At 66.9% G+C, this 55,614-nt stretch carries 52 protein-coding genes (1 of these 52 only partly in view); 20 read left to right on the forward strand and 32 right to left on the reverse strand.

The features are described 5' to 3' along the window. Window positions 1-268: 268 nt before the first annotated feature. From H7X47_RS08610 to H7X47_RS08645, 8 genes are all read right to left on the reverse strand, one after another. Window positions 269-2,002 carry an ABC transporter substrate-binding protein gene (locus H7X47_RS08610; protein WP_193368255.1) on the reverse strand — a complete coding sequence of 578 codons (1,734 nt, stop codon included), beginning with the start codon at window positions 2,000-2,002 and terminating at the stop codon, window positions 269-271. A gap of 72 nt (window positions 2,003-2,074) precedes the next feature. Beyond that, window positions 2,075-2,356 (reverse strand): DUF2160 domain-containing protein, encoded by a 282-nt coding sequence (locus H7X47_RS08615; RefSeq protein ID WP_193368256.1) that lies wholly within the window; start codon window positions 2,354-2,356, stop codon window positions 2,075-2,077. 2 nt (window positions 2,357-2,358) lie between these two features. Continuing rightward, window positions 2,359-3,159 (reverse strand): carbohydrate ABC transporter permease, encoded by an 801-nt coding sequence (locus H7X47_RS08620; RefSeq protein WP_193368257.1) that lies wholly within the window; start codon window positions 3,157-3,159, stop codon window positions 2,359-2,361. Then, the gene (locus H7X47_RS08625) at window positions 3,156-4,019 is read right to left on the reverse strand and encodes a carbohydrate ABC transporter permease (protein ID WP_193368258.1); all 864 of its coding nucleotides are present in this window, start codon (window positions 4,017-4,019) and stop codon (window positions 3,156-3,158) included. Before H7X47_RS08625 ends, H7X47_RS08620 begins: the two co-directional genes overlap by 4 nt. Before the next feature lie 3 nt (window positions 4,020-4,022). Then, window positions 4,023-5,108, reverse strand: coding sequence for an ABC transporter ATP-binding protein (locus tag H7X47_RS08630; RefSeq protein ID WP_193368259.1), 1,086 nt, complete (start codon window positions 5,106-5,108; stop codon window positions 4,023-4,025). A gap of 3 nt (window positions 5,109-5,111) precedes the next feature. Further along, the gene (locus H7X47_RS08635) at window positions 5,112-6,218 is read right to left on the reverse strand and encodes an ABC transporter ATP-binding protein (RefSeq protein ID WP_193368260.1); all 1,107 of its coding nucleotides are present in this window, start codon (window positions 6,216-6,218) and stop codon (window positions 5,112-5,114) included. Beyond that, a complete protein-coding gene (gene glpD / locus H7X47_RS08640) occupies window positions 6,218-7,741 on the reverse strand; it encodes a glycerol-3-phosphate dehydrogenase (RefSeq protein ID WP_193368261.1) in 1,524 nt (507 codons plus the stop codon). Before glpD ends, H7X47_RS08635 begins: the two co-directional genes overlap by 1 nt. Window positions 7,742-8,046: 305 nt before the next feature. Beyond that, on the reverse strand, window positions 8,047-8,868 hold the full coding sequence (locus H7X47_RS08645; protein ID WP_193368262.1) for a DeoR/GlpR family transcriptional regulator: 822 nt from the start codon (window positions 8,866-8,868) through the stop codon (window positions 8,047-8,049). Between the two features lie 221 nt (window positions 8,869-9,089). Here H7X47_RS08645 and H7X47_RS08650 point away from each other — a divergent pair, with 221 nt between their 5' ends. Continuing rightward, the gene (locus H7X47_RS08650; RefSeq protein WP_193368263.1) at window positions 9,090-10,763 is read left to right on the forward strand and encodes a DUF427 domain-containing protein; all 1,674 of its coding nucleotides are present in this window, start codon (window positions 9,090-9,092) and stop codon (window positions 10,761-10,763) included. A gap of 18 nt (window positions 10,764-10,781) precedes the next feature. Here the strand turns inward: H7X47_RS08650 and H7X47_RS08655 are convergent, their stop codons facing one another. From H7X47_RS08655 to H7X47_RS08670, 4 genes are all read right to left on the reverse strand, one after another. Next, complete coding sequence (locus H7X47_RS08655) at window positions 10,782-11,660, reverse strand: isocitrate lyase/PEP mutase family protein (RefSeq protein WP_193368264.1); 879 nt, start codon at window positions 11,658-11,660, stop codon at window positions 10,782-10,784. Window positions 11,661-11,679: 19 nt separating this feature from the next. Further along, the gene (locus tag H7X47_RS08660) at window positions 11,680-12,954 is read right to left on the reverse strand and encodes a TRAP transporter large permease (RefSeq protein ID WP_193368265.1); all 1,275 of its coding nucleotides are present in this window, start codon (window positions 12,952-12,954) and stop codon (window positions 11,680-11,682) included. Window positions 12,955-12,968: 14 nt separating this feature from the next. Then, window positions 12,969-13,472: a TRAP transporter small permease gene (locus H7X47_RS08665; RefSeq protein WP_193368266.1), complete on the reverse strand. Its 504-nt coding sequence runs from the start codon at window positions 13,470-13,472 to the stop codon at window positions 12,969-12,971. A gap of 77 nt (window positions 13,473-13,549) precedes the next feature. Further along, the gene (locus tag H7X47_RS08670; RefSeq protein WP_193368267.1) at window positions 13,550-14,542 is read right to left on the reverse strand and encodes a TRAP transporter substrate-binding protein; all 993 of its coding nucleotides are present in this window, start codon (window positions 14,540-14,542) and stop codon (window positions 13,550-13,552) included. A 256-nt stretch (window positions 14,543-14,798) separates the two neighbouring features. On the opposite strand from H7X47_RS08670, the gene H7X47_RS08675 reads away from it, so the two are divergent. Both H7X47_RS08675 and H7X47_RS08680 read left to right on the forward strand, forming a co-directional pair. Next, entirely contained in the window at window positions 14,799-15,191 is a 393-nt protein-coding gene (locus H7X47_RS08675) for a hypothetical protein (protein ID WP_193368268.1), read from the forward strand. An 83-nt stretch (window positions 15,192-15,274) separates the two neighbouring features. Next, complete coding sequence (locus H7X47_RS08680; RefSeq protein ID WP_193368269.1) at window positions 15,275-16,066, forward strand: hydroxyacylglutathione hydrolase; 792 nt, start codon at window positions 15,275-15,277, stop codon at window positions 16,064-16,066. Window positions 16,067-16,077: 11 nt separating this feature from the next. Here H7X47_RS08680 and H7X47_RS08685 read toward each other — a convergent pair whose 3' ends face one another. Beyond that, complete coding sequence (locus H7X47_RS08685) at window positions 16,078-16,938, reverse strand: N-formylglutamate amidohydrolase (protein WP_193368270.1); 861 nt, start codon at window positions 16,936-16,938, stop codon at window positions 16,078-16,080. Window positions 16,939-17,132: 194 nt separating this feature from the next. Between H7X47_RS08685 and H7X47_RS08690 the strand changes: the two genes are divergently transcribed. After that, entirely contained in the window at window positions 17,133-18,050 is a 918-nt protein-coding gene (locus H7X47_RS08690; protein ID WP_193368271.1) for a DMT family transporter, read from the forward strand. Window positions 18,051-18,060: 10 nt separating this feature from the next. Here H7X47_RS08690 and H7X47_RS08695 read toward each other — a convergent pair whose 3' ends face one another. Continuing rightward, entirely contained in the window at window positions 18,061-18,723 is a 663-nt protein-coding gene (locus H7X47_RS08695; RefSeq protein ID WP_193368272.1) for a LysE family translocator, read from the reverse strand. Between the two features lie 73 nt (window positions 18,724-18,796). Between H7X47_RS08695 and H7X47_RS08700 the strand changes: the two genes are divergently transcribed. Then, on the forward strand, window positions 18,797-19,735 hold the full coding sequence (locus tag H7X47_RS08700) for a homocysteine S-methyltransferase family protein (protein ID WP_193368273.1): 939 nt from the start codon (window positions 18,797-18,799) through the stop codon (window positions 19,733-19,735). A gap of 6 nt (window positions 19,736-19,741) precedes the next feature. Here the strand turns inward: H7X47_RS08700 and H7X47_RS08705 are convergent, their stop codons facing one another. The 3 genes from H7X47_RS08705 to H7X47_RS08715 form a co-directional block, all read right to left on the reverse strand. Further along, on the reverse strand, window positions 19,742-20,482 hold the full coding sequence (locus H7X47_RS08705) for an SDR family oxidoreductase (protein ID WP_193368274.1): 741 nt from the start codon (window positions 20,480-20,482) through the stop codon (window positions 19,742-19,744). A gap of 30 nt (window positions 20,483-20,512) precedes the next feature. Then, window positions 20,513-22,294: an IlvD/Edd family dehydratase gene (locus tag H7X47_RS08710; protein ID WP_437126570.1), complete on the reverse strand. Its 1,782-nt coding sequence runs from the start codon at window positions 22,292-22,294 to the stop codon at window positions 20,513-20,515. Window positions 22,295-22,434: 140 nt separating this feature from the next. Next, complete coding sequence (locus tag H7X47_RS08715; protein ID WP_193368275.1) at window positions 22,435-22,965, reverse strand: SixA phosphatase family protein; 531 nt, start codon at window positions 22,963-22,965, stop codon at window positions 22,435-22,437. A gap of 258 nt (window positions 22,966-23,223) precedes the next feature. On the opposite strand from H7X47_RS08715, the gene H7X47_RS08720 reads away from it, so the two are divergent. Both H7X47_RS08720 and H7X47_RS08725 read left to right on the forward strand, forming a co-directional pair. Beyond that, window positions 23,224-24,834 (forward strand): CYTH and CHAD domain-containing protein, encoded by a 1,611-nt coding sequence (locus tag H7X47_RS08720; RefSeq protein ID WP_193368276.1) that lies wholly within the window; start codon window positions 23,224-23,226, stop codon window positions 24,832-24,834. 1 nt (window position 24,835) lies between these two features. Continuing rightward, window positions 24,836-25,492 carry a nucleotide-binding protein gene (locus H7X47_RS08725; protein WP_193368277.1) on the forward strand — a complete coding sequence of 219 codons (657 nt, stop codon included), beginning with the start codon at window positions 24,836-24,838 and terminating at the stop codon, window positions 25,490-25,492. A gap of 12 nt (window positions 25,493-25,504) precedes the next feature. On the opposite strand, the gene H7X47_RS08730 is transcribed toward H7X47_RS08725, so the two are convergent. Genes H7X47_RS08730 through denD form a run of 3 tightly spaced genes read right to left on the reverse strand, consistent with a single transcriptional unit; the run spans window position 25,505 to window position 28,025 of the window. Then, on the reverse strand, window positions 25,505-26,140 hold the full coding sequence (locus H7X47_RS08730; protein WP_193368278.1) for a 2-dehydro-3-deoxy-6-phosphogalactonate aldolase: 636 nt from the start codon (window positions 26,138-26,140) through the stop codon (window positions 25,505-25,507). Between the two features lie 2 nt (window positions 26,141-26,142). Continuing rightward, complete coding sequence (locus H7X47_RS08735; protein ID WP_193368280.1) at window positions 26,143-27,048, reverse strand: 2-dehydro-3-deoxygalactonokinase; 906 nt, start codon at window positions 27,046-27,048, stop codon at window positions 26,143-26,145. Further along, window positions 27,045-28,025, reverse strand: a complete 981-nt coding sequence (gene denD, locus H7X47_RS08740) for a D-erythronate dehydrogenase (RefSeq protein WP_193368281.1) — start codon at window positions 28,023-28,025, stop codon at window positions 27,045-27,047. The genes H7X47_RS08735 and denD overlap by 4 nt, the downstream gene beginning before the upstream one ends. Window positions 28,026-28,250: 225 nt before the next feature. On the opposite strand from denD, the gene H7X47_RS08745 reads away from it, so the two are divergent. Genes H7X47_RS08745 through H7X47_RS26600 form a run of 3 tightly spaced genes read left to right on the forward strand, consistent with a single transcriptional unit; the run spans window position 28,251 to window position 31,089 of the window. After that, window positions 28,251-29,186: a 2-hydroxyacid dehydrogenase gene (locus H7X47_RS08745; protein WP_319633566.1), complete on the forward strand. Its 936-nt coding sequence runs from the start codon at window positions 28,251-28,253 to the stop codon at window positions 29,184-29,186. Between the two features lie 51 nt (window positions 29,187-29,237). Then, window positions 29,238-30,083, forward strand: coding sequence for a fumarylacetoacetate hydrolase family protein (locus H7X47_RS08750; protein ID WP_193368282.1), 846 nt, complete (start codon window positions 29,238-29,240; stop codon window positions 30,081-30,083). Window positions 30,084-30,120: 37 nt separating this feature from the next. Then, a complete protein-coding gene (locus H7X47_RS26600; RefSeq protein WP_319633567.1) occupies window positions 30,121-31,089 on the forward strand; it encodes an NAD(P)-dependent oxidoreductase in 969 nt (322 codons plus the stop codon). Between the two features lie 18 nt (window positions 31,090-31,107). Here the strand turns inward: H7X47_RS26600 and H7X47_RS08760 are convergent, their stop codons facing one another. Together H7X47_RS08760 and H7X47_RS08765 are read right to left on the reverse strand one after the other, a co-directional pair. Beyond that, window positions 31,108-31,983 carry an SMP-30/gluconolactonase/LRE family protein gene (locus tag H7X47_RS08760; protein ID WP_193368283.1) on the reverse strand — a complete coding sequence of 292 codons (876 nt, stop codon included), beginning with the start codon at window positions 31,981-31,983 and terminating at the stop codon, window positions 31,108-31,110. A gap of 102 nt (window positions 31,984-32,085) precedes the next feature. Further along, window positions 32,086-33,687: a flavin monoamine oxidase family protein gene (locus H7X47_RS08765; protein WP_193368284.1), complete on the reverse strand. Its 1,602-nt coding sequence runs from the start codon at window positions 33,685-33,687 to the stop codon at window positions 32,086-32,088. A 385-nt stretch (window positions 33,688-34,072) separates the two neighbouring features. On the opposite strand from H7X47_RS08765, the gene H7X47_RS08770 reads away from it, so the two are divergent. The 3 genes from H7X47_RS08770 (at window position 34,073) to H7X47_RS08780 (ending at window position 38,580) form a co-directional block, all read left to right on the forward strand. Continuing rightward, window positions 34,073-34,987 (forward strand): aldose 1-epimerase, encoded by a 915-nt coding sequence (locus H7X47_RS08770; RefSeq protein ID WP_193368285.1) that lies wholly within the window; start codon window positions 34,073-34,075, stop codon window positions 34,985-34,987. Next, window positions 34,984-36,468, forward strand: coding sequence for a hypothetical protein (locus H7X47_RS08775; RefSeq protein ID WP_193368286.1), 1,485 nt, complete (start codon window positions 34,984-34,986; stop codon window positions 36,466-36,468). The genes H7X47_RS08770 and H7X47_RS08775 overlap by 4 nt, the downstream gene beginning before the upstream one ends. Window positions 36,469-36,693: 225 nt before the next feature. Then, complete coding sequence (locus tag H7X47_RS08780) at window positions 36,694-38,580, forward strand: SLC13 family permease (protein ID WP_193368287.1); 1,887 nt, start codon at window positions 36,694-36,696, stop codon at window positions 38,578-38,580. Here H7X47_RS08780 and H7X47_RS08785 read toward each other — a convergent pair. Then, window positions 38,540-39,739, reverse strand: coding sequence for a division plane positioning ATPase MipZ (locus tag H7X47_RS08785; protein WP_193368288.1), 1,200 nt, complete (start codon window positions 39,737-39,739; stop codon window positions 38,540-38,542). The two genes, H7X47_RS08780 and H7X47_RS08785, sit on opposite strands and share 41 nt — an antisense overlap. 307 nt (window positions 39,740-40,046) lie before the next feature. Continuing rightward, complete coding sequence (locus H7X47_RS08790; protein WP_193368289.1) at window positions 40,047-40,754, reverse strand: DUF3313 domain-containing protein; 708 nt, start codon at window positions 40,752-40,754, stop codon at window positions 40,047-40,049. A 181-nt stretch (window positions 40,755-40,935) separates the two neighbouring features. Here H7X47_RS08790 and H7X47_RS08795 point away from each other — a divergent pair, with 181 nt between their 5' ends. Then, window positions 40,936-41,373 carry a YbaN family protein gene (locus H7X47_RS08795; protein WP_193368290.1) on the forward strand — a complete coding sequence of 146 codons (438 nt, stop codon included), beginning with the start codon at window positions 40,936-40,938 and terminating at the stop codon, window positions 41,371-41,373. 112 nt (window positions 41,374-41,485) lie between these two features. Here H7X47_RS08795 and H7X47_RS08800 read toward each other — a convergent pair whose 3' ends face one another. Continuing rightward, window positions 41,486-42,835 (reverse strand): leishmanolysin-related zinc metalloendopeptidase, encoded by a 1,350-nt coding sequence (locus H7X47_RS08800; RefSeq protein ID WP_193368291.1) that lies wholly within the window; start codon window positions 42,833-42,835, stop codon window positions 41,486-41,488. Window positions 42,836-43,441: 606 nt separating this feature from the next. Here H7X47_RS08800 and H7X47_RS08805 point away from each other — a divergent pair. Further along, entirely contained in the window at window positions 43,442-44,686 is a 1,245-nt protein-coding gene (locus H7X47_RS08805) for a PQQ-dependent sugar dehydrogenase (protein ID WP_193368292.1), read from the forward strand. 78 nt (window positions 44,687-44,764) lie between these two features. Then, the gene (locus tag H7X47_RS08810; protein ID WP_193368293.1) at window positions 44,765-45,103 is read left to right on the forward strand and encodes a c-type cytochrome; all 339 of its coding nucleotides are present in this window, start codon (window positions 44,765-44,767) and stop codon (window positions 45,101-45,103) included. Window positions 45,104-45,224: 121 nt separating this feature from the next. Here H7X47_RS08810 and H7X47_RS08815 read toward each other — a convergent pair whose 3' ends face one another. After that, window positions 45,225-45,749, reverse strand: coding sequence for a YHS domain-containing (seleno)protein (locus H7X47_RS08815; protein WP_193368294.1), 525 nt, complete (start codon window positions 45,747-45,749; stop codon window positions 45,225-45,227). A gap of 86 nt (window positions 45,750-45,835) precedes the next feature. Between H7X47_RS08815 and H7X47_RS08820 the strand changes: the two genes are divergently transcribed. Then, complete coding sequence (locus H7X47_RS08820; RefSeq protein ID WP_227010327.1) at window positions 45,836-46,714, forward strand: AraC family transcriptional regulator; 879 nt, start codon at window positions 45,836-45,838, stop codon at window positions 46,712-46,714. Between the two features lie 87 nt (window positions 46,715-46,801). Further along, window positions 46,802-47,749: a peptidoglycan-binding domain-containing protein gene (locus H7X47_RS26085; protein WP_193368296.1), complete on the forward strand. Its 948-nt coding sequence runs from the start codon at window positions 46,802-46,804 to the stop codon at window positions 47,747-47,749. 4 nt (window positions 47,750-47,753) lie between these two features. Here the strand turns inward: H7X47_RS26085 and pqqE are convergent, their stop codons facing one another. From pqqE to pqqA, 5 genes are all read right to left on the reverse strand, one after another. After that, window positions 47,754-48,881: a pyrroloquinoline quinone biosynthesis protein PqqE gene (gene pqqE, locus H7X47_RS08830; RefSeq protein WP_193368297.1), complete on the reverse strand. Its 1,128-nt coding sequence runs from the start codon at window positions 48,879-48,881 to the stop codon at window positions 47,754-47,756. A 10-nt stretch (window positions 48,882-48,891) separates the two neighbouring features. Continuing rightward, complete coding sequence (gene pqqD, locus H7X47_RS08835; RefSeq protein ID WP_193368298.1) at window positions 48,892-49,179, reverse strand: pyrroloquinoline quinone biosynthesis peptide chaperone PqqD; 288 nt, start codon at window positions 49,177-49,179, stop codon at window positions 48,892-48,894. Between the two features lie 2 nt (window positions 49,180-49,181). Beyond that, the gene (gene pqqC, locus H7X47_RS08840) at window positions 49,182-50,015 is read right to left on the reverse strand and encodes a pyrroloquinoline-quinone synthase PqqC (protein WP_193368300.1); all 834 of its coding nucleotides are present in this window, start codon (window positions 50,013-50,015) and stop codon (window positions 49,182-49,184) included. After that, window positions 50,012-51,022, reverse strand: coding sequence for a pyrroloquinoline quinone biosynthesis protein PqqB (gene pqqB, locus H7X47_RS08845; RefSeq protein ID WP_437126571.1), 1,011 nt, complete (start codon window positions 51,020-51,022; stop codon window positions 50,012-50,014). Before pqqB ends, pqqC begins: the two co-directional genes overlap by 4 nt. Window positions 51,023-51,142: 120 nt before the next feature. Then, complete coding sequence (pqqA, locus tag H7X47_RS26515) at window positions 51,143-51,415, reverse strand: pyrroloquinoline quinone precursor peptide PqqA (protein ID WP_319633568.1); 273 nt, start codon at window positions 51,413-51,415, stop codon at window positions 51,143-51,145. 340 nt (window positions 51,416-51,755) lie between these two features. Here pqqA and H7X47_RS08855 point away from each other — a divergent pair, with 340 nt between their 5' ends. After that, window positions 51,756-53,615, forward strand: a complete 1,860-nt coding sequence (locus tag H7X47_RS08855; protein WP_193368302.1) for a sensor histidine kinase — start codon at window positions 51,756-51,758, stop codon at window positions 53,613-53,615. A gap of 19 nt (window positions 53,616-53,634) precedes the next feature. On the opposite strand, the gene H7X47_RS08860 is transcribed toward H7X47_RS08855, so the two are convergent. After that, the gene (locus tag H7X47_RS08860) at window positions 53,635-54,969 is read right to left on the reverse strand and encodes an SLC13 family permease (RefSeq protein WP_193368303.1); all 1,335 of its coding nucleotides are present in this window, start codon (window positions 54,967-54,969) and stop codon (window positions 53,635-53,637) included. 286 nt (window positions 54,970-55,255) lie between these two features. Here H7X47_RS08860 and H7X47_RS08865 point away from each other — a divergent pair, with 286 nt between their 5' ends. Beyond that, on the forward strand, window positions 55,256-55,614 hold the 5' portion of the coding sequence (locus tag H7X47_RS08865; protein ID WP_193368304.1) for a VOC family protein. 133 nt of this gene lie beyond the right edge of the window; only the first 359 of its 492 coding nucleotides appear in the window; its start codon is at window positions 55,256-55,258; the stop codon falls past the right edge of the window.

A 55,614-nucleotide genomic window follows, 5' to 3' on the forward strand; every position in this document is an offset into this window, starting at 1 on the left:
GGCCGGGGCACCGGAGAACCTATTCCCAACCCGAAAAAAAAAAAGGGGGCGCCCGGGAGGGGGCCCCCCCTCGAGTTATCTCTGGAGGAAAATGCAGCTTGGAAGCAAGAAGAAGCCTTGAACCAAGCGGCGGGACCAGACATTGCTGCCGGCCCCATCAGCCGTAGCTGACCTCTGATACCTGCCCCGCGCGGTGCGCCGCCCGGGACCGGATGACTTCGATACGCCGGGAACCCGAAGGTTCCCGGCGCAACACTTCAAGCCCGGCTTACTGCCAGCGCTTGATGATTTCCTCATAGGCGATGGTCTCGCCCTTGGGCTTCTCGTTGGCAAGCTTGGCCTTCGGGCCGTTTGCCTTGCCGAGCCAGGCCGAGGCGTCCTGCTCCTCGTTGAGGCGCGGGCCGCAACCACCGTAGACGTTGGCCGCCTTGTCGGCCGCCTCCATACGGGACATGACCTGATCCATCTCGCCGGCGAGACGGTCCATGGCCTCCTGCGGGGTGAAGGCGCCGGAGTTCACGTCACCGATCTGCTGCCACCAAAGCTGGGCCAGCTTGGGATAGTCGGGCACGTTAACGCCGGTCGGCGACCACAGCACGCGGTCCGGCGAGCGGTAGAACTCGACAAGGCCGCCGAGGTTCGGCGCACGCTCGGTGAAGCTCGCATGCCGCACCGAAGAGTCGCGGATGAAGGTCAGGCCGACGTGGCTCTTCTTCACGTCCACCGTCTTGGAGACCACGAACTGGGCATAGAGCCAGGCCGCCTTGGCGCGGTCCGTCGGGGTCGACTTCAGGATGGTCCAGGAACCGGCGTCCTGATAGCCGAGCTTCTGGCCCTCTTCCCAATAGGGACCGTGCGGGCTCGGCGCCATACGCCACAGCGGCTTGCCCGCGTCATCGACCGTGTTGTTGCCTTCCGACTTCGGCGCCACCATGGAAGCGGTGAAGGCCGTGTACCAGAAGATCTGCTGGGCCACGTTGCCCTGGCTCAGCGCCGGCAGCGACTGATAGAAGTCGTAGCTGGCCGCACCCGGAGGCGCGTACTGGCGCAGCCACTCGTCCCACTTGCGGATGGCATAGACGGCCGCCGGGCCGTTGGTGCCGCCGCCGCGGGTGACGGAAGCGCCCTGCGGATTGCAGGAGCCTTCCTCCATGCGGATGCCCCACTCGTCGATCGGCACGCCGTTCGGCAGGCCCTTGGAGCCGGCGCCGGCCATGGAAAGCCAGGCGTCGGTCATGCGCCAGCCGAGGTCAGGCGCACGCTTGCCGTAGTCCATGTGGCCGTAGACGCGCACACCGTCAATTTCCTTCACGTGAACGCTGAAGAACTCGGCGATGTCCTCATAGGCCGACCAGTTGACCGGCACGCCCAGATCGTAGCCGTAGATCTCCTTGAACTTGGCCTGCAGGTCTTCGCGGTCGAACCAGTCCTTGCGGAACCAGTAGAGGTTCGCGAACTGCTGGTCGGGCAGCTGATAGAGCTTACCGTCCGGACCGGTGGTGAAGGACTTGCCCATGAAGTCGTCGATGTCGAGACCTGGGTTGGTAACGTCCTTGCCCTCGCCGGCCATCCAGTCGGAGAGGTTGACCGCGAGCTGCAGCCGCGAGTGCGTGCCGATCAGGTCGGAGTCATTGATGTAGGCGTCGTAGAGGTTGCGCTGCGTCTGCATCTGCGTCTGCACCGCCTGCACCACCTCGCCTTCACCGAGAAGCTGGTGGTTCACCTTGATTCCGGTGATCTCCTCGAAGGCCTTGGTCAGAACCTCTGACTCATAGGTGTGCGTCGGGATCGTCTCCGACAGCACGTTGATCTCCATGCCCTGGAAAGGTTCGGCGGCCTTGACGAACCATTCCATCTCGGCCATCTGCTCCTGCTTGGAGAGCACCGAGGGCTGGAACTCGTTGTCCACCCATTTCTCAGCGGCCGCCATGTCGGCCTTGGCGGCGCCTGCACTTGCCACCATGGCAAGAACCATCGCCGTTGTTAGTAGATACCTTCGCATGCGATATCCTCCCTTGCGTTTTTGTTGACGACACTCAAATGCGGCACGTTGCGCCGCACCTACCGGTAACCACTAGACGTAACGAAATACCAAAGCCGCGTAGATCGCGGACAGGACCAGCGCCCACCACAGCGGCCAGGGAACCAGGGCCAGCCAGGCGAGATGGATGTAAGCGCTGCCGAGCAGCGAAATGAAAAGCCTGTCGCCCCGCGTAGTATCCAGGCCCAGCACGCCGTGGCGCGGCGCGCCGCCCGGGCGCTGCAGTTCCCTAAGGGTCATCGCGACCAGCAGCAGGGCGATAACGCCGAAGAACAGCCCCGTCTGCCAGGTCCAGGCCATCCATGATAGGCCCATGATCAAACCCTCCCCATCGCGAAGCCCTTCGCGATGTAGTTGCGTACGAAGTAGATGACGATGGCCCCCGGGACGATGGTCAGCACCCCGGCGGCGGCCAGCAGGCCCAGCTCGTAGCCCGAGGTGCTGGCGGTACGCGTCATCACCGCGGCGATGGGCTTGGCCTCCACCGAGGTAAGCGTCTTGGCCAGCAACAGCTCGACCCAGGAGAACATGAAACAGAAGAAGGCGGTCACGCCGATGCCGCTGCCGATCAGCGGCATGAAGATCTTCGTGAAGAAGCGCGGGAAGGAATAACCGTCCAGGTAGGCCGTTTCGTCGATCTCGCGCGGCACGCCGGAGATGAAGCCCTCCAGGATCCACACCGCCAGCGGAATGTTGAAGAGGCAGTGCGACAGCGCCACGGCCAGGTGGGTATCGAACAGCCCCATGGCCGAATAGAGCTGCAGGAAGGGCAGCGCGAAGACCGCCGGCGGCGCCATGCGGTTGGTCAGCAGCCAGAAGAAGAGATGCTTGTCGCCCAGGAAGCGGTAGCGCGAGAAGGCGTAGGCCGCCGGCAGGGCGAAGGAAACCGAGATCACCGTGTTCAGGACGACGTAGATGATCGAGTTCACGTAGCCCATGTACCACGTAGGGTCGGTCAGGATCTTCACGTAGCTGTCGACCGTAAAGTCGGCGGGGAACCAGGAGAAGCCGCCCAGAATCTCGTTGGTGGTCTTAAACGACATGTTCAGCAGCCAATAGACCGGCAGCATCAGGAAGAGGATGTAGAGCGTCGGCACAAGCCAGCGGCGATGCTTCATTTCTTCTCTCCCTGGGTGATGAGCGTGTAGAAGAGCCAGCAGACCAGCAGGGTCATGAGGAAGTAGATGATGCTCATGGCCGCCGCGACGCCCAGGTTGAACTCGCCCAGCGCGGCCTTGACCAGGTCGATGGACAGCACCGTGGTCGCGTTGCCGGGACCGCCACCGGTCAGCACGAAGGGCTCGGTGTAGATCATGAAACTGTCCATAAAGCGCAGCAGGATGGCGATGGTCAGCACGTGCTTCATCTTCGGCAGCTGGATGTAGCGGAAGACGGCCCAGCGCGAAGCGCCGTCGATCTGCGCCGCACGGTAGTAGTTGTCGTCGATCGAGCGCAGCCCGGCGTAGGCCAGCAACACCACCAGCGAGGTCCAGTGCCAGACGTCCATCAGGATGACGGTGAACCAGGCGGAAACCGGCTGCTGGGTGTAGTCGAAGGGAATGCCGAGCCAGTTGAGGCCGTAGCCCAGGAGGCCGATGTCGGGCAGCGCGTAGATGTTCCACATGGCGCCGACTACGTTCCAGGGAATCAGCAGCGGCAGGGCCATGAGAACCAGGCAGACCGACGACCAGAAACCGCGGCGCGGCATGGTCAGCGCGATACCGACGCCCAGGGGCACTTCGATCACCAGGATGGTGAAGGTGAAGAAGAACTGGCGCAGCAGCGAATCGTGGAAACGTTCGGAAGCCAGCACCTCGCTGAACCAGCGCGTGCCCTCGAAGAAGAAGAGGTTGTTGCCGAAAGTGTCCTGAACCGAATAGTTCACCACCGTCATCAGCGGCACGATGGCGTTCAGCGCCACGATGAACAGCACCGGCAGCACCATGAACCATGCCTTGTTGTTGAGGGTCTTCTGCATGGCTCAGTTGCCCCCTTGCGCCTGGACCCGCACCAAGTGCGAGTCCTGGTAGATGTTGATCCGGGCCGGGTCGACGAGGGCGCTGGCGCCCTCCGGCACCTCTCTGCCCTCCGGCAGCACGGCGTCGAAGCGCTGCCCCTCCAGCAGGGCGCGCACGATCTTGAAGCGGCCGATGTCCTCGACCCGCGTGATGGTGATCGGCAGCCCCTGCCCCGCCGGCGCCAGGCGCACGAACTCGGGACGGATACCGACCTCGGTACGGCCGTCGAGCTGCGGATAGCTGCACCCAAGTTCTACTTCTCTGGCCCCGAGACGCAGCTTGTTGCCCGCCACTTGGCAGGACAGCACATTCATGCCCGGCGAGCCGATGAAGTAACCGACGAAGGTATGCGCCGGTTGATCGAAGAGCTCCTCCGGCGTGCCGATCTGCACCACCTCGCCCTCGTACATCACCACCACCTTGTCGGCGAAGGTCAGCGCCTCGGTCTGGTCGTGGGTTACGTAGATCATGGTGTGGCCGAAGCGGCGGTGCAGCTCCTTCAGCTTGGTGCGCAGTTGCCACTTCATGTGCGGGTCGATGACCGTCAGCGGCTCGTCGAAAAGGATAGCGTTAACGTCGTAGCGCACCAGACCGCGGCCAAGGGAGATCTTCTGCTTCTCGTCGGCCGTCAGGTTCTGCGCCTTGCGGTTCGCCTTGCCGGCGAGGTCCAGCATCTCCAGAGCCTCGGCCACGCGCTTCGCGATTTCGTCCTTCGCTACGTGGCGGTTGGCCAGCGGGAAGGCCAGGTTCTCGGCCACCGTCATGGTGTCGTAGACCACCGGGAACTGGAACACCTGGGCGATGTTGCGCTGCTCCGGCGCCAGGTGGGTGATGTCGTCCTGATCGAAGAGGATGCTGCCGCGCGAGGGCACCAGCAGGCCGGAGATGATGTTCAGCAGCGTGGTCTTGCCGCAGCCCGAGGGTCCCAGCAGCGCGTAGGCTCCGCCGTCCTCCCAGACGTGATCGATCTCCTTCAGGGCGAAGTCGGCCTCACCCTTCGGGTTGGGGAGGTAGGAGTGCGCCAGCTTGTCGAGGGTGATCTGTGCCATGACTCAAGCCCCCATCGCGTTTCGGGGCGGCGCGACATAGCTGCTCGGCGCCGCCACCAACCGCTCATCCTCGTCGAACACCAGAAAGCCCGCCGGATCGAGATAGACCGGAACGCGGTCGCCGATCTCCACCCGGTGGACGCCGTGGGTCAGCGCCACCCAGCGCAGACCGTCGTGCTCCACATGGATGAAGCTCTCCGAGCCGGTGATCTCCGTGGTCGAGACCGAGGCCTCCACCTGGATCGCTGCGCCCGCGGGCGGACGCAGCAGCAGGTGGTGGGGCCGGATCGCGACCTTGTAGGTCCCATCGGGCAGGCCCCCGGTCTCGGCGGGTGCGGCAATCGACTTGCCGTCGTAGCTCAGTTGGCTGCCGCGCTTTTCCATAGGCACCACGTTCAGCGGCGGATCGGAGAAGGTCTGGGCCGTGATCAGATCCGCCGGGCGGCTGTAGACATCGATTGTCGCGCCGAACTGCGTCACCCGTCCCTCGGAAAGGGTCGCCGTCTTGCCGCCCAGCAGCAGCGCCTCGTGCGGCTCGGTCGTGGCGTAGACGAAGATGGCGCCGCTCTCCCCGAAGAGCCGCGGCAGCTCGACGCGCAGTTCCTCGCGCAGCTTGTAGTCCAGGTTGGCCAGGGGTTCGTCCAGCAGCACCAGGCCGGCGTCCTTCACCAGGGCGCGGGCGATGGCGGTGCGCTGCTGCTGGCCGCCGGATAGATGCAGCGGCGTGCGATCCAGGAAAGGCGTCAGCTTCAGGAGCTCAGCGGCGGCGCGCACCTTCTTGTCGATGGTGCCCTTGTCCCTGCCCGACACCCGCATCGGCGAGGCGATGTTCTCGTAGACGCTCAAGGTCGGGTAGTTGATGAACTGCTGATAGACCATCGCGACCTGTCGCTTCTGCACCGGCATGCCGACGACGCTCTTGCCGTCGACCAGGATATCCCCCGTGGTCGGCCGGTCGAGCCCGGCCATGAGGCGCATCATCGAGGTTTTGCCCGACAGCGTCGGGCCCAGCAGCACGTTCAGCGAGCCCTTCTCCAGGGTCAGGCTGACGTCGCGGATGTGCTCTTCCACGCCGACGCTCTTGCTGACATTGCGAAGCTCCAGCGTCATCAGGCCGTCTCCTGCCGTTCCGCGGGGCCGCCTTGCCGGTCGAGCCAGGCCGTGAGGTTCTTCTTGGTGTCTTCGGAGACGTGCAGTCCCAGCTTCGAGCGCCGCCACAGCAGATCGTCGGCGGTCTCGACCCATTCGTTGTGCATCAGGTAAGTCAACTCCGCCGCGTAGAGTCCATCGCCCAGGTCCTCGCCCAGTCCCGCCATGCCGGTGGCGCCGCCGAGCAGCCGCTCCGTGCGCGTGCCGTAGCTGCGCAGGTAGCGGTGCGCCAGGTGCTCCGGCAGCCAGGCGTGGTTCTCGCGGAAACGTTTGTAGTAAGCCTCGAAGTCGGCGCCGGGAATGTCGCCGCCCGGCAGCGATATCTCGGCGGTCCAGGGCGCGCCGAGCGGGCCCAGCACCTCCTCCAGCTTGGCCAGGGCGTGCTCGGCCAGCTTGCGGAAGGTGGTGATCTTGCCGCCAAAGACGCTCAACAGCGGGGCGCGGCCGGCCCCATGTTCCATCTCCAGCACGTAGTCGCGCGTTGCCGAGGAGGCGCTCTTTGCGTCGTCGTCGTAGAGCGGGCGCACGCCGGAGTAGGTCCAGACCACGTCGGCGGGGGCGATCTTGCGCTTGAAGTAGACGTTCACCGCGTCACAGAGATAGGCGACTTCAGCCTCGGAAATCCTCACCTGGCCGGGGTCGCCCTCGAAGTCCACGTCGGTGGTGCCGATCAGGGTGAAGTCGCCCTCGTAGGGAATGGCGAAAACGATGCGCCCGTCCGGGTTCTGGAAGATGTAAGGGAAGTCGTGGTCGAAGAGCTTCGGCACCACGATGTGCGAGCCCTTCACCAGGCGCAGCGACTGCGCCTTGTTGAGGCCGGCACGCTGTTCGATGAACTCGGCGGTCCAGGGGCCCGCGGCGTTCACCAGGGCACGGGCCGTGACCTCGCGCTCGTGGCCGTTGTGCAGGTCGCGCAGCAGCACGCGCCAGCGCTCGCCCTCGCGGCGCGCCGAGACGCACTCGACCCGGGTCAGCACCTCGGCGCCGCGCTCGCGCGCGTCCATGGCGTTCAACACCACCAGGCGCGAATCCTGAACCCAGCAGTCGGAATAGACGAAGGCCTTGCGCAGATCCGCCTCCAGCGGCTCGCCCGCCGGATGCTGGCGCAGGTCGACGCCCTCGGAGGCCGGCAGCAGCCTGCGCCCGCCCAGATGGTCGTAGAGGAAGAGGCCGAGACGGATCATCCAGGCCGGCCGCAGCCCCTTGTTGTGAGGCAGCACGAAGCGCAGCGGCCAGATGATGTGCGGCGCGGCGCGCAGCAGCACCTCGCGCTCGATCAGCGCCTCGCGCACCAGACGGAATTCATAGTATTCGAGGTAGCGCAGGCCGCCGTGGATCAGCTTGGTGCTGGCCGAGGAGGTGGCGCTGGCCAGGTCGCTCTTTTCGCAAAGCAACACCGAGAGCCCGCGGCCGGCCGCATCGCGGGCGATTCCGGCACCATTGATGCCGCCGCCAACCACGACGATGTCCAGAACATCGGCCATGTCCGAGTGCCTGCCTCCCCAATCTTCGCCCGGTTTCCGGGTCGTTCCGGCCTACTCCCAGGCCGATCCGGCCCAGGGGCCGGGTGTCTCATTGAGCGGGAAGCATAGAATGGCCCCGCGCGGTTTCGCAATCGGAAATTTTCGTTTATGAACATTTTCGAACAGAACGTTGGAATCTGAAGTCTTTTCGCACTGAAAATTGGCGGCATACCGGCAATCCCGGTCGCAGCCAGCGTCAGAAAATGAAAAATTTCGAAGATTCCAACCGGGTGCGGCGGCTGCCCGGGCGCCCTCGCGCCGCCCCTTCAGACCGCGGGGGCGATGTGCAGCTCCACCTCGGCGGCGGCAAGGATGTCCATCATCGGCTGGGCCGGTGCGCGGTCGGTGAAGATGGCGTCGAGCTGATCGATATGCCCCAGGCGCACCATGGCGTTGCGCCCGAACTTCGTGTGGTCGGTGGCCAGGAAGACCCGGCGCGCGTTCTTGATGATGGCCTGAGCGGCCCGGACCTCGCGGTAGTCGAAGTCCAGCAGGGTGCCGTCGTCGTCGATGCCGGAAATGCCGATGATGCCGAAGTCGACCTTGAACTGCTGGATGGTGTCGATGCTGGCTTCGCCGACGATGCCGCGGTCGCGGCTGCGCACGACGCCGCCGGTGACGATGACCTCGAAATCCGGCTTACCGCCCAAGATATTGGCAACATTGAGATTATTGGTGATCACGCGGAGCCCGCGATGGTCGACCAGGGCCTTGGCCACCTCCTCCGTCGTGGTGCCGATGTTGATGAAGAGGGAAGCGTTGTCCGGGATCTCGGCGGCCAGGATGTGGGCGATGCGCTCCTTCTCCCCCTGATGCAGCACCTGGCGGGTCTGGTAGGCCAGGTTCTCGACGCTGGAGGGCAGGCCGGCGCCGCCGTGGTAGCGCCGCAGGAAGCCCTGGGTGCACAGTTGGTTGATGTCGCGCCGGATGGTCTGCGGAGTGACGTTGAAATGCTCCGCCAGGGCCTCGATGGCGACAAAGCCGCGCTCGCGCACCAGGGCGATGATCTGCTCCTGGCGCTGGTTCAGGTCGCTGCGGCCCTCGCCGCCGCTGTCCTGAGCCTCGGCGGGCCGGGGAAATGCTGGCATCTCTGTCCTCCGATGGGCGGGGAGTATAGGAAAAACCGGCTATTTTCGGAACCGAAAATTCCGAAACCCGACGCTTCGCCCGCAAGGGGCTGATTTGGCAGTTGATTTCAGGGGCTGAAAAGCACGCGCGCCAGCCTATATAGAAAAGGCGCTCCGGCGTAGTATCCCCCAAAAACCAGCACCGACCCCTGCGCGGGCCGGGCCGATGATAGGATCTGGACATGGCAGAGGTCATTCCCCTCGCCCCGAAGCAACCGGAGACCCTGGTTCCGGGCGACTACAGCATGTCCATCGAGCCCGCCGGCAAGCGGGTGAAGGTGGTGTTCAACGGCCAGGTCATCGCCGACAGCCGCCGCGCCCTGGTGCTGAAGGAAACGCGGCTGCCGCCGGTCTACTACCTGCCGCGCGAAGACGTCTCCATGGACTTCCTGCAGCCCACGGACCATCACACCTACTGCCCCTTCAAGGGCACCGCCAACTACTGGTCGGTGGTGGTGGGCGACAAGGCGGCGGACAACGCGGCCTGGAGCTATGAGGACCCGATCGAGGACGGCCTCGGCGTGCGCGGCTACGTCGCCTTCTACTGGAACAAGGTCGATGCCTGGTTCGAGGGCAGCCCGCAGGTCGAAATCGACGCCACGGAGAGCGGGATCGAGTCCGGCAACCCGCTGGCCGGCTGGCTGCTGCGCGAAGCCTGGGAGGCGACCTCCTCGGCCGAGCTGGTCGACCGCTTCGCCCGCCAGCTCGTCGAGGCCGGCTTCGTCATCTCGCGCCTTTCCGTCATCATTCCCACCCTGCATCCGCAGCTCGCCAGCAACGCCTTCGTCTGGCGCCAGGGGCAGAGCGTGGTCGACGAGCGTGACCTGCCGCACTACGGCCTGAAGTCGGAGGCCTACCTGAAGAGTCCCATCATCCGCATCTTCGATGGCGAAGGCGGCATCCGGCGGCGCCTGGAAGGCCCCAATCCGCCGCGGGACTTCCCGATCCTGGACGACCTGCTGGAAGAGGGCGCGACCGACTACGTCGCCATGCCCATGCACTTCTCCAACGGCAAGATCAACGTGCTGTCCCTGGCCAGCGACCGCCCGGGCGGCTTCACCACCCGCGAGTTGGGCTACATCTACGAAGCCCTGCCGATCCTCAGCCGTCTTCTGGAGGTGCACGCCCTGCACCGTACCTCGCGCTCGCTGCTCGACACCTATCTGGGCGCCCACACCGGTCAGCGCGTGCTCAACGGCCTGATCAAGCGCGGCGACGGCGAGGACATCCCGGCGGTCATCTGGTACTGCGACCTGCGCGGCTCCACCGCGCTGGCCGACAGCCTGCCGCGCGCCGAGTACCTGGACCTGCTGAACCGCTACTTCGAGGCGGTGGCCGGCGCGGTGCTGGAGCACGGCGGCGAGGTGCTGAAGTTCATCGGCGACGGCCTGCTCGCCATCTTCCCGATGCAGACCACCGACGGCGGCGCCATCCAAGAGCCGGTGTTCTGCACCAAGGACGGCGACAAGATGTACTGCGGCAAGAACGCCTGCCACCTGGCGATCAAGGCGGCCCGCGACGCGGTGAAGCGCATGGCTGCGCTGAACGAGGAACTGGCCGAGGCGGGTGGTCCCCCGCTTGCCTGCGGCATTTCCCTGCACCTGGGCAACGTCACCTACGGCAACATCGGCGCGGCCAGCCGCCTGGACTTCACGGTCATCGGCCCGGCCACCAACGAGGCCGCCCGCATGGACGGCCTGACCAAGGAACTGGGCCTCGGCGTCCTGGTCTCGGAAGAGTTCGAGCGCTTTGTGCCCGGCACCCTGATCTCGGTCGGGCGCCACGCCTTCCGCGGCGTGACCCAGGAGCGCGAGATCTTCACCCTGCCCGAGCTGCTGGAAAACGCCGCCGAGTGATTCTCGGCGGAGCGAACCTCAGCCCCGGTAGCGCTCTTCCTCGGCGTAGTAGGCGTTGAAGCCGACCACGTCGCGCAGGCTGTCCCAGTCCAGCAGGTCCTTGGGATGCTCGCCGGCCTTGAAGGCGGCGAGCGCATCCTGCATGGCCTTCATGGCCGCGGCCAGCAGGGTCAGGGGATAGGCGGCGAGACTGTAGCCGATCTCCTCCAGCACCTTGGGCGGCAGCACCGGCGTCTCGCCCTGCTCCACCATGTTGGCCAGCGCCGGCCTGTCGGTCGCAGAGCAAAAGGCGCGCATCTCCTCCTCCGACTTCGGCGCCTCCAGGAAGAGGATGTCGGCGCCGGCCGCCGCGAAGGCCTCCATGCGCCGCAGCCCCTCGTCCAGGCCGTCGGTCGCCCGGGCGTCGCTGCGCGCCAGGATCAGGATGTCGCCGCCGGCCTCGCGCAGCTCGTCGCGGGCATCGGCGGCGGCCTGGATGCGGGCCACCGCCTCGCCGCGCTCGACCACCGCCTTGCCGCGGGTGTGGCCGCAGCGTTTCGGCCAGACCTGGTCCTCGATCATCACCGAAGCAAAGCCGGCCTGGGCGTAGCCCTTCACCGTGCGCTTCACGTTCACCGCGTTGCCGTAGCCGGTATCGCCGTCGCCGATCACCGGGATACTGGTCGCCGCGCAGATGTTGCGCCCGGTGTCGACGATCTCGCCGTAGGAGATGAGACCGGTGTCGGGCAGGCCGAGGCGCGCGGCAGAGACGGCAAAGCCGCTCATGAAGGTGACCGGGAAACCGGCCTGTTCGATGAGCTTTGCCGAGAGGGCGTCGAAGCAGCAGGGCATCACCGCCAGCTCCGGCTTGGCGAGAAGCCCGCGCAGGGCGGCGGCACGGCTGGGGCGGTTGGTCATGGAACGGTCCTCGAGAACGTCAGAGCTTGAAAGGAATATAGAGGGCAATGTCGGGGAAGAGGTAGATCACCAGCACCGAGCTCAGCATGATGATGATGAAGGGCCAGACCCCGGCCACCACCTCGCCGATCTCCGCCTTGCCAACGGCCTGTATGACGAAAAGGTTGAGGCCCACCGGCGGCGTGATCAGCGCGCATTCCACCATGATCACGAAGACGATGCCGAACCAGATGGCATCGATGCCCAGCGGCATCAGCGAAGGGTGCAGCACCGGCATCATGATCAGCATCATGGAGAGGGCCTCCAGGAAGAAGCCCATCAGCAGCAGCACGATGCAGATGATCAGCACGAAGACCCAAGGTTCGGTGATGTTGCTGGAGATCAGGAAGGAGATGTCCTGCGGGATGCGGTAGAGGGTGATCGCCTTGCCGAAGATCTTGGCGCCGGCCAGGATCAGGAAGATGGTCACCGTGGTCTGCATGGCATCGACGGCGGCGTCCTTGAAGCCCTGCCAGTCAAGTGTTCGCAGGACCACCGCAGTCAACAGGATCGAGAGCGCGAAGCCGACGCCGGCCGCCTCCGTTGGCGTGAAGACCCCGAGATAGAGCCCCAGGATGATGATCCCCGCCAGGGTGACCGTGGGCAGCGCCCGCCAGGTCGCCGCCAGCCTTTCGCGGAAGTCGGCCCGCGGCATGGGCTGGTAGGCGCTGCTGAAGCGGGCGTAGAGGATGGAGAAGACGATGAAGGCGCCGGCCAGCATGAGCCCTGGCCCGATGCCGGCGAGGAAGAGGTCGATGATGGATTCCTCGGTCACCACGCCGTAGACGATCATCGGGATCGAGGGCGGGATGAGGATGCCGAGCGTGCCGCCCGCCGCCAGCAGGCCGAGCACGAAGCTGCGGTTGTAGCCGCGCTGGCTCATCTCCGGGATGGCCGCCGTGCCGATGGTCGCCGCCGTGGCCACCGAGGAGCCGGAGATGGCGGCGAAAATGGCGCAGGACAGCACCGTCGCCACGGCGAGCCCGCCGGGCCAGTGGCCGACCCAGGACTGCACGGCAGCGTAGAGGTCGCGCGCCACTCCGCCTTTCAGCAGCACGTTGGACATCAAGAGGAACAGCGGCACCGCCAGCAGGATGAAATTGTCGGTGGTGCTGTAGAGGCCCTGGGCCACCATGATCGGCGAAAAGCCGCCGATGACCAGCAGCAGCAGGCCAAGACCGCCAAGGGCGAAGGCGATGGGCAGGCCGGTGGCCAGCAGCACCACCAGCGCGGCGAGGATCAGGGCGGCCTCCACTCAGAATATCCCCATCAGAACTCACCGTGATCCTCGCCCACCGCGGGCGGGTTCTTCGGCAGGCGAATCAGCTCGGCCAGGGCCTGCAGCCCCAGCAGCGTGAAGCCCAGGGGGATCGCGATCTCGGTCATCCACTGCGGCACCGACAGCATGGTCGAGGTGGCGCGGCCCAGGCGGATCGACTCCAGCATGATGTCGAGGCCGTAGAAGACCGCCACCCCGCAGAACAGGAGTATCCACAGCAGGGCGAAGCCGTCGGCGATGCGCCGCCCGGCGGGGCCCAGCCTGTTTACCAGGATCGTGATGGCGATGAGCTGACGGTGGCGCAGCACGTAGGCCGCGGCGATGTAAGTCGCCCAGATCTGGAAGAAGCGGGACATCTCCTCCGCCCAGATAGTGGGCGCCAGGAAGACATAACGCATGATCACTTCGTAGGTGATCATGGCGCCCACGGCGACGAAGGCCGCGGCGGCCAGCCAGCCGAAGGCGTCATTGAGGCGGTCGATGAGTTTCAGCATGGTCTTCAAAGGTCGAAGCGGCGGCGGCCCATCCCGGCCACCGCCGCTTTCGCTGCTCCTCTACGGAAAACCGCTTCCTAGTTGCGCAGCTTCTCGGCTTCCGTCACCAGCTTGGCGCCGAGATCGCCGGCCGCTTCCTTGTACTGCTCGATGACCGGCGCGCTGGCCGCACGCCAGGCGTCGATCTCGGCGGCGGTCGGCGTGTAGACGCCCATGCCTTCGGCCTTGGCGGCCTCGTAGGCATCGGCTTCGATCTTCGCCATCTTGTCGCGCAGCTCGGCCTCCACCTTGCGGGCCGCGGCGGCGATGATCTGCCGCTGCTCTTCGCTCAGGCCCTGCCAGACGTCCTCGTTGATCAGCACCAGGAACTCCACGTCGGCGTGGTTGGTCACGGTGATCGTGTCCATCACCTGCCACAGCTTGCGCGACTTCACGCCGGAAACGCCGGTCATGCCCGCATCCACCGTGCCCCGCTGGTAGGCGACGTACTGCTCTGAGCCGGAGGTCAGCACCGGCGAGCCGCCGACGGCGGAGACAAACTCACCGAGCGTCTTGCCGAAGACGCGCACCTTCTTGCCCTTGACGTCATCCGGCGTCTTCAGCGGGCCGCCCTTGCTCAGCATGATGGCGCCGCCGTAGGCCTGCCACCACAGCACCCGGGTGCCGGTCCCGAGGATCTCCTTGTCGATGGCGCTGCGGATCGGGCTGTCGTGAGCCACGGCCTTGCGGACCATCTCCTCGCTGTTGAACATGAAGGGCACGTAAAAGATGTCGACCGCCGGAATGGTGCCGGCGAAGCGGGTGATCGAGGCCGTGCCCATCTCGATGGCGCCGGAGCCCACCGCCTGGGGTACTTCCTTGTCCTTGTAGAGCTGCGCCGAGGGATAGATCTCGACCTGCAGATCGCCGCCGGACTTCTCCTCAACCTCCTTCTCGAAGGCCAGCAGGTTCTGGCCGAGGTGCGACTTGATCGGCAGCTGCAGGGTGATCCTGAGGGTGGTCTCGGCGGATGCCGGCAGAGCGACAAGGCCGGCCGCCAGGACAGCGGCCGCCGCGAGGGCCTTCTTCATGGTCTTCCTCCCATAAAAACGGAGAGATTTGCGGCCTCACCGCGCCCCTCCGACCTCTTGATTTTTTTTGTATCTGGCACCGCAGCACGATACGGCGGTAGGACAACTGGCTTAACTTTAGCGTCGCTGCATTTGAGGTTTCAAGCTTTGGCGCCAAGCCCCTAGTCAGGTCCGCGGCGGCGGCAGCGGCAAAGCCTGGCCTTGCCACCGGCCGGGCTCTATCGTAAGGCGAAAACCCGCTGCCGGCCGTGACCTTATGCTGCTTTCCGCCAAACGCTCCCTGCTGCTGCTGCCGCCCGAGACCCCGCCGGGCCGGGCGGGCGAGAACCTGGCCCTGCTGAAGGCCGCGGCCGATCGCCTGCGCGTGCCCATGGTAAGCCCGCAGAGCGCCAACTGGCGGGTCGGCCTCGCCATGGGCCGCAACCAGCTGGTGATCGCCGGTCTGCCGGAAGGACCGGTGACGCAGGGCCTGCCGCCGGGCACCGCCGTCTTCCAGGTCGTCGACTGCCTGCCCGAGGAAGAGCGCCCGCCAGAGAGCGACTGGCCGGAGATGGCGGCGACCCCCGTGGCCACGGAGATGGTGGTCTTCGAATGGCTGGAGCGCGGTGCCAGCGAGGAGTTTCGCGACCTCATCAAACTCATCAAGTAGAACGGCCCGCCAATGGTCCTCGCCCCCGTGATCCGGTATGCTGGGACCGAACATGAGGAAGGTCGAACCACAGGAGCGCCAGCATGATCGTCGAGCAGATCTGGACCGCGAACGCCTACCGCAACTTCAACTACCTCATCGCCTGCCCGGAGACCGGCGAAGCCATGGCGATCGACCCGCTCGACCACAAGAAGTGCCTGGCCCTGGCCAAGGAGCGCGGCTGGGAGATCACCCAGATCCTCAATACCCACGAGCACGGCGATCACATCGGCGGCAACAAGGCCATGGTGGCGGCCACCGGCGCGAAGATCCTGGCCCACAAGAACGCCAAGGACCGCATTCCCGGCATGGACCGGGGCTTGGGCGCCGGCGACGTAGTGTCGGTCGGCAAGTCCGTGGACCTGGAGGTGCTGGACACGCCGGGCCACACCATGAGCCACATCTGCCTGCTGTCGCGCACGGACCAGCCGGGCCTGTTCTGCGGCGACACGCTGTTCAACGCGGGCGCCGGCAACTGCCACAACGGCGGCCACCCCAACGAGCTCTACCACACCTTCGCCGAGCAGCTCTCCAGGTTGCCCGAGACGACGCAGATCTATCCCGGCCACGACTACATCGCCAACAACCTGCGCTTCACCCTGGACCGCGAGCCGGACAACACGGAAGCCGAATCCCTGTTGGACAAGGTCGACCACCAGGACACCGACCACGCAATGGTCACCACCCTGGCCGAGGAAAAGAAGATCAACACCTTCTTCCGCCTGCAGAACCCGACGGTGATCGCGCGCCTGCGCGAGGCCTTTCCGGAGCTGCCGGATGAGCCGAGCCCGAAGGAGGTCTTCCTGAAGCTGCGCGAACTGCGCAACAGCTGGTGAACGGTTGAACCTCAGGCGACGTGCTGCTGGGCGTAGGTGCAGATGGCGGCGATCAGCTTGTCGATGTTGGCCTGCAACTCGCTGAAGCCGCCGTTCTTCTCGATGCGCTCTTCGTCCATGTAGAGCTTGCGGTTGATCTCCAACTGCAGGCTGTGCCGGCCCTTGGCCGGATCGGAATAGCGGCGCACCAGCTCGACGCCCTTGTAGGGCTCGTTGATCTTCACCTGGTAGCCCATGTCGCGGAGCTGCCCGGCCACGAAAGCGGTGAAGCCCGGCTCGCAGGTGGTGCCGTCACGGTCGCCGAGGACGAATTCCGCGCGGGCCACGGGGCCGTCCTCGCTGGCGGCGTTGCCCACCGCCGGCATGGAGTGGCAGTTCACGTGCCAGACCTTGCCGAAGCGCCGGTGGGTCTCCTCGATCGCCGAGGCCACGGCCTGGTGATAGGGCCTCCAGCAGCGGTCGATGCGTCCCCGCACCTCCTCCACGCTCAGCAGGCGGTCATAGAGCGGCGTGTCCGGCGGCATGATCCGCCAGATGAGTCCGACGCCCAGTTCAGTCTTGCGGCTGGGCACCAGCGGGTCCGGCCAGGCCCCGTCCATCATCGACGGGTCGAGGTCGATGAGATCGCGGTTCGGATCGATGTAGATGCGCGGGAACTCGGCCGCGATCAGGGGGGCGCCGTGGTCCGGCGCCGAACCGAAGATCTCGTCGATGAAAGCGTCTTCGGAGCGGCGGATGAGCGCCAGCGGAGCGATGGTGCCGAAGTCGGCGGGATAGTCGGTACCGCTGTGCGGGCTGTCGAAAACCACGGGAACGGCCGGCGCCCGCGGCGCCAGCTGTCTCAAAAGACGGTCGGGAGCGATGCTGTTCATTGCCAAAGGATGTAAGCCAGTTCGGCGCGGGCGTCCAGCGTCATGACGCCGCGCCCCGGCTGCCCGCTTTGCGCATGGAAGGCCTGCGGGAATAGGGGTGTATCGCCGCGCCGCGGCTGTCTAGCATAGCCTTCGGCTCGCGGGCTTCCGCCCGCCTTTCCCCGATCGCAACCCGCCGGGAGTCCGCCCCCGAGATGCCGCCGCGCCCTTTTATCGTCGAGCCGCAGGCCAACGAGCCGCTGCGCGGCATCCTGCTGATCGTGGCGGCCTTCTGCACATTCGCCATGCTCGACACCACGGCCAAGTACCTGGTGCAGAACTATCCCACGGCGCAGGTGGTCTGGGCGCGCTATGTCGGCCATGTGGTGCTGGCCGCCGCCATTCTGCTGCCCCTTCACGGCCGCGGGCTTCTGGTCAGCCACCGCCCCGGCCTGCAGGTGCTGCGCTCGCTCTTCCTCTTCGCCGCCACCTGCACCAACTTCGCCGCCCTGCAGTTCCTGCAGTTGGCGCAGACCTCCTCGATCCAGTTCTCCACGCCGCTGATCGTGGCGGTGCTGGCCATCCCGCTGCTGGGCGAGCACATCGGGCCAAGGCGCTGGGCCGCCATCTTCATCGGCTTCGCCGGCGTGCTCATCGTCATCCGCCCGGGCCTCGGCCTGGTACACTGGGCCGCCGGCCTGTCGCTGCTGACCGCGCTCAGCGGCGCGTTCTACCAGATCACCACACGCAAGCTGGCCGGCGTCGACCGGGCGGTGACGACGCAGTTCTACAGTGCCGTGATCGGCGCCATCGCCGTCACGCCGCTGGTGCCCTTCTTCTGGCAGACCCCCGACCTCACCGGCATCCTGCTGATGGTCCTGCTGGGCGCCCTCGGCGGTTTCGGGCACTGGATGCTGATCCTCGCGCACCGCCTGGCGCCGGCGCCCATCCTGGCGCCCTTCCTCTACATCCAGCTGCTGCCCATGATCCTGCTGGGCTATCTGGTATTCGGCGATTTCCCGGACGAATGGACCCTGGTCGGCGCCGGCGTGGTGGTGTTCAGCGGCCTCTACCTCTTCTACCGCGAGCGCCGGGTGAAGGCCGTACGCCCGCCGGTGCTGCCGCCGGATTAGATCTTGCGGCCTAAGTCCTGCCGGCAGCCAGCCGCAGGCCGGCGGCGACGAAAAGCGCGCCGGTGATGCGCTCGATCACGCCGCGCAGCCGCGCATAAGCCGCCGCGACACGCGGACGCGCGAAGAGCAGCGCCGCCACGGCATACCAGGCGACGGCGATGGCCACCACCAGGGCGCAGATGCCGGCCTGGAAGGCGAAAGACGCGCCGGCCGGCACCGAAACCGCGAAAAGCGAGGCGAAGAAGGCCGCGGCCTTGGGGTTCGCCAGGTCCGTCGCCATGCCGAAAAGGAAGGCGCGGCGCAGGCCCACGGGCGGCTCACCGGATGGCGCGGCGGCCTGCGCCTTGCCGCGGCGCTGCAGCAGCAGCCGCAGGCCGACGACAATCAGGTAGGCGGCGCCGGCGATCTTGACCGCCGTGTAGGCCCAGGTGAAGGCTTCGAACAGGGCCGCCAGGCCGATCAGACTACCGCCCGACCAAAGCGTGGTACCCAGGCCGATGCCGGCCGCCGTGGCCACGCCCGCCCGGACGCCGCCGCGCGCCGTGGCGTGCAGGGTGGCCAGCAGGTTCGGTCCCGGACTTAACACCGTCACCGTCCACACCCCGCCGACAAGTGCGATCACCCCAAGATTTCCCGCCAGCCAGTCCGAAGAGAAAAAGCTGATGTAAGTCATCAAACAAGTCTCCATTATGCCGCCTGACAAGCTGAACACGGCGCGCGACGCCGGTAAACCCCAGAGAGCCTCTATGCCGCCGCCCTATTCCACCCTGAAGCAACGCCTCGACAACGGTGACATCGTGATCCTGGACGGGGCCACCGGCACCGAACTGCAGCGCCGTGGCATCGATATGGACCCGGCCGCCTGGTGCGGCGTGGCCAGCCTCGATAACCAGCAGACGCTGAGCGAAATCCACGCCGACTATATCGCCGCCGGCGCCGAGGTCGTGACCGCCAACACCTTCGCCACTTCCCGCGTGGTCCTGGCCCAGGCCGGCTTCGGCGACCGGGTGGAGGAGATCAACCGCGCCGCCGTCGAAGCCGCGCTGCGGGCCCGCGAGGCATCCGGCAACCCGGAGGTCGTCGTGGCGGCCTCCCTGTCCCACATGGTCTACCTGGCCAGCGACAGGGAACCGGAGCCCATGCCGAGCGAGGAAGAAGCCGCCGAGGCCTTTCACGAGCAGGCGGAGATCCTTAAGGCCGCCGGGGCGGAACTGATCCTGCTGGAGATGATGTACCACCCGACGCGCGTTCCGCAGGTGCTCGCGGCGGCCCGGGCGACGGGCCTGCCGGTCTGGTTCGGCCTCTCGGCGCGCACAAGCGCGAAGGGCCGCCTGCTGAGCTATCTCGACAGCGCGGAAATTCCGCTGGCCAGGATCGTGGAACTGATCCCCGGGAGGGGGATCGACGCCGCCGGCTGCATGCACAGTGGCGCCGAAATCACCAGCGCCGTGCTGGGTCAGATCCGCAAGCGCTTCAAGGGACCGCTGATGGCCTACCCGGACAGCGGCTACTTCGAGATGCCGGAGTGGCACTTCCACGACGTCATCACCCCGGCCCGACTGGAGGGATTTTACCTCGACTGGCTGGAGAACGGCGCGCAGATCATCGGCGGCTGCTGCGGCCTGACCGTCGAGCACGTGAAGGCCGCGGTGCGCGCCCGCGACCGCTACCAGAACGCGCTGTAGCTTCCTCTACAGCGTCACGCCGCCGTCGACGATCATCGCCGTGCCGGTGGTGTAGGCGGCAACGTCGCTGGCCAGGTAGACCGCCATGCCGGCGATCTCCTCCGGCGTGCCCAGGCGGCCGATGGGCTGGCGGGCGATGAAGGCCTTGCGCGCGGCCACCGGGTCGTCGAAGGCGTTGATGCGGTCGTCCAGCGAGGGGGATTCGATGGTGCCCGGGCAGATGCAGTTGCAGCGGATGCCCTGCTTGATGAAGTCCGCAGCCACCGACTTGGTGAGGCCGATCACCGCCGCCTTGCTGGCGCCGTAGACGCAGCGGTTGGGCAGGCCGCGCAGCGAGGAGGCCACCGAGGCCATGTTGATGATCGAGCCGCCGCCGCCCTCCAGCATGGCCGGCAGGAAGGCCCGAATCATGCGGTACATGGACTTCACGTTGAGGTCGAAGGAGAAGTCCCAATCCTCCTCCGGGCAGTCCAGGATGGTGCCGTTGTGCACGAAGCCGGCGACGTTGCAGAGCACGTCGAGCGGCGGCAGCTCCGCCGCCAGGGAATTCACCGCCTGGGGATCCATGACGTCGAGACGACGCACGGAGATGCCCGGCGTGCCGGACAGTTCTTCCAGGCGGTCGAGGTTGATGTCGGTCGCCGTGACCTCGGCGCCCTCGGCGGCGAAGGCCAGCGCGGTAGCCCGGCCGATCCCCTGCGCCGCCGCGGTCACCAGCGCGGTCTTGCCTGACAGGCGGTCTGCCATCCCGAACGACTCCTGCTCGTGTGAGTGCCCCTAATGCGAATGCCGGGGCAGGTTCTTGACCACCTGGTGATAGTGCGTCGCCGGCTCCAGGCAGCCGCCGCCGGCCAGCTGGCCCACGGCACCGCGGTACATCTCCTGCCAGGGCGTCTGATTCTCCATCTCCGGCAGTTTGTAGTCCTTGCGGCGCGCCGCCAGCTCCTCGTCGCCGATCAGCAGGTCGACGCGCCGCGCGTTGAGGTCGATGCGCACGCGGTCCCCGGTCTGCAGGATCGCCAGGCCGGAGCCGACCGCCGATTCCGGCGAGGCGTTGAGGATCGAGGGGCTGCCCGAGGTGCCGCTCTGGCGGCCGTCGCCGATGGTCGGCAGCTCGATGACGCCCGCCTTGATGAGGGAGTCCGGAGGCTGCATGTTCACCACCTCCGCCGAGCCGGGATAGCCGACCGGCCCGCAGCCGCGCACGAAGAGCATGCAGTTCTCGTCGATGTTCAGCGAGGGGTCGTTGATGCGGTCGTGGTAGTCCTCCGGCCCTTCGAAGACGATGGCGCGGCCCTCGAAGACGTTTTCGCGGCCCGGCTGGGAAAGATACTGCTCACGGAAGTGGTCGGTGATGACCGAGGTCTTCATGATCGCCGAATCGAAGAGGTTGCCGCTCAGCACGACGAAGCCGGCCTCCTCCATCAGCGGGTTGTCGTAGGCGCGGATGACGTCGCGGTCGCTGGCCACCGAATCGCTGTGCAGCTCGCCCATGGTCTTGCCGGCGACGGTCAGCGCGTCGGTGTTGATCTTGCCGGCGCGGATCAGCTCGCCCATCACCGCCGGCAGGCCGCCGGCGCGGTGGTAGCCCTCGGCCAGGTGCGTGCCTGCGGGCTGGACGTTCACCAGCAGCGGGATGTCGTGACCGAAGGTCTGCCAGTCCTCAACCGCCAGCTCCACACCCATGTGGCGGGCGATGGCGTTGACGTGGATCGGGCAATTGGTGGAGCCGCCGATAGCCGAGTTCACCACGATGGCGTTCTCGAAGGCGGCGCGGGTCATGATCTTCGACGGCGTCAGCTCCTCCCAAACCATGTCGACGATGCGCCGGCCGGTCTCGTAGGCCATCTGGCCGCGCTCGCGGTAAGGCGCCGGGATCGCGGCGGCCCCGGGCAGCATCATGCCCAGCGCTTCGGCCAGGGAGTTCATCGAGGACGCCGTGCCCATGGTGTTGCAGTGGCCGGCGCTGGGGGCCGAGGCCGCCACCATGCTGATGAACTCGTCGTAGTCGATCTCGCCGGTGGCATAGAGGCGACGCGCCTCCCACACCACGGTGCCGGAACCAACCAGCTTGCCGTTCCAATGTCCGTCCAGCATCGGGCCGCCGTTCATCGCGATGGCCGGCATGTCGACCGTGGCCGCCGCCATGAGGCAGGCGGGCGTGGTCTTGTCGCAGCCGGTGGTGAGAATGACGCCGTCGATGGGATAGCCGTGCAGGATCTCGACCAGCCCCAGGTAGGCGAGATTGCGGTCCAGCGCCGCCGTCGGGCGGCGCCCGGTTTCCTGGATCGGGTGCACGGGAAACTCGAAAGCGACGCCGCCGGCATCCCGGATGCCGTCGCGCATGCGCCGGGCGAGATCCAGGTGAATGCGGTTGCAGGGCGAAAGGTCGCTGCCGGTCTGGGCGATGCCGATGATCGGCTTGCCGGACGTCAGTTCTTCCTTGGTAAGGCCGTAGTTGAGATAGCGCTCCAGGTAGAGCGCCGTCATGCCGGGATTGTCCCGGTCATTGAACCAACTTTGACTGCGCAGCCGCCGGTCCATCTTGGCGATTTTCACGGGGTGTTTCCTCCAACCTCGGTTATTCGGTACGAAACGGACCGGCGATCCCGCGCCCTGTCCGCTGCGCCCGCTTGGCCCGGCGGCAATCACGGCCGCACGGACAATCTCCTGAAACTCCGACCCGCCGACTGCCGGGCCTAGGCCTGGTCCTCCAGATCACGGGGCCTGACGAAGGCCGCCAACTCGGCCGGCGCCTCCCCCAGGGACGCCCAGGCCGCAACCCGGAACCGCGCCAGCGCGGCGGTCGGGAACTTTTCCGCCATACTTTGCGCCGCCGCGCTGTGATCCTGCCCCTCCGCGCCCCGGGCCAGCCCCAGTGCCAGCCGCTCCAGGCCCGGATTGTGGGCGATCAGCAGGATTCGCCCCGTTTCCGGGCTCTGACGGCGCAGGATTGCAAGCATTCGGCTCGGCGGCGCCAGATAGAGAGACTTCAAATAGCTGATTTCAGGCTCCGATGCTAGCGCTGTCAACACCAGTTTCAGCGTTTCCCTGGCCCGCCGGGCCGAGGAACAGAGTACCAGGTTGGGCTCAAGTCCCTGGGCCCGCAGGTATTCCCCCATCCGCGGCGCGGCCTGGCGCCCCCGCTTGGACAGGGGGCGGTCGAAGTCGTCCAGGGCGGCGTCCTTCCAGTCCGACTTCGCATGGCGCAGGAGCAGAAGTTCCGGCATGTCTTTCCTACACCTGCGGTTTTTTTGAGGAACACGACGACTGCAACAAAACTGTCATATTTCCAGGCTTGCCGCGCCTGGGGCGGAGACGCAAAGCTGGCTGGCACAAAGCAAAATGCCTCCGCCGGCCGCGATCTTAGGCGCCTCGGCGGGGCGAATACAGGGATCTGATTGACGGCAGGCGGCCCCGGGCAAGGGCAGTGCCGCGTCAGTATGTCGCCGGGGCAGGCCCGGCCGCAGGCGTGAGACGGACGGCGGATGGTCAGGCCGAACCAAGCCGGGTCTTCGACTCCGGTGGAAACCGAGCTGAAATTGCGGGGCGACCCGGAGACGCTGCTGCGGCTGTGGCAGGCGCTGCCGCGCGCCGGCAGCGCGGGCACACCCAAGATCAAAGACCTGGAGAATGTCTACTACGACACCGCCGACCTGCGGTTGCGCAAGCGCGGCCTCGCCTTTCGCATCCGCCGCGACGGCACCCGCTTCATCCAGACGGTGAAGACCGGCGATACCGCGACTTCCGCCGTCATGGCGCGCGGCGAGTGGGAGAGCGAGGTCCCCTCCCTGGAGCCGCAACCGGACATCGTCGACGACCCGGCCATCCGCGCCGCCTTGGGGCTGTTGCTGCCCGGCGAGCTGCGTCCCGTCTTCACCACCCGCGTTCACCGCGAGGTGATGGAGGTCAACGGCACCGACTCCCTGGGCCGCCTGAAGGTCATCGAGGCCGCCTTCGACCGCGGCGAGATCGAGGCCGCCGGCGCCCGCGAGCCGCTGGCCGAGATCGAGCTGGAGCTGCTGGAAGGCCCACCGCGCGCCCTTTTTGACCTCGCCCTTTCCCTGCAGGACATCGCCCCGACCCAGATCGAGACGCGCAGCAAGTCGGCGCGTGGCTATGCCCTGGCGACCGGACGCAAGCCAACCTGGCACCGCGCCGAAGCGCTGGAGCTCACCGCCCGGATGCCTGTCGACGACGCCTTGGCGGCGATCCTGGGGACCTGTCTCAGGCACTGGACCGCCAACGAGCTGGCCGCCCTGGACGGCGGCGACCCGGAAGGGGTGCATCAGCTCCGCGTCGGCCTCAGGCGGTTCCGCTCGGCCCTGTCGGTCTTCGGCGACCTGCTGCCGCCGGCGCAGCTGGAGTGGCTCAAGACGGAGGCCAAGTGGGTGTTGAACGCGCTCGGGCCCGCGCGCGACTGGGACGTCTTCCAGTCGGACCTGCTGACACCGCTGGAGGCGCACCGCCCGGCGGACCCCGACCTGGAAGTGCTGCGCGCGGCCGCGCGCGAACGCCAGGCCGCGGCCTACAGCCAAGTGCGCGAAGTGCTGTCGGCGCCGCGCTACACCCGCTTCCTGCTGCAGCTCGGTGGCTGGCTGGAAGACCGCGGCTGGCATTGCGCCGAGCTGACCGCCGAACAGGACACGGCCCTGAACCAGCCGCTACTGGGCCTGGCCACGAAACTGCAGGCCAAGCGGCACCGCAAAGCCCTGAAGCTCGGCAAGGGCTTCAAGAAATTGCCCACCGCCGAGCGCCACGAACTGCGCATCGCGGTGAAGAACCTGCGCTACACCACGGAATTCTTCCGCGACCTCTACCCGGCCAAGCGCGCCAGACCCTACCTGGCGGCGCTGCGAGATCTGCAGGAAAGCCTCGGCCACCTGAACGACGTGGCTGTGGCCGAACACCTGCTGGCCGAGCTGACGCGCAGCGCGGGCCGGGGCAAGGCCGCCGGCCGGCTGCATCAGGCCGCCGGGCGTATGATCGGCTGGTACGACCGCGCCCTGCTGGACTTCGAGCCGGACATGCGGCGCACCTGGAAGTCCTTCGCCGCCACCGCCCCGTTCTGGGAAAAGCCGAAAAAACAGAAAGCATGAGATGATTACCGTTCTCGTTGCCAATCCCAAGGGCGGCTGCGGCAAGACGACCGTGGCCACGCACCTGGCCGCCGCTTTCGCACAGGCCGGGCTGCGCACGGCCCTGGCCGACGCCGACCGGCAGGGCAGCAGCCTCGGCTGGCTGCGCAGCCGCCCGGAAAGCGCGCCGGCGATCCAGGGCCTCGACTGGCACGACGGTCCCGGCAAGGCGCCCAAGCAGGTCGACCGCCTGATCATCGACGCGCCCGCCGCCATGAAGATGAAGAAGATCGAGGAGCTGCTGCGCCTGGCCGACGTCGTCGTGGTGCCGGTGCTGCCCTCGGGCTTCGACGAGCCGGTGACCGGCGAATTCCTGAAACAGCTCGAGGCGCTGAAGCCGATCCGCAAGAGCAAGACCGCCGTCGCCATCGTCCGCAACCGGGTGCAGACCGGCACCCGCATGGCGGCCAAGCTGGACAAGTTCATGCTGGGCGTCGGGCACACCGGCGCCGGGCGCCTGCGCCACCGCCTGGTCTATGCCGACGTCGCCGGGCGCGGCCTCAGCGTCTTCGACCTGACCGGCAAGCAGAACGAGGCCCTGCGCGAGGACTGGGCGCCGCTGCTGCGCTACATCGAGAACTGCGACCCGGCCATGCCGTTCAGCGCCGCCGGGGAATAGCCTGGCCGCTGTTCAGGCTTTCGCCCGCGCCTTCTCGACCGCTTCCCGGAAGGGAGCGACGCGCGGGGCCACCTCCGCCGGGCCGTCGCCGGGCTTGTAGAGGCTGCCGCCCAGGCCGAAGCCCCGCACCCCCGCCTGCCAATAGGGCAGGATCTTCTCCGGCGTGATGGAGCCGACCGCCAGCACCGGCAACGCCGGCGGCAGCACCGCCATCATTGCCTTGACCACCGCCGGCGGGGCCCCCTCGGCCGGGAAGAGCTTCAGGGCGTCGGCCCCGGCGCGGGCGGCGCGCAGGCCTTCGGTCGGCGTGGCGAAGCCGGGCACGACGATCAGCTCGTCCGCCGCGCAGGCCGCGATCACGGCCGGGTCGCTGTTGGGGGTGACCACCAGGCGGCCGCCGACCTCGACCACGCGGCTGACGTCCGCCGTGTCGAGCACGGTGCCGGCGCCGATCAGGACATCCTCGCCGAAGGCCCGCGCCAGGGCGGCGATGCTCTTCAAGGGCTGCGGCGAGTTCAGCGGCACCTCGATCATGGTGATGCCGGCCTCGACCAGCGCTTCACCGAGGGCCATCACCTCTTCCGGCTTCACGCCGCGCAGGATCGCCACCAGGGGCAGGCCCTCCAGCCAGGGCTTCAATCCGTCCATGGTCAGCTCCCGCCCTTTCTCAGGTGTTGCGCCAGGGCGAAAAGACCGGCGGCCACGGCATCGGTCTCCAGGGTGACGGCCGTCTTGCCGAGTTTTCCCAGCGCCGCCTCGTAGAGCACCGTCAGGGCCGGCGCGCCGAGCAGGAAGACCGCCGACTCCCCCGCGCCTACCGTCGAGGCCAGTTCGTCACCGATCAGCAGGCCGGAGAGGTAGCTGCGCACCTCGTCCTCCGGCAGGTCGCCGGCCAGCACCCGGCTGCGCGCCGTGAAGAGGCGGTTCAGCAGGCCGCCTTCCTGCGCCAGGCCCACCCCTTCCAGGAACCAGCGGCCGGCGTTCACAGCGCCCTTGGTCATCAGGCGGCCGAGGATGGAATGCCCCTGCAGCAGGTCGTAGACCTCCCCCGTCATGTAGGTGGCGAAGCCCTGGATGGCGCCGTTCTCGACCGTCACCCACTTGCTGTGGGTGCCGGGCAGGCAGACCAGGCCGCCGCCCGCCGGCATCTGCGCCAGGGCGCCCAGAACCTGGGTCTCCTCGCCGCGCATGACGTCGGGCTGGTCGGGGCGCGATTCGTCCAGCAGGCCGGGCACGATCCAGGCCTCGCCCTCACCCCAGTCGACGCGCTCCAGGCCGCCGGCGATGTCGGACAGGGCCGCCGGGCAGTCCACATAGGGAATTTCGCGCCAGCCCTGGCGGCTGCCGATCATGCCGCTCATGATCACCAGGGCGTCGGGTGCCTGCTTCAGCCAGTCGCCGACCTCGGCCAGCAGGGCCGCGGCGAAGTCGCCGCCGCGCACGCGCAGGATACCGCCGGCCGCCTCGCGCCGCTCCAGAATCCCGCCGGCGGCATCCAGAAGATAGGCGCGGAACGAGGAGGTGCCCCAATCAACAGCAATGACGGAATCGCTCACAGGTAGTCCTCGATGTAGTTCTCGACGATGGCTTCCAGACTGGCGTCTTTGGGCAGGCCCAGTTTCGTGGCGCGCTCGTAGGAGGCGTCCTTGGGCCAGCCGTCGCAGATCCGCTGGATGAAGGGATCGGGCTTGAAGACGATCTCACCCAGCTTGCGGTCCCCCGCGACTCGGCGCAAGGCATCGATCATGTCGCGCACCGTCACCGTGAAACTCGGCAGGCTGAACGCCCGGTCGTCGTCCAGGTCGGCGCCATCGGCCTCGTGCAGGGCGATGAACCCCCCGACGATGGCGCGGTAGCCAAGCACCGGCATCACCGTGTCCTCCGAAACGGGGATCCTGCAGGTCTCGCCGTTCAGCGGCTCGCGGAACAGACCGCTGACGAAGCTGGAGGCCGCCGCGTTCGGCTTGCCGGGACGCACGATGACCGTCGGCAGGCGCGCCGAGCGGCCGTCGAAGAAGCCCTTGCGGGTGTAGTCGTTGACCAGCAGCTCGCAGATCGCCTTGGTGGCACCGTAGGTGGTCTGCGGCGTCTGCTTGGCATGGTCGCCGACCACCGGGGCCATGCCGGCGCCGCCGAAGACCGCGATGGAACTGGCGAAGACCACGCGCGGCAGACTGGCGCGGGCGCGGCAGGCCTCGAAGACGTTCAGGCCGCCGGTCAGGTTGACCCGCAGGGCCAGGTCGAAGTCCTTCTCGCCGCCGCCGCTGACCACCGAGGCCAGGTGGAACACCGAGATGTCGTCGCGGTCGACCAGGGCGGCCACCTGCGCCGGATCGGAGATGTCGCCGCTGAGGATTTTTACCCGCTCGTCGGCCCAGGCCGGGCGTTGCGGCGGCTCGGCCACGTCGAAGAGCAGCAACTCGTCGATGGGCTCCTGCGAGCCGCTGGGCGCCGTCAGCCCGCCGCGCTGCAGCAATGCCTGCGCCAATCGTTGTCCAATGAAACCGGTTCCCCCGGTGATGACGACTTTCACGGCCTGCCTCCCTCTCTCCCGGCGCCAACTCCCCGGATTGTCTTCCGGTTTCGTATCGGTCCACCTGCCAACTTGGCGCTCGGTCACTTGTTTGCTATTGATGGATAGCGCTATCCAAGGAAACTTCATAGCGCCTAAAACAACAAGCACCCGCAGCCGCGCGGAAGGAATTTTCGTGGCTGACGTGTGAATTCTGCCCGGGCGCTCAAGCAGTTGGAGAACAGTGTGAAGCCGGAACTGGTAATGGTCGGCCCGATGATGCCGCATGTCATGGAAGCGCTGGACAGCGACTTCACCGTCCACCGTCTGTGGGAAGCCGAGGACAGGCAGGCCCTGCTGGCCGAGGTCGCCGGCAAGGTGCGCGCCATTGCCACGAGCGGCCATCTGGGCGCCGACGCCGCCATGATCGACGCCCTGCCGAAGCTGGAGATCATCTCCTGCTACGGCGTCGGCGTCGACGCCATCGACCTGAAGCACGCCGCCAAGCGCAAGGTGATCGTGACCAATACCCCCGAGGTGCTGAACGACGACGTGGCCAACATGGCCATCGCCCTGCTGCTCGCCACCTCGCGCGAGATCGTCAACGGCGACCGCTACGTGCGCGCCGGCAAGTGGCTGAAAGGCGCCATGCACCTGACCCGCGCGATCCGCGGGCGCAAGCTCGGGATCCTGGGCCTGGGGCGCATCGGCAAGGACATCGCCCGAAAGGCGGAGGTTTTCGGCATGGAGATCGCCTACCACGGCCGCAGCCGGCAGGACGGCGTCAGCTACAGCTACTACGACGACCTGGTGGAAATGGCGCGCGACTGCGACTTCCTGGTCGCCATCTGCCCCGGCGGCCCGGCGACCGACAAGATCGTCAACCGCGCGGTCCTCGACGCCATCGGGCCCGAGGGCACCTTCATCAACGTGGCCCGCGGGTCCGTCGTCGACGAAGCGGCCCTGGTCGCGGCCCTGCAGGAAGGCACCCTGGGCGCCGCCGGCCTGGACGTCTTCGCCGAGGAGCCGAAGGTGCCCGAAGCCCTTTTCGCCATGGATCAGGTGGTGCTGCAGCCCCACGCCGCCAGCGCCACCCAGGAAACCCGCCGCGCCATGGGCGACCTCGTGGTCGACAATCTGCGCGCGCACTTCGCCGGAAAGCCGGTGCTGACGCCGGTTTAGCCCGGCGCAGCCGTCCCTCCCCCCGACACGCCACCCCGAGAGGAAAGAACCATGAAGCTGCTGCGCTATGGAGCCATGGGCCAGGAAAAGCCCGGCGCGCTCGACCGCAAAGGCACCCTGCGAGACCTGTCCGGCCATATCGACGACCTGGCCGGCGCGGCCCTGCTGCCGGAGTCTTTGGAGAAGCTTAAGGCCCTGGACCTGGAGAGCCTGCCCGCCGTCGAGGGCTCGCCGCGCCTCGGCCCCTGCGTCGGCAAGGCCGGCAAGTTCGTCGCCATCGGCCTCAACTATGCCGACCACGCCGCCGAATCCGGCGTCGACGTGCCCAAGGAGCCGGTCATCTTCATGAAGGCGACAAGCTGCATCTGCGGGCCCAACGACAACGTGGTCATCCCGCGCAACTCGCAGAAGTGCGACTGGGAGGTGGAACTGGCCTGCGTCATCGGCACGCCGGGCAAGTACATCGACGAGGCCGATGCCCTCAGCCACGTCGCCGGCTACTGCGTCGTCAACGACGTCTCCGAGCGCGGCTTCCAGCTGGAGGGCACCGGCCAGTGGGTGAAGGGCAAGAGCGCCGACACCTTCGGCCCGGTCGGTCCCTGGCTGGTCACGACCGATGAAGTGCCGGACCCGCAGGACCTGCGCATCTGGCTGGAAGTCAACGGCCACCGCTACCAGGACGGCAGCACCCGCACCATGGTCTTCACCATGGCCCACCTGATCAGCTACGTCAGCCGGTTCATGAGCCTGCAGAGCGGGGACATCATCACCACCGGCACGCCGCCGGGCGTCGGCATGGGCCAGACTCCGCCGACCTACCTGAAGCCCGGTGACAGCATAACGCTCAGCATCGAGGGCCTGGGCGAGCAGCGCCAGCACGTGGTCGCCGCCGACTGACGGCGAGACAGCAACGAGAAGAACAGGGAGTCCCCCCGTGAGCAGCAAGAAACAGCGCGTCGGCTTCATCGGCGTCGGCCTGATGGGCCATGGCATGGCCAAGAACATCGTCGAGAAGGGCTACCCCCTCTCGATCATGGGCCACCGCAACCGCAAGCCGGTGACGGACCTGGTCAGGCGCGGCGCCAAGGAAGCCAAGAGCCCGGCGGATATGGCGAAGAACAGCGACGTCATCTTCCTCTGCGTCACCTCCTCAGTGCAGGTGGAGGACCTGATCCGCCGCAAGGACGGCATCAAGGCGGGCGCCCATAAGGGCCTGATCATCGTCGACTGCTCCACCGCCGACCCCACCTCGACCATCGAACTGGCCGAGGAACTGAAGCCTCTGGGCGTACGCCTCATCGACGCGCCGCTCGGCCGCTCGCCCAAGGAAGCCGAAGAGGGCCTGCTGAACACCTTCATCGGCGCCGACGCCAAGACCCTGAAGGAGGTGCGCCCGATCATCGAGACCTGGGCGGAGAACATCATCCACGTCGGCCCGCTCGGCGCCGGCCACAAGATGAAGCTGGTGAACAACTTCGTCGCCATGAGCTACGTTGCGATCTACGCCGAGGCCTTCACCACCGCGCAGAAGACCGGCGTGCCGCTGGAGAAGTTCCACGAGGTGATCTCCGCCGGCGGCCTCAACAGCGGCATGTTCCAGAACGTCTGCAAGTGGGTGATCGGCGGCGATCCGAAAGCGCACGAGTTCACCCTCGCCAACTGCGACAAGGATATCCGCTACTACAATCAGCTCGCGGATTCCGAGAAGCTGACCACGGTGGTGGCCAGCGCGGTGAAGCAGAGCTATGCCATGGCGCTCGCCATGGGCCGCGGCGCCGACAACATGCCGATGCTGGCCGACGCGGTGGCCAACTTCAACGGGGTCACCATCCAGCCGGAAAGCCGGCGCACGGGTAAGAAACCCGCCAAAGCCAAGGCGAAGAAGGGAAAAAAGAAGAAGTAGCCGCCGGACGGCCGGGGATCAGCCGCCGAACTGGCCGGCCGGCAGGCCCGTCACGCCGGGGTCGAGCTCGAAGAGGCCGCCGGCCAGCGGCTGCTCTTCCAGCTCTTTCTCGGAAAGCCCGATCGACGCCGAGGTGACGAAGAGCCGGTCCAGGCCGGTGCCGCCGAAGGCGACGCTGGTGACTTGCGAGACCGGCATTTCGATCACCCGGTCGACCTGGCCCGAGGGCGTGAAGCGGGTAATGCGCCAGCCGCCCCAGTGGGCCACCCAGAGGCAGCCCTCGGCGTCGCAGGTCATGCCGTCGGGATAGCCGTCGCCTTCCGGGATCGTCATGAAAACCCGCTTGTTCTTCAACTTGCCGCCCTTGGAGACGTCGAAGGCGTAAATCGTCCCTTCGAAGGTGTCGGTGTGATAGAGCGTTGCGCCGTCGGGACTGAACGCCGGGCCGTTGGTCACCACATAGCCCTTGTCGACGCGGTGCCAGTCGAGATCGGGATCCAGGCGGTAGAGACTGCCGTGGGCCTCGCGCTCGTTGCAGTCCATGGTACCGGCCCAGATGCGCCCTTCAGCATCGGCCTTGGCGTCGTTGAAGCGGTTGTCCGGATAATCCGGCTCAGGCTGGCCGATGACCTCCGGCATCATGGTGCCCGGCGTCAGGAAGGCAAAACCGCGGTCTTTGAAACCCGCCACCAGGCCCTCGCCGTTGGCACGCTCGATCACCCAGCCGATCGGCTCCGGCATGATCCAGGAAGTCTTGTCGCCGTCTTCCGGGCGGTAGCGGTGCAGCGCCGGCGCCTTGATGTCGACCCAGTAAAGTGCTGCCTCGCGCGGCGACCACAACGGCCCTTCTCCCAGGGTCGCCCCCGCCTGCCAAAGGCACTGCACGTCCGACATCCGCGTTCTCCCCGCGCCGTTTTCCTTGGAGGCGCAGATTAAGGGTTTTGGGCGGACATCAAAACAACCAATTGTCGGGCCGCTCAGCCGCGGAAATCCGGCTCATTGCAGGTAGCGCAGCTTGTAGTAGTGGTCAAAACGCGCCGCATCGCCGCCGTCCACGTTCAGATACTGCAGCACATCGTCGGCGGCGCGCACGCCGGTGATATAGGCGCCGTGCACCGCCAGAGGCTGGTATTTCGGGTCATAGGCCGAGGCGACCGCCTCGCCGGCCCAGAACAGGGGCAGCGTCTCGCGCGGATCCTTCAGGGCCTCCCGCGCCTCCTTGGCCAGCATCCTGCCCTGGCGCCGCGGCGCGAAGGCGAGGTAGGAATTGCCGCCCTTGGCGAAGGGGTCCTTCGACCAGTCCTGGCGCAGGAAATTCGCCCGGAACTTGCCGCCGCGATCGGTAAAACCGGCCAGAACGCTCTTCTGGGTCCAGCGCCGCCCGCGTCCGTAGACCTGGCCCAGTGCCGCGAAGACGTGCGCCACGGCCTCCGCATCGCTCATCTCGGCGATCTGGTCGTGGTCCTGGTTCATCAGCAGCCCCGTCAGCACGTGCGGACCGAGATGTTCCTTGGGGAAGGACGAGAAGAAGGTCCGCGCCTTGCCGCGGGGATTGCTCAGCACCGTCATGTGCCCGGCGGATTCGCCGCCGTCGTCGATCCAGACCCGCTCCTTGAATTCCAGGCTGAACTTCGTGATCGCGCCCATGCGCACCAGGCCCAGGGCCTCGCGTTTGCGGTCTGTCAGCAGCGGCCCGAGGATGGCGTCGCCCTCGCCGCTCACGGGATTGAGCATCCCGGCGGAGAAGGTGCAGATGGCGCTGCGCCCGGTGAAGGTCTGGCCGCCCTGCGTGGTCACGACAACCCTGTCGTCCGCCGGGCGCTCGATCTTCACCACCTTTTTGGCGGTGGAACCGGCCCGGCTCTTCTCCAGCCGGCCGCCGGCTTTCTTGAACTCCTCGGCGATCTTCGCCGGCAGGCTGTCGAAGCCGCAGAGGCCGAAGGGTTTGACGTCGTCATGCTCCATGCGCAGTTCCTTGCGCTCCATGAGCTGGTCGACGATGGCGTCGGTCTTCAATCCCGCAATGGAGATCTCATTCAGGGGGCCCGGCGTGTGGGCCGAAAGCGTATAGCGCAGCAAGGCCAGGCCGCGCGCCGAGAGGTCGTTCTTGGCGGCATAGCGCTCGATGAAGGTTTCCGCCGTCATATCCGCGCTGGCTTTGGGGTCGAACTCCTGGATCTTCTGCAGGGCGTCGGGCAAATCCCAGAATTCCGGCTGGACGATCACCTCGGCCAGCATCTTCGTGCGCTTCCAGGGGCTGAAGTACATGCGGTTGCGGGGGATCTTCAGGATTCCCATGCCGCATTTATGCAGCGGCGAGGCGGAGAAGCCGTGCTTGCGCACCTCGCGCCAGAATTCCAGGTAGCGGTCCTGCTCGGCGATGTGGATGTACTCCGCCCCGCCCTCGACGGGTACCGGCTTGCCGCTCTTCTTCACGAAATTGTGGATCGACTTCATGCGCCCGCCGATGCGGTCCGAGCCTTCCAGCAGCAGCACCTTCAGGCCGGCCTGCTGCAGGTTGCGGGCGGCTGTGACGCCGCTGATCCCCGCGCCGAGCACGATGCAGTCGAAAAGCGTACCTGGTCCTGGTGTCGGCATCTTGCAGTCCCCTTTTCAGGGGCCGCGAAGTGCCATGAGGCCGGCCCCCGACAGTCTCGGGTTGGATCGGACCTACCTGCGGACAATGCCCTGCGCCTGACTTGGCGGGGGAGAAATCACCGCGACATGCCCTGCGCGTCGCAGAATGAGCCTACGCCGGGCGGCGGCGGATTGCCACGCCCGGGCTGTGACCATTGCAGGACGAGTCATAACAGGGTTTGCCGCTGATGGCCCCGGCAACACGGCACTACCCCTAAAGGAGGAGCGCCGCCGCCTGGAGGCATCACGCGCAATGCTCGGTGGCACAGACGGCGGAATTGCCCATAAGATGGACCGGAGCAGCGATAGCAGACGCAACCGCCGACAGAGGGAGACGAAGCACAGCATGTCCGACAGCACGGAGGAATCTCCACTTGTCTCCAGCGAACCGCTGGCGCTCACCGACGGCCTTGCGGAGGTGGAGGTGGCGCCGCAGGGCGGCTGCATCCTGGCCTACCGCTGGACCCGCGACGGCGAGACGGTCGACTGGCTGCGTCCGGCGCCGCCCGAGGCCGCGCCGGCGCCCACCGACACCGCCTGCTTTCCGCTGGTGCCCTACTCAAACCGCATCCGCGACGCCCATTTTGCCTTCGAGGGGCGCGACTACCGCCTGGCGCGCAACTTCGGTGACTCGCCGCACAGCATCCACGGCCACGGCTGGAAGGTACCGTGGCAAATAGCCGGGCGGACCGAAAGCAGCCTGGAGCTTGTCTACAGCCATGACGACGAGGACTGGCCCTCGTCCTACCGCGCCGGCCAGCGCTTCGCACTCCACGACGGCGCTTTGAGCGTCGAAATCTCGGTTACCAACACCGGCGCGCGCGCCATGCCGGCGGGCCTCGGTCTGCACCCTTACTTTCCGCGCAGCCCGCAGTGCCGCCTCTCCGCCGCGCTGGAGGGTATGTGGAAGACCGACGCCGAGGTCATGCCCACGGAGCTGATCAAGGCGGACCTCAGCGGCGGTCTGCTGCCCGAGGAAGCGGCGCTCGACAACTGCTTCACCGGCTTTGCCGGTCAGGCCGTGATCGACTGGCCGGAGCGCCATGCCAGCCTTACCCTGCAGGCCGACGGCGAGCTGTCCTTCCTGGTGGTTTTCACCCCACCGGGTGAGGACTTCTTCTGCGTCGAGCCGGTGAGCCACAGCACCGACGCGGTCAACCTGGTCGCACAGCGCGACGATACCGGCCTCAAGGTGCTGCCGCCCGGCGAGCGCTTCGCCGCGACCCTGCACTTCATCCCGCGCCTGGACGCGGCCAAGTGACGGCAAGCGGCGACAAGGCGCCGCCGGAAGCAGAACCCAGCACCGGCCTGGGACGCCGGCCGAGCCGGCCCGCCGTCCTGCTGGGGCCCTGGCTCGTCGCCCTCATGGGCTGCGAACTGCTGACGCTCTTCGCCGACAGCAGCGTCGCCGAACGGATCACCGAAATCCTGCTGCTGGGCGTGCCGCTGCTCGGCTGGCGACGCCTGCGCCTGCGCGAGGCCTACCTGCTGTGCCTCTGCGGCCTGCTGCTGCTGCTCGCCCTCCTCTATGATCCGCAGCCCTGGGAACTGGCCCTGCACGGCCTGGACCGCGCCGGCTTTCTGGCGGCCTTCATCCTGCTCATGGGTCTGCTGCGCGAAGGCGGCATCACCTCGCCCGCGGTCCTGCAGTGCGGCACCTACGTGACTCAACAGCCGCCGCAGTGGCGCTTCCTTGCCGTCTTCCTGGGCAGCCACTTCTTTTCGGTGCTGATCAACCTCGGCTCGCTCAGCCTCCTGGCGCCGATCATCCAGCGCGGCGTGCGCGGCGACGACAAGCAGCGCGAGGACCTGGACGAGATCGCCCTGGTGCGCGAACGCCGCCAGCTGTCGGCCCTGCTGCGCGGCTTCGCCTGGTTCCTGCTCTGGGCGCCGACGGCGGTGACCCAGGCGATCCTGCCGACCCTCATTCCCGGCGTCGATCCCGGCCGGGTGCTGATCATCGGCGGCCTGCTCTCCCTTGTCATGCTTGCCGTCAGCTGGGGTGAGGATGCGCTGCGCTGGTATCCGCTGCGCCGCCGGCTGCGCGCCAGCGGCCAGTTGCCGCAACGCCAGAACCTGCCGCTGCCGCGTGGCGCCCTGCTGCGCCTCGCCGCGGTCAGCGCCCTGCTGTTCGGCCTGACGCTGCTGTTCACCCGCTGGGGCGAGGTGCTGCTGGTCGGCGGCGTCATGCTGGCCGCGCCGGCCGTGTTGCTGGTCTGGGTTTTTCTGCAGCAGATGGAGCGCGGCGTACTGGCACGCCTTGCCGGCACCCTGCAGCGTCTAGGCGAAGTCACCGGCACCGGCCTGCCGTCCTTCCTGCGCGAGGCGGTCTCGCTCGCCTGCGCGGGCTTCATCGGCACGGTGGCCGCGGCGCTGGTGCCGGCCGAGCAGGTCGCCAGCGCCCTTTCGGTCCAGGACCTGCCGGGCTGGGCCTTCCTCTCGCTGCTGTCGCTCTTCGTCTGGCTCGGCGGACAGGTCGCCCTCAGCCCCATCACCACCGCCGTCTTCCTGGGCAGCCTGGTCGCGGAACTCGGCCCCGTGCCCGCCGATCCCTCCATGATCGTGCTGGCCATCGCCGCCGGCTGCGCCATCTGCACCCTGGGCGCGCCCTTCGCCTCGGGCACGCTGATGCTGGCGCGCGCCTCGGGCTATAGCGGCGTCGAGCTGACGTGGAAGTGGAATTCGGCCTATACGCTCGGTTCCATGGCCGTTCTGGCGGTCTTCTACGCCCTCCTCACCTGAGGCATTTTCATCTAGTGAGAATTTTCATATAGAATGCAATGGGAGGCCGTTGAATCGGCTTCCCGATTGGCGCAGAAATCCGCGCCGTGTTCTTCCGTAAGGGGCGATATGCAAGGGAATCACCTTCCGCTTCGCGTAACGAATTGGGGCTTTCGCTGCGAACCGGCGTCCCAGCGGCGCCCGAATCGCGTCCTCAACAGCCGGCAACCTGGCTAGAGCGCTCCCATGATCGCCCCGGAACTCATCGCGCCCTTCCAAATGGGCGTTCTCTTCCTGCTGATCGTCGTGGCGCTGACGATTTTCGCCACCGAGGCCCTGTCGATCGAGCTGACCTCGCTGGCGGTCATCGCGGCGCTGCTGGTCTTCTTTCATTTCTTCCCGGTCATCGGGCCCGACGGGGAAGACAAGCTGGATTTGCGCCATCTCTTCTCGGGCTTCGCCAACCCGGCGCTGATCGCCGTGCTGGCCCTGCTGGTCCTGGGCGAAGGCCTGACCCGCACCGGCGTGCTGGACGAAGCGGCCAACACCGTCATCCAGTTCACCAAGCAGAACCGCGCGGTCGCCGTCGCCCTCATGCTGGTGGTGGTGATGTTCTTCAGCGCCGTCCTGAACAACATCCCGGTGGTGGTGCTCTTCGTTCCCATTATGCAGGTGCTGACCCGCCGCTTCCGACAATCGCCCAGCCGCTACATGATGCTGCTCAGCTTCGCCTCGGTACTGGGCGGCATGACCACCCTGATCGGCTCCTCCACCAACCTGCTGGTGTCCCTGGAACTGGACGACCTCGGCGAAGAGCCTTTCGGCTTCTTCGATTTCACCGTCCCGGGGCTGGTGTTGGCCGGCAGCGGCCTGATCTACCTGTTCTTCGTCGCGCCGCGCCTGCTGCCCGACCGGGCGCCGCTGGGCGGCGTGATGGAAGAGCGCAGCCGCCACTTCATGGCGCAGGTCTCCGTCACCCAGGGCTCCCGGCTGGTCGGCCTGGCGCCGGTCGGCGGCATCTTCCCGGACCTGAAAGACGTGACCGTGCTGATGATCCAGCGCGGCGAGCGCGCCATGGTGCCGCCCTTCGAGGACCTGACCCTGGAGGTCGGCGACATGATCATCCTGGCCGCCACCCGCCAGGCGCTCGGCGCCCTGGCCAAGGGCGAGCCGGAGCTGCTGCATCCCGAGCTCATGGCCGACGCCTTCCGCGGCCCCGAGGAGAACCACGACGGCGAGGCCACTGCGCATCGCCCGCCCTGGACCGTCAGCGGACAGATCCAGGCGGAGGTCATGGTACGGCCGGAATCGGAGGTCGTCGGCCGCACCCTGGAAGAGGTCGGCTTCCGCTACAAGCATCACTGCGTCGTGCTGGGCATCGAGCGCCGCAGCCGCATGCTGCGCGAGCGCATCACGCGCATTCCCCTGAAGGACGGCGACGTGCTGCTGATCCAGGGCCGGCCCGAAGACGTCGACCGCCTGCGCGGGGAGCGCAGCGTGGTGCTGATGGAGTGGTCGCGTCAGCCCCTGGTGACGCCGCAGTACCAGCGCATCGCAGCGGCCATCTTCCTGGCGGTCATCGCCGCTTCGGCCAGCGGCGTGGTGCCCATCGCCCTGGCCGCCTTCTGCGGTGCCTCGGTCATGATCGCCTCGGGCATTCTCTCCATCGGCGATGCCGTGAGGGTGCTGGACCGCAAGATCGTCCTCACCATCGCCATGGCCCTGGCCCTGGGTTCGGCCATGCAGGAGACCGGCGGCGCCACCTTCCTGGCCGAACAGCTCATGAGCGCCATGGCGGGCGCGTCGCCGGGCCATGTGCTCTCCGCCTTCTTCCTGCTGATGGCGCTGCTGTCCAACGTGCTCAGCACCAAGGCCACCGCGGTGCTCTTCACCCCCATCGCCGTCGACCTGGCGCGGGTTATGGGGCTGCCGGTGGAGCCCTTCGCGGTGGCGGTGATCTTCGCCTCCAACTGCTCCTTCGCCTCGCCCATCGGCTATCAGACCAACCTGGTGGTGATGACGCCCGGCAACTACCGCTTCATGGATTTCGTGCGCGTCGGCCTGCCGCTGATCCTGCTGGTCTGGGTCGCCTTCACTCTGTTTGCCCCGTGGTATTACGGCCTGCCGCGGTGACCACCGCCTCGATCAGGTCGCCGACCTCCTCGCGGGCATTCTTAAGGCTGGCGCTGCTGCCGTGCGGCAGCTCCGCCGCCATCAGGTCGAACAGCGTCAGGCCGCGGAAGAACAGGCCGCGGAAGACCACGCGCTCGGAAAAGCCGGGCTGCAGGCGGAAGCCCAGGCGTTCGGAGAGCACATCGAGCAGCTGCGTCATCTCCCGGGCGTTGCGTGTGTCGAGGTGGCCGGTGCGGTTGCGGGCGACGACCCAGTCTATCGCCGGCACGCCGGCCTGCCTGCGCCGCTCGCGTTCTTCCCACACCAGCCGGCAGAAGGCGCTGGGCGCCCGCACCTCCCGGCTCTGAGTGTTGATCTCCGCCAGAGCGTCCACGTCGATGAAGCTGTCGTTGATCGGCGTGACCAGCACGTCGGCCAATCCATAGGCGGCATTCGACAGGCTGCTGGCGTGGCCGGGGGTATCGATCACCACCACGTCATGATCCGACAATTCCCCCAGGACCGCCTCAAGGCGGTTGCGCTCCTCCAGGCTCGGCCCGGTACCGGCCTCCGGAGCATCGAAGCGCCGGTAACGGGGCACCACCAGGTTCCGGGCGGACTGCTTGGCTGCCCGCGCGCGAAGCTCCAGAAAGCGGGACAGAGTCCCCTGGCGGCCGTCGAGATCGACGCAGGCGACGCGCTTTCCCTTGTCGGCCAGACCCATGGCCAGATGGATGGCGGTGGTGGACTTGCCGGTACCGCCCTTCTCGTTGCCGACGACGATGACGCTGCCGCCCCCCCGCCTGGCCGCTTCCCGCGGCGGCGGCTGTGGGGCGGGCTGGCCCAGCGCGGCGGCGATCTCCGCGAGCGCCCCGCGGACTTCCGGACTCGGCGTTCCGTCGGCCAGTGCGACCGCTTCGGCAACCCGCATCAGCAACGCCAGCGCATCCGGATTCTCCGCCAGACGGGCGAGGCTGGCCAGGGCGCCGGCCCGTGCCGCCCTGCCGTCCGCCCTCAAGCGGTCAAGGCTGTTCTCGAAGCCGCGAACCGCCTGCGCCAGGTCGAAGCCTTGCTGCTCGTGCAACTCGTCGAGAATTCGGTCGATGGTGGCGCGCCGCGCCAGACTGACCGCCGGCTCCGCGGCAGCGACCACCGCCGCCGCCGCAAGGCAGCCTTTCATCAGTGACGGCCTGCGCGACCAACCGTGCAGTACGCCACCGGCAAACTTGCCCAACAAGGTCACTGGCCGCCCCCCGCAGCAAGTGCGCCTGCCGGACAACCGCCGCGTGCGGCAGCGCTCTGTTGCGCCTTTCCGCCCCGGCGGCTGTGGACAGGCCTCCCCTGGGGTCAAGCATAACGCGATTGAGCAGGCCGGACAGAATTTTCACTAAGCGCTTCTGGAAGCTCGCGGTTCCAGTCGGCGCCGCAGGGGTGCTGTGGAAAAGAAGCCGCCCGAATCGGCCGGGGCCTCGGGCAGCCAAAGGGCACTAACCCAGCGGCGCGACCGGCGCTGTGCAGTTTTCAGCGCCACGAAAGACGCAGAGACGGTAGCGAATGAGCACGGCATACGCTTCCAGGTAGCGGTTAACGTCGGCCCAGCTCTTGAAGGAAGTGCCGTCGAAACTGGCCTGGCCGAAATGGCGGTCGACGGTGGCGCCCAGCACTTCGCCGGTCACGGCGTCTGTCCATTCGGCCTCCACCAGCAGATCGGCGCCGGGGGAGATGGGGCTGGTCAGGGCGTCGCTGACAACCTGCTTTTCAGGGTCGTCGCGAGCGACCAGGGCAACGGTGTCCATCGCCACCGGCTCCTGCGTGGCGGGCAGCACGGCGAACTGTACCCGGACGGTGCCCCGCTGCGGTTCCAGCGCCAGCAGGTAGTCCTTGCCCAGTTCCCGGCCCATGAGGATGTGGAAGTTGTTCGCCAGGGTCTGACGGTCGCCCGGCGAAACCGTACGCATCGCCTCCAGCGGCGCAAAGTACATGACCGGGTCGAGCATGATCTTGTCATAGCTGCCGTCGCGGGCGCGCTCGCTGATGTAGACCAGATCGGGGGCGAACTCGCCTTTGCCCGGCCTCAAGTCCGCCTGGATCTCGGCGGGCAGGATCGCGGAGGTATTGGATCCGGCGCCGCCTTCCATAGCGGCGCAGGCGGCCAGCAGCCCCAGCAATCCCATCGACATCAAGTGGCGCGGCATGGATTCCTCCTCGTTCCGGTTGCACCGCAAGATGCGATGCCTGACCCGCGGGTGGCAACGAAAAATGCGCCGCAGCCGGCCCACGGGCCGCCCCGGTCAACCCAATCTAAAGAAAACCTTGGTATCCCGGCCGGGCTGTCCTATTTCGTTACCGAGCAATCATTCGAGGCCGCCAGCCAGCATGACCAGCCGAAGCGCCACCGAAAATGACCGCGACATCAGTGCCCGCCGCCGGCTGGCCTGGGCCTGGACAGCCGCGGGCTACGCCTTCTTCGGCATCGGCCTGCTGGGGACGGTGCTGCCGGTTCTGCCGACCACCATCTTCTGGATTGTCGCCGCCGGCTGCTTCGCCAAGGGTTGCCCGGCCATGGCCCGCAAGATCTTCGCCTGGCCCGGCATCGGCCCGGCGGTCGAGGCTTTCCTCAGCCACGGCGTCATCGGGCGCAAGGCCAAGGTCAGCGCGCTGATCGGCATGGCCGCGGGCAGCGCCATCGTACTGCTGACCGTGCTGTCGCTGCCGGCCAAGCTGGTGACCATCGCGGTCATCGCCCTGGCGGCGCTCTATGTCGTCAGCCGTCCGGAACGCCTGCCGGAAAGCGAAGTGGGAACCGGCGACTGAGGCACGCCCTCAGCCTCGCCGGTCGTCGCCCAGACATAGGAAAAGCTCGACTCAGATTGTCTATCCGAGTTGACGCGCCCGTGCCGATCACCCGGCCGAAAGACGGACTTCCTTACGCGATAGCAAGCACCGGATCGACCCAGGGGTCCTCGGTGATCACATATCCCAGATCGCTGAGCGAGGCGACGGTCAGGTCCGACGTGTAGTTCACGTCATTGATGTAGCCGGTCATGATCTCGTTGCCGAAGTCGGCCTCCGCCCAGTGAGACTCGACCGTACCGGCTCCGCCAATGGTCTCCAGCGGCACGCCGAGCGGGTCAGCGGATCCGATAAGGTCGGCATAGGCAAGCATCGCATTCTCGCCGGTGAAGGTCGGATCGCCAGTGCCGGATCCGCTGACCAACCCGAGGAAGTCCCAGATGGTGCCGAAGCCGATGGTGTGCATCATCTCGTGGAAGACGATATCGTCCCACAGGCCGTCGTCGTAGTAGCTTTGCGCGTCGGCACTGTCGAACTCCATGATGCCGACCGCGGGCAGGTAGCCGTCGGTGCGGATCGCCGTCGGGCCAGCCTGGCCGAGGATAAAGCCCTCGCCGTCGATGTAGGTCAGAGTGGCGGAGATCAGGATGTCGTCGATGATATCGCCGCGGTAGAAGACATCCTGAATGTCGTCGGTGATGACGCTGCTGATCCAGTCGGCGGCCCAGATGAAGGCATTCTGCAGGTCCACCGTCCAGTCACTGCCGTCGAACTCGACCAGGATGTTGTAACCGCCGGGATCGCCGCTTAGGTACTCCGTCAGGAGATTCGGATCAACCGGGTCCCCGCCGCCAACCGTGTCGTCACCGCCGTTCTTCCCGCCCTTGCCGCCGCCGTTGCCGCCGCCACCTCCTCCGCCGCCGGGATTGTCGGGCTTCACGAAGGAAGTGAAGTCGAGGAAGAGCAGATCGCCGCCTGCCGTGGTGTTCTCCGCAAAGGCCGGTGCAAACTCGCTGTGCGGGATCGGGGGAACGAAGCCGTCGTCTTGGTAGCCTTCCGGCAGTTCGAAGGGCGCCAGACCGTCGATGGCCGCCAGGGCCTCGGTCCCGCTGAGCAGCTCGATCACCTCGCCCGGCTGCGTCAGCGGTGCCGGCGCCGCGTGGCTCTGCGCCTCGGCGACCGCATTGGCCGCGAAGTTGAGCACGTCATCGACGGGCTCGAGCAGCGGGAACAGGGGCTCCGCCTCGAACACGACAGCATCGCCGGGCGTGAGTTCCGCCGGCACCTCGCCGTCGGGTTCGACGACGACGACCGTGTCGGCATCGAGGACCCGCAGCATGCGCAGCTGTCCCTCGACAGACACGGCAGCCGGCAGATCGTTCTGCAGCGGCGCCACGGCAACGCCAGGAGGCGTCAGGCCCTCCGCAGGCGCGGCATCAGTCGTCGTATCGTAGTCAGGAATCAGGGTCGGTTGGATCGCCATGGTCGCGCCCTCGCTTGAGCGTTAGCGGGGAGCATCACTCCCCAGCCTCCATTGACCCCGCATGAAATATAGCAGCAACTTTTCTTACATTGTAGTTAACGGCGGCAGTAATTTCGGAATTTTACCAGCGCAACAATAAAACCGCGCAAGCAGAACAACCACCGAGCGCAGCAAGGCCGCGGTGCTTGCTGACGTTCCTCCTATCGCAGAAAATTTTTTGCCCCTCTTGGGGCTCTCTTTTGCGCACCGCCTCACCTCCCCGCCCCGTCAGTGCGCCTGCCTGCCGCCGCAGCCCGCGTGCCCGACGACCCCTCGGCCGGCCCGCGAGAAACTGAACAAGGGACACAAGCTATGCACAGCAGGGAGGTGCCCCGACGACTGCCCGCCGCCGGCGCCACACCTTCGCTTCAAAAGCCGATCGCCCGCCAGTCTCTCCCTTGGCCCGGTGCCGCCGCTCGGCGCCGGGTCCTTCCCTGTCCGCGCAAAGTATTGGTATGGAGACCAAGCCACTACTGCGCCAATACACCGCCATCTTCCTACTACCTGCCGCCGGATAAACCCGCTAGGGTTTCGACATAACAAAAAACAATCGGGAGGAAAGTTCAGATGCGAAAGGCTATTCCTGCAGTATCACTCGCCACCCTGATGCTGGCGACGCCGGCCCTGGCCCAGAGCAATTTGGAAAAGCTCGGCCAATTCAAAACGACGGGCGTGACCGAGTTCGAGGTCATCGATCAGGGCGGCGCCTACGCCGACGGCATCCGTGAAAACCTGAAGCGGATCAACCTGCCCGCAGGCTTCAAGATCGAACTCTATGCGGTGGTGCCCGATGCCCGTCACATGGCAGTCGGCCCGCAAGGCATCGTGACCTTCGTCGGCACGCGCAAGACCAAGGCTTGGTCGGTCACCGACCGCAACAAGGACCGCGTCGCCGACGAGGTGAAGAGCTTCGCGCCCTCGATCGGCCTCAAGATCCCGAACGGCCCCTGCTTCTCCGACGACGGTTTCCTCTACATCGCCGAGCAGAACCGGGTGCTGGTCTACCCGGCCGCCGAGTTCTTCTACGAGAGCCCGGACGTCGCCGCCTTTGAGGTGGTGCCGCAAGGCAAGCTGATTCCGGTGTCAGAGGAGAGCTACAACCACACGGCGCGCGTCTGCACCATCGGCCCGGACGACAAGCTCTACATCACCATCGGCCAACCCTTCAACGTGCCGGCGCCCGAAAAGATGGACCTTTACACCCAAGAGGGCATCGGTGGCATCATCCGCATGAACCGCGACGGCACCAACCGCGAGGTCTACACCTACGGCGTCCGCAACTCGGTCGGCCTCGACTTCAATCCGGCCAACGGCGAGCTGTGGTTCACCGACAACCAGGTCGACGGCATGGGCGACAACATCCCGCCGGGCGAGCTGAACCGCCAGACCGCCAAGGGCCAGCACTTCGGCTTCCCCTGGTACGGCGGCGGGGACACCCGCACCAACGAGTATGCCGATTCCGAACCGCCGGCCGACGTGGTCTTCCCGGCGGTCAACATGGTGGCCCACGCCGCCGACCTCGGCATGCACTTCTACCAGGGCAGCCAGTTCCCTTCGAAGTACAAGGGCGGCATCTTCTCGGCCCAGCACGGGTCCTGGAACCGCACCACGCCGGTCGGCGCGCGGGTGATGTTTACTCCGGTCAACGAGGACGGCTCGGCCGGCGAGACCACGGTCTTCGCCGACGGCTGGATCGACGATAACGAAGAGTACCTGGGACGGCCCGTTGATGTGGTCGAGCTGCGCGATGGCTCGATCCTGGTCTCCGACGACCTCGCCGGCGCCATCTATCGTATCTCCTACGGCGAATAAGTCGGCAGGGATCCTGTTGCGGCGGCCGGGCTCACCCCCGGCCGCTGTTCCTGCGTCTCATGGGAAGACCTCTACGCAATGACTGTGACGAAGACGCCTCTCCTGCTCCTCGGGATCGCGGCCCTTGCCGTCGCCTTCTCCGCGCCCGCCCAGGCCGCCGATCCGGCCGCCGGCCGCAAGAAGGCGCGCCAGTGCCAGACCTGCCACGGCATCGATGGCATCGCCAAGATCCCCATCGCCCCACACATCGCCGGGGAGAATCAGATCTACCTGGAAAATCAGCTGAAGGCCTTCCGCTCCGGCAAGCGCGAGCACGAGATCATGTCGGTGGTCGCCAAGGGTCTGAGCGACGAGGACATCTCCGACCTCGCGGCCTGGTACGCCTCGATCAAGATCACCGCGACCATGCCGGAGTGAGCCGCGAGGCGGAAAAGGAAAACGGCATGCGATGCCGGAGGGACATCGCATGCCGTGGAGCGGCCGGTTTCCCGGGGGCTCAGGCCGGCCGCAGCAAACCCTGGATCCAGACGCTTGGGGGCTACTGGGCGCCCAGGGTGACACCCGCCGGCGGGGAAGCCTCCAGGCGGGAATCGGCGAGATGGCGGATCAGCGGCCAGTTGTTCTCGGCGCCCCTCAGGAAACCGGGAACGTTCTCCTTCCACTTGACCTGCACATCCTTGTTGAGGTTCAGGTAGAGCTTGTCGTCGACGATGGCCCAGGCCTGCGGGTCGCCGTCGAACTTGCGGCCCATGGCGGTGCCGAAGGCGCAGAAGCCGCCGTACTGCGGGGCATACTTGGCGGGATTGCCGGCGAAGAGGTCGCGGTGCTCGGCGCTGGCGAAGCGGTAGGTCGCCCCGCCGTGCTCGGCGGTGTAGCGGCTGTCGCCGAGGACCGGCTTGCCCTCGGTGAAGTAGGCGACCACGTCAAAGCCGTGTACGGCATAGCCTTCGACGATGTTGACTTCCTGCGCCGCGGACACGACCTGTGTCATGGTCGGCACGGCAGCGCCGGCCAGGGCCATCGTCAGCAGGGCGCCGCGAAGGGCTTTGTTGAGGTTCGGCATAACGGTTCACTCCGAATTGGTTTTTCTGTAGTGACGTTCGGGGCCTTGGCCCCTTGAACAAAACCTAGTCAGACGGATTTGATCTTTTGTCCGAAGAAACACGCCAATCGTCCGAAGTCGCCACCTCCGAGACCGCCGGCGCCTTCCCCTGGCTGAGCCGGCGCAGCCTCAGCGCCAGCGTCTTCTTCTCCGGCCCGCTGTGCGGCAGCGCCGACCATGCGGACGACGGCCCCCAGGGTCATCTGCACCTGGTGCAGCGCGGCCCCGTGACGCTGCACGCCGCCGGCAGCGCCCCCCAGCGCATCGAACGGCCGAGCCTCATCCTCTTCGCCCGCCCCCGCCGCCACCGCCTGGAGACTGACGAGCCCGCCGGCGCCGACCTGGTCTGCGCCCGCCTGGCCTTCGAAGGACCCGAGGCCGACCTGCTGCTGCTGGGCTTCCCGGAGCGCCTGGTCATCGCGCTGGACGACCTGGAGGGCCTGGAGCCGGTGCTGGGCCGCCTTTTCGGCGAGGCCTTCGCCCAGGAGTTCGGCCAGCAGGCCGCGGTGGACCTGCTGATCGAACTGTTGATGGTCATGCTGCTGCGCCACTGTGTCGCCCGGGGCCTGACGGAGAGCGGCCTGCTGGCCGGCCTCGCCGACCCTAAGCTGGGGCGGGCGCTGGCGGCCATGCATCGGGCGCCGGAGGCCGAGCTGCCCCTGGAGCGCCTGGCCGATATCGCCGGCATGTCGCGCTCCACCTTCGCCGCCGCGTTCAAGGCGCGGGTCGGCATTTCGCCGGGCGACTACCTGACCACCCTGCGCATGACCATCGCCCGCCAGGAACTGCTGACCGGACGCCCGCTGAAAGCGGTCGCCGCCGAGGCCGGCTACGCGAGCCCCACCGCCCTGGCCCGCGCCTTTCATCGGCAGTTCGGCTGCGGCCCGCGCGAGTGGCTGGCCCGCCAGACGCGGACAGGCGCCTGAATCCGCAGAAAAGGCCCGTTTCCTGCGGTTCTCCGGCTACCCCGTAAGAGGTTCGATTCCTCACCTGAGGGCGGTAAAATGCCGCCCATGTCTTTGTCCTGGCGAAATCACCTGACGGCCGCCCTGGGTGCGGCGCTGTTCCTGGCCGCCGGCCCCGCCGCGGCGCTGGAGCCGCCCGCCCTGGAGGAACTGGAGACCCTGCTGCGCGACCTCGGCTTCGATCCGGGCAAGGTCGACGGCGTGGTCGACGACGACACCATCGCCGCGATCCGCCGCTATCAGGACTTCGCCCTGCTGCCCGGCGACCCCGAGCCCAGCGAAAGGCTGCTGAACGAGTTGCGCGGCGTCGCCGCCGCCTTCGCGGCCCTGAATGCCGGCAAGGAGGAGCCGCCGACGGCCGCCCCGCCACCGGCGGTTCCCGACCTCGGGGCCGGTGCGCCGGAGAGGGGCGAGACCGAAAGCCAGCCAACCCCGGTCGCCGAGAAGGTCGTCGTGCCGCCGCCCCCGCCGCCGCCCAAGCTGAAGCCGCTCGAAGCGGCGGAGACGGAAGAGGCGATGGAGGAAAAGGAACAGTTGGCCGAGCTGCCCCCGGCCGAAACGCAAGACCTCGCGCCCCCGGCTGAGAGCGTGGCGCCGGAAGCCGCCGTGACACCGCCCCCGGCAGAAGAGCCGCCGGCGGAAGCCGAAATCGAGGCGCCCCTCGATCCCGCCGCCGCGCTGGCGGCGCGCATCGAGGCCGAGCTGGCGCCGCACCGCGAAGAGTTGGCGGCGGGCCGCGTCACCCGCGAAGCCCTCGCCCAGCGCTTCAACGACCAGGGCCGCCAGGCGCTGCAAGGCTCGGACTATGAAACCGCGATCCTGAAATTCTCGGTGGCCATCCACCTGCTTCCCGACTTCGCCGGCGCCTATTCCAACCGCGGCACCGCCTATCAGCGCAACGAAGAGACGGACCTGGCCGCCGCCGACTTCGCCAAGGCCAAGCAACTCGGCTTCGGCGGCTTCCGCCTGAAGGACGGCAAAAAACCCTTTCAGTAGGAGGCTAGGCCAGCGGTTCCGGCACCTTTTCCGCCGCCGCCTCGCCCGCCTTGCGGGTGCGGTAGTGGAAAGCGGTTTCGTCCTTGGCGGACTCCGCCGTCGCCAGCGCCTGCATGGCCTCGTGCACGGGTGACTTGCCGCAGGCCGGGTCGACATTGCCCGCTTCCCCGGTCAAGGCGAAGGCCTGGCAGCGGCAACCGCCCCAGTCGATTTCCTTGCGCTCGCAGGAGCGGCAGGGCTCCGGCATCCAGTCGGTGCCGCGGTAGGCCTTGAAGGCCTCGGAGTTCTCCCAGATGTCGCGCAGGCTGCGGTCGGTCACCCGGTCGAAGGTGAGGCTGGTGATGGACTCCGCCGCATGACAGGGCAGCACCTTGCCCGCCGGCGAGATGTTGAGGAACTGCCGGCCCCAGCCGCCCATGCAGGATTTCGGGCGCCGGGCGTAGTAGTCGGGCACCACGTAGTCGATCACCATGACGCCCTTCAGCCGCGCGCGCGCCGCCTCGACGATCTCCGTCGCGCGTTCCAGCTGCGCGCGCGTCGGCATCAGGGAAGCGCGGTTCAGGTAGGCCCAGCCGTAGTACTGCACGTGGGCGATCTCGACCCGCTGGGCCTCCAGCTTCTCGGCCAGGGCCAGCATCTCCTCCAGGTGCTCCAGGTTCTGCCGGTGGACAACCATGTTAAGGGTCAGCGGCAGGCCGATCTCCTTTACCCAGCGCGCGCAGTCGAGCTTCTTCTCGAAGCCGCCCTTGTAGTTGCCGATGCGGTCGCAACCCGCCGCCTCGCTGTCCTGGAAAGAAAGCTGCAGGTGATCGAGTCCCGCCTCCGCCAGGGCGGCCAGGCGTTCCTTGCTCAAGAGCACGCCGGCGGTGATGAGGTTGGTGTAGAGCCCCTCGGCGGCCGAGGCCGCCACCAGGTCTTCCAGGTCGCGCCGCGCCGTGGGCTCGCCGCCGGAAAAATGGATCTGCAGCACGCCCAGCTCGGCGGCTTCCTTGATCACGGCCTTCCACTGCCCGGTGGAGAGCTCGGCGCTGCTCGCCTCCAGCGCCAGGGGGTTGGAACAGTAGGGGCACTGCAGCGGACAGCGGTGTGTCAGCTCGGCCAGGATGGCCAGGGGAAAGTTCAACTCTGTCATGTCGTCCCCCTCATGCTGCGAGAATCCGCTTGTCGGCCAGGTCCTGCAGCAGCGCGCCGACGTCCTTCAGGATCACGTCGCGCGGCGCCTCGAAGGTCCCCGCCAGGTCGTTCACGATCTCGCCCACAGAGGCCTTGCCGTCGCAGCGCTTGACGATCTCCAGCGCGATGCTGTCCAGCACGAAAAGCCGCTCCGGCGCCAGGATGACCCACTGGTCGCGCTGCTTGTCGAAGCGCAGCTTCACGCCGACCGGCAGGCCGGGCACCGAATCCTCGGTAATGGTGGTGCGCTCCGTCATCCTCAGAGATCCAGCTCGGTCACCGGCACCATGCCTTCCGGAACGAAGGCACCGGGCGGGATGTGGCCGGGGGCGACATAGGCGTGGTAGAGCGCGTCGAGCTGGGCCCAGAGCACATCCGTCTTGAAGCGCACGGCCGCGAGCACCTGTTCCTGCTGCTCGCGGGTGCGCGCCTCGCGCAGCACATAGCCCAGGCCGAACTTCACGTCCTTGGGCGCCTCGTCCAGGCGGCGCTTGAAATAGGCGATGGTGCGCTCGTTGGCGAAGTCGTAGTGCTCAAGCAGGCCGGCAATACGCTCCTGGTGGATCTTCGGCGCGAAGAGCTCGGTCAGCGAGGAGGCGATGGCCTCCAGCAGCGACTTCTCCCGCACGAAGCGCACATAGGCTTCCACGGCAAAGCGCGTGGCCGGCAGCATGCCGGCGCCGGACACCACGTAGGCGCGATCCAGCCCGACGCCCTCGGCCAGCATGAGCCAGCGTTCGATGCCGCCTTCGTTGCCTTCCTTGCCGTCGTGGTCCTCGATGCGCTTGCGCCATTCACGGCGCAGCTCCAGGTCCTCCATGCGCGACAGGATGGTCGCGTCCTTCAGCGGGATGTGGCTCTGGTAGCAGTAGCGGTTCAGCACCCAGGCCTGCACCTGGCCGTGGTTGCACTTGCCGCCGTGCAGCAGCTTGTGAAAGGGGTGCAGGGAGTGATAGCGCTCGGCGCCGATCTGGCGGATGCGCTCCTCGAACTCGTCCTGCGGCAGCAGGCGGCCGAAAGGCGGCGCGGCCACGGGAGCCGGATCGATAGAAGCCACGGAAGGCGTTGCCGCAGAAGAGGTTGCCAGGGTCATAACGTGATCTCCATGCCGTCGTAGGCGACTTCCCAGCCCGCCGCCTCGACCGCGGCCCGCTCGGCCGAGTCCGACAGCAGAATGGGGTTGGTGTTGTTGATGTGGATGAAGACCTTGCGGCCCACCGGGCTGTCGGCGAAGGTCGCCAGCGTGCCTTCGGGGCCGGAGAGGCTCATGTGGCCCATGCGCCGGCCGGTCTTCACGCCGGCGCCCTGCACCTTCATCTCGTCGTCCTGCCACAGCGTGCCGTCGAACATCATCAGGTCTGCGCCTTTCATCTCCGCCTGCAGGACCGGCGACGGCGCGGCGCAGGCCGGCACGTAGAGAAAGCGGCGGCGGCTGCCGTTGCTGCCCGCCGTATTCTCGATGCGCAAAGCGATGGTGTCTTCCTCGACGGTGCCGAAGTTGCCGTTGCCGGCCTTCTCGTCTTCCAGATAGAGAGCCACCTTGCCGGGGATGGCGAAGGGCGTGATGGAGAGGCCCAACGCCTCGCCCTCCTTGGTCGCCGGCGCGAAGGTCTCGCCCAGGCCGAGACGCCGGCGGTCGACGAACTTCGGATTGAGTACGTTGAAGATGGTGTTGTTCTCCAGCACCGACAGCACCCGGCTGGTGGCGTAGACCGCCAGGGGATGGCTCTCGCGCAGGGTCAGCAGGCCGGCCACGTGGTCGACGTCGCCGTTGGTCAGCACCACGGCGCGGATCGGGCTGTGGCGCACGCCGTCGCGGGGATGGAGTTGCGGATTGTCGTTGATCTGCTGGCGCAGGTCAGGTGAGGCGTTCAGCAGCACCCAGTTCTCGCCGTCGGCCGAGACCGCCACCGAGGACTGTGTGGACGGTCGCGCGAGCGGATCGCCGCGCCGCGCCCGCTGCGAGGCTTCGTTGTTGCTGTTCCACTGCGGGAAGCCGCCGCCGGCCGCCGCACCGAGCACCAAAACCTGTAGCACGCTTCCCCCAAGGATCGTCATGCCGGACACCAGCGCCGGCGCGACCCGCTTCCACCCGGCCATAGAGGCCGCCGGAGGCGCATCGGGAAGCTACGACTGCGCAAAGGAAAAAGGCCGGGCGTTCCGCCGAACAGGGTTCGACAGCAATCCCGGCCTATCGATGCATTCCCCTTAGGGGAAGGATCACAGATCCGCGCAGGCGTAGCTGTTGATTTCCATGCCGACGGAGATCTCGATAACTTTAGGGGTTGTCCAGCTCATTACTTTCCTCCTCTGGGGATGTGGCCTAGCGGCCCTTCTTTTCCGACCTCTCGCGTGGTGCCTCGCCGGAGCGAGGAGCGCCGATGACCCAAGTCTCCTGAGCATCGTGGGCGACATGTTAACGGCTCCCCAAATACCCGCCCACAATACTAAAGTCGCATAGACTGGCCGACCTTGCCTCGAGCAAAGCGCCATGCTTACAGAAGCTTGGCAGGCAGTTTTTAATGACTTCAAGACGTTGGCGACAGGTAACCCGCGCCCTTCGAAAACTGCGCGAATTTGCCGTGGTAGAATGCGCGCAAAGGTGAATTCAACCGGATATCGGCAGGCTCTCCGATCTCCAGGCCGCAGCAGCGCTTCACATTCCCGAGAGCGCCGCGGATTGAGCGGTTTCCGGGATGTCCGCCCCTGCGCATTAACCAAGATTGAAGTGTCTGCCACTAAAAATAGAGGAACTTTGGCTGTCCGCAGGCGTCTTTGAATGATTCCCGGCCTCCTCTCTTTGCCTCAAGCACGGGAGCTCCTGAACTGCCGGTTGTGCCGGCGGATCACGCTGCTTGTCTGCCTGGCCATTTTGACGGTGGAGATGGCTTTCCTGCCGCCGACCTACGTGAAGCGCCGGGACGAACTGCGCAGCCACCAGGAGATGGAAGTGCTGCTGACCGCCAAGGCGTCGCTCAGCTGGTACGAGCAGCACACGCCGGCGGACATTCTGAAGCGCACCTGGCCCACCTTCGAGCATGTGGCCGTCGAAGGCGTCGCCCTCTACGCGGAAAACGGCGTCCTTCTCGGCAGCCAGGGAAGGAGACCCGACCTGCTGTCGAATGAGGGCATGCGGGGCCCTACGACGGCCCACGAGGAGCAGCTGACCTTCCGGCACTTTCCGGAGGAGAGCGGCGCCTATGAAGTTCTCTGGCCGCCGTCGGTCAGCAACCTGCCCTTCACCGTGGTGGCGCGCCTCGGCACCGCGGCAATCGACGCCGAACTCAATGCCTATATGTTCCGCGTCGGGGTCCTGATCCTGATCCTCTCCATGGCCGTCTCCGTCGTCACCGTCGCGGTGCTCGGTCGCAGCGTGCTGACCCCGCTGCTGGCGATCCACAAAAACCTCACGGCCGCGCACAGCGACCCGGTCAACGCCGAGCAGTACAAGCTCGACATCAAAGCGGACAACGAGATCGGCGAAACCGTAACCGTGCTGAACGCGCTGTTGAGCCGGCTTTCCGCGATACGCCGCAGCCACGTCTACGAGCGTGAGAAGCGCTTCCAGGACTTCGTCGCCTCCAGCTCCGACTGGTTCTGGGAGATGGACGAGAACCTGCGCTTCTGCTTCTTCTCCGATCGCTACACCGACGTCACCGGCGTGCCGGAAACCGTGCTGCTGGGCAAGACCCGCGAGGAGACCGGCATTCCCGGGGTCGACCAGAGCATCTGGCAGCAGCACCTCAACGATCTGCACAGCCACCGCCCCTTTCGCAATTTCGTGCATCCGCGCCAGCGGCCCAACGGAGACGTCGTCTGGCTGTCGATCAACGGCGATCCCTGGTTTGACGGCGACGGCAACTTCCGCGGCTACCGCGGCACCGGGCGCGACATCACCGATCAGATGGCGATCCAGGAGGCCCTGCGCACGGCCAAGGAAGAAGCCGAGGCGGCCAATCGCACGAAGTCCGAGTTCCTGGCCAACATCAGCCATGAGCTGCGCACGCCGCTGAACGCGATCATCGGCTTTTCCGAGGTCATGCTGGCCGGAGAGAAGACGCCCGGCGCCAATCCGCGGCACCACGGCTATCTGGAGGACATCCACAGTTCCGGCCTGCACCTGCTGTCGCTGATCAACGACATCCTGGACCTCTCAAAGATCGAGGCCGGGGCCGACGAGCTGGACGAGGAAGCGGTCGACGCCGCTGAGCTGGCGCGCGCCGTGCTGCGCGTGGTGCGCCAGCGCGCGGAAACCTCCGGCGTCACCATAGAATGGAGCGGCGACATGCAGCTGCCGCTGCTCTTCGCCGACGAGCGCAAGCTGAAGCAGGCGCTGCTGAACCTCATGACCAATGCCATCAAGTTCACGCCGTCGGGCGGGCGGGTGCGGATGAGCATTCGATGCAGCGCCGAGGAAGGCTTCATCTTCGAGGTCACGGACAACGGCATCGGCATGGCGCCGGAGGACATCCCCACGGCGCTGCGCCAGTTCGGCCAGATCGACAGCGCCTTGAACCGCAAGTACGAAGGCACCGGACTGGGCCTGCCGCTGACCAGCGCCCTGGTCGAACTGCACGGCGGGCGGCTGGAGGTCGAAAGCCAGCTCGGCGAAGGCACCAAGGTCTCCATCCACCTGCCCGCCGGCCGCATCCTCGAGAGGGGTAGTGGCCGCCGGGAAAGCGCGGGCTCCTGAGCGCACTCCCCCGCTGAGCCTAAGGGAACACGCCGATGAGGTGGCCCCAGAGATAGTGCAGCGGCGAAACGATCACCAGCGCCAGCAGCACAAAATACAGCATGACCTTCATGGCCTTGCGCAGCGGCACGCCGAGGAAGGTCAATCCCACCAGCACCGGCGGCGCCTGATAGGGAAAGGCGAAGATCACGAAGGCCGGCACCTGCGCCAGCAGCACCGCATCCAGCGGCCAGCGGAGGCTTTCCGCCATGGAACCGGCCAACGGCGTGAAAACCGCCGGAATCGCGGGCAGCGTGGTCACCATCGCCAGCATCATCGCGCTCACCTGCAGCACCGCGTACTTGGCGGCATCGGGCAGCCCCGCCAAGGGGACCGCCGCCGCGATATGGCTCCACAGCAGGTCGCCGAGGCCGCTGTGACTGACCACGCCACCCAGGCCGATGGTGCCGGCGGCGAAGAACCAGGGACCGAAGTTCAGCTTGCCGATGGACTGGGGCGGCAAGAGGCCGACACCGGGCAGCAGGCTGACGACAGCCGCCGCAAGGCCGATCCAGGCCGAGGATATGCCGTGCAGGCTGTCGGTAGTCCAGAACGCCAGGGTGACGGCCAGGAGGAAGGCGATCTTCACCTGGTCGCGGGTCCAGGGCTCTGGCGTCATCGGCGGCAGGGAGATTTGCCGTTCACCGGGAAAGAGGCGCAGCACCAGCAGCGGGATCAGCAGGAAGGCGCCGAGGCCCAGGACCGGGAAGTTCAGCAGCAGGTATTCGCCGTAGGTCAGCGTGCGCCCGTAGATCGCCTCCGCGGCGCCCATCAGCACCAGGTTGGGCACGTTGGACGTCAGGATGGTGAAGGCCGGGATGACCGCGCCCAGCACCGCAGCGATGAAGAGGCCGTGGCGACGCGGATCGTCTTCGGCGAGGCCCAGGCGATCTGCCAGGGCGCGCACCAGCGGCGCAAAGATCAGCACCCGGCCCATGGCCGAGGGGATAAAGAAAGCCAGCAGCAGGCCGGTCGAGGAGATCAACCAGATTAGCGCCGGGTAGGACTTGAGGTGCCCCAGCAGGCGGTCGAACAGCGCATGGCCCATGTCATGGCGACCGATGACCTCGCTCAGCACCATGCCGGCGAAGACCAGCCACACCGCCTTGGACTCGAAACCGGCCAGCGCCACGTGGTCCGGCGCCAGGCCGGTCAACAGCAGGGCGGCGAAGAAGACCAAGGCCGTCAGCTCCGCCGGGATCGCCAGGGTCGCCCAGAGGAAAGCGGTGAGTACCGCCAGCGTCCCGAGCGACAGCAGGGGTGAGGCCCCCGCGACCAGGGTGCCGGCAAAGGCGGCCGCAAGAACCAGCGCCACGCTTCTGCTGACTGCTTTTTCCACCGCGGCTCCCGGCCTCCGGCCTTCACACAACTGGATCCATGCCGCGCGACGGACGTCCGCAGCCGCCCGGACGGGGCGGCTGTCGTGGTCGGATATTGTCGCGGGATGGCACCACTGACACGCAGCCGCCAGCATAGCCAATCTACCGCCGCGCGCCTAGCCGCGAGACAGCCCCGCGGCGCCTGGATCGCGGCCGCCCGCCGGGCTATGATGCCGGAAAACCTGCCTGGCAAAGACCGACTTGAAGGCAAGAGGGGTGGAAATGATCAAGGGACTTCACCACAACGCCTATCGCTGCCGCGATTCAGAGGAAACGCGGCGTTTCTACGAGGATTTCCTCGGACTGCCGCTGGCCAAAACGCTGGAGATCGGCACCACCAAGACCGGGCGCGAGACGCAGGCGCTGCACACCTTCTATCGCCTGGGCGACGGCTCCTACCTCGCCTTCTTCGAGGTGCCGGGACAGGCCTTCGAATTCAAGACGCAGCACGACTACGATCTGCACATCGCCCTGGAGGTCCCGCCCGAGGCGCTGGACGAACTGCTGGCGCGCGGCAAGGCCGCCGGCATCGAGACCCGCGGGCCGGCGGACCACGCCTTCATCGACTCCATCTACTTCCG

This window comes from Pelagibius marinus, assembly GCF_014925385.1.
Lineage (GTDB): Bacteria > Pseudomonadota > Alphaproteobacteria > Kiloniellales > Kiloniellaceae > Pelagibius > Pelagibius marinus.

Coding starts and splice junctions, on each gene's coding strand:
- H7X47_RS08610 (WP_193368255.1), bottom strand. CDS start 2,002: ATGCGAAGGTATCTACTAACAACGGCGATGGTTCTTGCCATGGTGGCA.
- H7X47_RS08615 (WP_193368256.1), bottom strand. CDS start 2,356: ATGGGCCTATCATGGATGGCCTGGACCTGGCAGACGGGGCTGTTCTTC.
- H7X47_RS08620 (WP_193368257.1), bottom strand. CDS start 3,159: ATGAAGCATCGCCGCTGGCTTGTGCCGACGCTCTACATCCTCTTCCTG.
- H7X47_RS08625 (WP_193368258.1), bottom strand. CDS start 4,019: ATGCAGAAGACCCTCAACAACAAGGCATGGTTCATGGTGCTGCCGGTG.
- H7X47_RS08630 (WP_193368259.1), bottom strand. CDS start 5,108: ATGGCACAGATCACCCTCGACAAGCTGGCGCACTCCTACCTCCCCAAC.
- H7X47_RS08635 (WP_193368260.1), bottom strand. CDS start 6,218: ATGACGCTGGAGCTTCGCAATGTCAGCAAGAGCGTCGGCGTGGAAGAG.
- glpD (WP_193368261.1), bottom strand. CDS start 7,741: ATGGCCGATGTTCTGGACATCGTCGTGGTTGGCGGCGGCATCAATGGT.
- H7X47_RS08645 (WP_193368262.1), bottom strand. CDS start 8,868: ATGCCAGCATTTCCCCGGCCCGCCGAGGCTCAGGACAGCGGCGGCGAG.
- H7X47_RS08650 (WP_193368263.1), top strand. CDS start 9,090: ATGGCAGAGGTCATTCCCCTCGCCCCGAAGCAACCGGAGACCCTGGTT.
- H7X47_RS08655 (WP_193368264.1), bottom strand. CDS start 11,660: ATGACCAACCGCCCCAGCCGTGCCGCCGCCCTGCGCGGGCTTCTCGCC.
- H7X47_RS08665 (WP_193368266.1), bottom strand. CDS start 13,472: ATGCTGAAACTCATCGACCGCCTCAATGACGCCTTCGGCTGGCTGGCC.
- H7X47_RS08670 (WP_193368267.1), bottom strand. CDS start 14,542: ATGAAGAAGGCCCTCGCGGCGGCCGCTGTCCTGGCGGCCGGCCTTGTC.
- H7X47_RS08675 (WP_193368268.1), top strand. CDS start 14,799: ATGCTGCTTTCCGCCAAACGCTCCCTGCTGCTGCTGCCGCCCGAGACC.
- H7X47_RS08680 (WP_193368269.1), top strand. CDS start 15,275: ATGATCGTCGAGCAGATCTGGACCGCGAACGCCTACCGCAACTTCAAC.
- H7X47_RS08685 (WP_193368270.1), bottom strand. CDS start 16,938: ATGAACAGCATCGCTCCCGACCGTCTTTTGAGACAGCTGGCGCCGCGG.
- H7X47_RS08690 (WP_193368271.1), top strand. CDS start 17,133: ATGCCGCCGCGCCCTTTTATCGTCGAGCCGCAGGCCAACGAGCCGCTG.
- H7X47_RS08695 (WP_193368272.1), bottom strand. CDS start 18,723: ATGACTTACATCAGCTTTTTCTCTTCGGACTGGCTGGCGGGAAATCTT.
- H7X47_RS08700 (WP_193368273.1), top strand. CDS start 18,797: ATGCCGCCGCCCTATTCCACCCTGAAGCAACGCCTCGACAACGGTGAC.
- H7X47_RS08705 (WP_193368274.1), bottom strand. CDS start 20,482: ATGGCAGACCGCCTGTCAGGCAAGACCGCGCTGGTGACCGCGGCGGCG.
- H7X47_RS08715 (WP_193368275.1), bottom strand. CDS start 22,965: ATGCCGGAACTTCTGCTCCTGCGCCATGCGAAGTCGGACTGGAAGGAC.
- H7X47_RS08720 (WP_193368276.1), top strand. CDS start 23,224: ATGGTCAGGCCGAACCAAGCCGGGTCTTCGACTCCGGTGGAAACCGAG.
- H7X47_RS08725 (WP_193368277.1), top strand. CDS start 24,836: ATGATTACCGTTCTCGTTGCCAATCCCAAGGGCGGCTGCGGCAAGACG.
- H7X47_RS08730 (WP_193368278.1), bottom strand. CDS start 26,140: ATGGACGGATTGAAGCCCTGGCTGGAGGGCCTGCCCCTGGTGGCGATC.
- H7X47_RS08750 (WP_193368282.1), top strand. CDS start 29,238: ATGAAGCTGCTGCGCTATGGAGCCATGGGCCAGGAAAAGCCCGGCGCG.
- H7X47_RS08760 (WP_193368283.1), bottom strand. CDS start 31,983: ATGTCGGACGTGCAGTGCCTTTGGCAGGCGGGGGCGACCCTGGGAGAA.
- H7X47_RS08765 (WP_193368284.1), bottom strand. CDS start 33,687: ATGCCGACACCAGGACCAGGTACGCTTTTCGACTGCATCGTGCTCGGC.
- H7X47_RS08770 (WP_193368285.1), top strand. CDS start 34,073: ATGTCCGACAGCACGGAGGAATCTCCACTTGTCTCCAGCGAACCGCTG.
- H7X47_RS08780 (WP_193368287.1), top strand. CDS start 36,694: ATGATCGCCCCGGAACTCATCGCGCCCTTCCAAATGGGCGTTCTCTTC.
- H7X47_RS08785 (WP_193368288.1), bottom strand. CDS start 39,739: ATGAAAGGCTGCCTTGCGGCGGCGGCGGTGGTCGCTGCCGCGGAGCCG.
- H7X47_RS08790 (WP_193368289.1), bottom strand. CDS start 40,754: ATGCCGCGCCACTTGATGTCGATGGGATTGCTGGGGCTGCTGGCCGCC.
- H7X47_RS08795 (WP_193368290.1), top strand. CDS start 40,936: ATGACCAGCCGAAGCGCCACCGAAAATGACCGCGACATCAGTGCCCGC.
- H7X47_RS08800 (WP_193368291.1), bottom strand. CDS start 42,835: ATGGCGATCCAACCGACCCTGATTCCTGACTACGATACGACGACTGAT.
- H7X47_RS08805 (WP_193368292.1), top strand. CDS start 43,442: ATGCGAAAGGCTATTCCTGCAGTATCACTCGCCACCCTGATGCTGGCG.
- H7X47_RS08810 (WP_193368293.1), top strand. CDS start 44,765: ATGACTGTGACGAAGACGCCTCTCCTGCTCCTCGGGATCGCGGCCCTT.
- H7X47_RS08815 (WP_193368294.1), bottom strand. CDS start 45,749: ATGCCGAACCTCAACAAAGCCCTTCGCGGCGCCCTGCTGACGATGGCC.
- H7X47_RS26085 (WP_193368296.1), top strand. CDS start 46,802: ATGTCTTTGTCCTGGCGAAATCACCTGACGGCCGCCCTGGGTGCGGCG.
- pqqE (WP_193368297.1), bottom strand. CDS start 48,881: ATGACAGAGTTGAACTTTCCCCTGGCCATCCTGGCCGAGCTGACACAC.
- pqqD (WP_193368298.1), bottom strand. CDS start 49,179: ATGACGGAGCGCACCACCATTACCGAGGATTCGGTGCCCGGCCTGCCG.
- pqqC (WP_193368300.1), bottom strand. CDS start 50,015: ATGACCCTGGCAACCTCTTCTGCGGCAACGCCTTCCGTGGCTTCTATC.
- pqqB (WP_437126571.1), bottom strand. CDS start 51,022: ATGGCCGGGTGGAAGCGGGTCGCGCCGGCGCTGGTGTCCGGCATGACG.
- pqqA (WP_319633568.1), bottom strand. CDS start 51,415: ATGGCGCTTTGCTCGAGGCAAGGTCGGCCAGTCTATGCGACTTTAGTA.